At 68.0% G+C, this 51053-nt stretch carries 45 protein-coding genes, 1 tRNA gene and 1 riboswitch (1 of these 47 running past the window's edge); of the genes, 24 read left to right on the top strand and 22 right to left on the bottom strand.

Going from position 1 to position 51053, the window contains the following annotated elements; translation table 11 throughout:
- On the bottom strand, positions 1–103 hold the 5' portion of the coding sequence (locus AC3A6G_RS24885; RefSeq protein WP_487864400.1) for an AraC family transcriptional regulator. The gene continues 716 nt to the left of window position 1, outside the view; 103 of the gene's 819 nt are visible here — the first part of the coding sequence; the start codon lies at positions 101–103; the stop codon falls past the left edge of the window.
- A gap of 166 nt (positions 104–269) precedes the next feature.
- On the opposite strand from AC3A6G_RS24885, the gene AC3A6G_RS24890 reads away from it, so the two are divergent.
- From AC3A6G_RS24890 to AC3A6G_RS24925, 8 genes are all read left to right on the top strand, one after another.
- The gene (locus AC3A6G_RS24890) at positions 270–1256 is read left to right on the top strand and encodes a MurR/RpiR family transcriptional regulator (protein WP_487862563.1); all 987 of its coding nucleotides are present in this window, start codon (positions 270–272) and stop codon (positions 1254–1256) included.
- Entirely contained in the window at positions 1253–2215 is a 963-nt protein-coding gene (locus AC3A6G_RS24895) for an isoaspartyl peptidase/L-asparaginase family protein (protein ID WP_487862562.1), read from the top strand. Before AC3A6G_RS24890 ends, AC3A6G_RS24895 begins: the two co-directional genes overlap by 4 nt.
- Positions 2216–2247: 32 nt before the next feature.
- Positions 2248–4131, top strand: coding sequence for a dipeptide ABC transporter ATP-binding protein (locus AC3A6G_RS24900; protein WP_487862561.1), 1884 nt, complete (start codon positions 2248–2250; stop codon positions 4129–4131).
- Between the two features lie 70 nt (positions 4132–4201).
- Entirely contained in the window at positions 4202–5752 is a 1551-nt protein-coding gene (gene gsiB / locus AC3A6G_RS24905) for a glutathione ABC transporter substrate-binding protein GsiB (RefSeq protein ID WP_487862560.1), read from the top strand.
- Between the two features lie 65 nt (positions 5753–5817).
- Entirely contained in the window at positions 5818–6738 is a 921-nt protein-coding gene (gsiC, locus tag AC3A6G_RS24910) for a glutathione ABC transporter permease GsiC (RefSeq protein WP_487862559.1), read from the top strand.
- A 10-nt stretch (positions 6739–6748) separates the two neighbouring features.
- Complete coding sequence (gene gsiD, locus AC3A6G_RS24915; RefSeq protein WP_487862558.1) at positions 6749–7678, top strand: glutathione ABC transporter permease GsiD; 930 nt, start codon at positions 6749–6751, stop codon at positions 7676–7678.
- Between the two features lie 11 nt (positions 7679–7689).
- Positions 7690–8778, top strand: coding sequence for a DmpA family aminopeptidase (locus AC3A6G_RS24920; RefSeq protein WP_487862557.1), 1089 nt, complete (start codon positions 7690–7692; stop codon positions 8776–8778).
- Between the two features lie 10 nt (positions 8779–8788).
- Complete coding sequence (locus AC3A6G_RS24925) at positions 8789–9616, top strand: M55 family metallopeptidase (RefSeq protein ID WP_487862556.1); 828 nt, start codon at positions 8789–8791, stop codon at positions 9614–9616.
- 626 nt (positions 9617–10242) lie between these two features.
- On the opposite strand, the gene AC3A6G_RS24930 is transcribed toward AC3A6G_RS24925, so the two are convergent.
- The 3 genes from AC3A6G_RS24930 to AC3A6G_RS24940 all read right to left on the bottom strand — a co-directional run bounded on the left by AC3A6G_RS24930 (position 10243) and on the right by AC3A6G_RS24940 (position 13399).
- Complete coding sequence (locus tag AC3A6G_RS24930; protein ID WP_487863188.1) at positions 10243–11754, bottom strand: tripartite tricarboxylate transporter permease; 1512 nt, start codon at positions 11752–11754, stop codon at positions 10243–10245.
- A gap of 1 nt (position 11755) precedes the next feature.
- Positions 11756–12286: a tripartite tricarboxylate transporter TctB family protein gene (locus AC3A6G_RS24935; protein ID WP_487863187.1), complete on the bottom strand. Its 531-nt coding sequence runs from the start codon at positions 12284–12286 to the stop codon at positions 11756–11758.
- Positions 12287–12439: 153 nt separating this feature from the next.
- On the bottom strand, positions 12440–13399 hold the full coding sequence (locus AC3A6G_RS24940) for a Bug family tripartite tricarboxylate transporter substrate binding protein (RefSeq protein ID WP_487863186.1): 960 nt from the start codon (positions 13397–13399) through the stop codon (positions 12440–12442).
- A gap of 130 nt (positions 13400–13529) precedes the next feature.
- Between AC3A6G_RS24940 and AC3A6G_RS24945 the strand changes: the two genes are divergently transcribed.
- The 4 genes from AC3A6G_RS24945 (at position 13530) to AC3A6G_RS24960 (ending at position 16966) form a co-directional block, all read left to right on the top strand.
- On the top strand, positions 13530–14216 hold the full coding sequence (locus AC3A6G_RS24945) for a response regulator (protein ID WP_487863185.1): 687 nt from the start codon (positions 13530–13532) through the stop codon (positions 14214–14216).
- A complete protein-coding gene (locus tag AC3A6G_RS24950) occupies positions 14213–15637 on the top strand; it encodes a sensor histidine kinase (protein ID WP_487863184.1) in 1425 nt (474 codons plus the stop codon). The genes AC3A6G_RS24945 and AC3A6G_RS24950 overlap by 4 nt, the downstream gene beginning before the upstream one ends.
- Positions 15638–15641: 4 nt before the next feature.
- A complete protein-coding gene (locus AC3A6G_RS24955; protein ID WP_487863183.1) occupies positions 15642–16076 on the top strand; it encodes an RNA-binding S4 domain-containing protein in 435 nt (144 codons plus the stop codon).
- An 80-nt stretch (positions 16077–16156) separates the two neighbouring features.
- Complete coding sequence (locus AC3A6G_RS24960; RefSeq protein ID WP_487863182.1) at positions 16157–16966, top strand: PPK2 family polyphosphate kinase; 810 nt, start codon at positions 16157–16159, stop codon at positions 16964–16966.
- 21 nt (positions 16967–16987) lie between these two features.
- Here the strand turns inward: AC3A6G_RS24960 and AC3A6G_RS24965 are convergent, their stop codons facing one another.
- The 6 genes from AC3A6G_RS24965 to pqqA form a co-directional block, all read right to left on the bottom strand.
- Entirely contained in the window at positions 16988–17656 is a 669-nt protein-coding gene (locus AC3A6G_RS24965) for a hypothetical protein (RefSeq protein ID WP_487863181.1), read from the bottom strand.
- A 201-nt stretch (positions 17657–17857) separates the two neighbouring features.
- On the bottom strand, positions 17858–19009 hold the full coding sequence (pqqE, locus tag AC3A6G_RS24970; RefSeq protein WP_487863180.1) for a pyrroloquinoline quinone biosynthesis protein PqqE: 1152 nt from the start codon (positions 19007–19009) through the stop codon (positions 17858–17860).
- Complete coding sequence (gene pqqD / locus AC3A6G_RS24975; protein ID WP_487863179.1) at positions 19006–19329, bottom strand: pyrroloquinoline quinone biosynthesis peptide chaperone PqqD; 324 nt, start codon at positions 19327–19329, stop codon at positions 19006–19008. Before pqqD ends, pqqE begins: the two co-directional genes overlap by 4 nt.
- Entirely contained in the window at positions 19326–20093 is a 768-nt protein-coding gene (gene pqqC / locus AC3A6G_RS24980) for a pyrroloquinoline-quinone synthase PqqC (RefSeq protein ID WP_487863178.1), read from the bottom strand. The genes pqqD and pqqC overlap by 4 nt, the downstream gene beginning before the upstream one ends.
- Before the next feature lie 18 nt (positions 20094–20111).
- Positions 20112–21035, bottom strand: a complete 924-nt coding sequence (gene pqqB, locus AC3A6G_RS24985; protein ID WP_487863177.1) for a pyrroloquinoline quinone biosynthesis protein PqqB — start codon at positions 21033–21035, stop codon at positions 20112–20114.
- A gap of 189 nt (positions 21036–21224) precedes the next feature.
- On the bottom strand, positions 21225–21299 hold the full coding sequence (gene pqqA / locus AC3A6G_RS24990; RefSeq protein ID WP_487863189.1) for a pyrroloquinoline quinone precursor peptide PqqA: 75 nt from the start codon (positions 21297–21299) through the stop codon (positions 21225–21227).
- A 270-nt stretch (positions 21300–21569) separates the two neighbouring features.
- Between pqqA and AC3A6G_RS24995 the strand changes: the two genes are divergently transcribed.
- Genes AC3A6G_RS24995 through AC3A6G_RS25010 form a run of 4 tightly spaced genes read left to right on the top strand, consistent with a single transcriptional unit; the run spans position 21570 to position 26433 of the window.
- Positions 21570–23384: a cation:proton antiporter gene (locus AC3A6G_RS24995; RefSeq protein ID WP_487863176.1), complete on the top strand. Its 1815-nt coding sequence runs from the start codon at positions 21570–21572 to the stop codon at positions 23382–23384.
- Positions 23385–23417: 33 nt separating this feature from the next.
- Positions 23418–24410, top strand: a complete 993-nt coding sequence (locus tag AC3A6G_RS25000; protein WP_487863175.1) for an alpha/beta fold hydrolase — start codon at positions 23418–23420, stop codon at positions 24408–24410.
- Positions 24407–25786: a histidine kinase gene (locus tag AC3A6G_RS25005; protein WP_487863174.1), complete on the top strand. Its 1380-nt coding sequence runs from the start codon at positions 24407–24409 to the stop codon at positions 25784–25786. Before AC3A6G_RS25000 ends, AC3A6G_RS25005 begins: the two co-directional genes overlap by 4 nt.
- Positions 25783–26433 carry a response regulator gene (locus tag AC3A6G_RS25010; protein ID WP_487863173.1) on the top strand — a complete coding sequence of 217 codons (651 nt, stop codon included), beginning with the start codon at positions 25783–25785 and terminating at the stop codon, positions 26431–26433. The genes AC3A6G_RS25005 and AC3A6G_RS25010 overlap by 4 nt, the downstream gene beginning before the upstream one ends.
- 24 nt (positions 26434–26457) lie before the next feature.
- Here AC3A6G_RS25010 and pabB read toward each other — a convergent pair whose 3' ends face one another.
- From pabB to cysS, 8 genes are all read right to left on the bottom strand, one after another.
- Positions 26458–28368, bottom strand: coding sequence for an aminodeoxychorismate synthase component I (pabB, locus tag AC3A6G_RS25015; RefSeq protein ID WP_487863172.1), 1911 nt, complete (start codon positions 28366–28368; stop codon positions 26458–26460).
- 98 nt (positions 28369–28466) lie between these two features.
- On the bottom strand, positions 28467–28934 hold the full coding sequence (locus AC3A6G_RS25020; RefSeq protein ID WP_487864399.1) for a winged helix-turn-helix domain-containing protein: 468 nt from the start codon (positions 28932–28934) through the stop codon (positions 28467–28469).
- 661 nt (positions 28935–29595) lie between these two features.
- Positions 29596–29688: transfer RNA gene (locus AC3A6G_RS25025), tRNA-Ser, on the bottom strand.
- A gap of 26 nt (positions 29689–29714) precedes the next feature.
- Positions 29715–30983, bottom strand: coding sequence for an aspartate kinase (locus AC3A6G_RS25030; protein ID WP_487861452.1), 1269 nt, complete (start codon positions 30981–30983; stop codon positions 29715–29717).
- A gap of 75 nt (positions 30984–31058) precedes the next feature.
- Positions 31059–32036, bottom strand: a complete 978-nt coding sequence (gene tilS, locus AC3A6G_RS25035; RefSeq protein WP_487861453.1) for a tRNA lysidine(34) synthetase TilS — start codon at positions 32034–32036, stop codon at positions 31059–31061.
- A gap of 24 nt (positions 32037–32060) precedes the next feature.
- The gene (locus tag AC3A6G_RS25040; RefSeq protein ID WP_487861454.1) at positions 32061–33041 is read right to left on the bottom strand and encodes an acetyl-CoA carboxylase carboxyltransferase subunit alpha; all 981 of its coding nucleotides are present in this window, start codon (positions 33039–33041) and stop codon (positions 32061–32063) included.
- A gap of 16 nt (positions 33042–33057) precedes the next feature.
- Positions 33058–33711, bottom strand: a complete 654-nt coding sequence (locus tag AC3A6G_RS25045; RefSeq protein WP_487861455.1) for a DNA-3-methyladenine glycosylase family protein — start codon at positions 33709–33711, stop codon at positions 33058–33060.
- 17 nt (positions 33712–33728) lie between these two features.
- Complete coding sequence (gene cysS / locus AC3A6G_RS25050; protein ID WP_487861456.1) at positions 33729–35105, bottom strand: cysteine--tRNA ligase; 1377 nt, start codon at positions 35103–35105, stop codon at positions 33729–33731.
- 194 nt (positions 35106–35299) lie between these two features.
- Between cysS and AC3A6G_RS25055 the strand changes: the two genes are divergently transcribed.
- The 5 genes from AC3A6G_RS25055 (at position 35300) to AC3A6G_RS25075 (ending at position 38715) form a co-directional block, all read left to right on the top strand.
- Positions 35300–35893 carry a tetratricopeptide repeat protein gene (locus tag AC3A6G_RS25055; RefSeq protein WP_487864398.1) on the top strand — a complete coding sequence of 198 codons (594 nt, stop codon included), beginning with the start codon at positions 35300–35302 and terminating at the stop codon, positions 35891–35893.
- A gap of 67 nt (positions 35894–35960) precedes the next feature.
- Positions 35961–36575 carry a peptidylprolyl isomerase gene (locus AC3A6G_RS25060; RefSeq protein ID WP_487861458.1) on the top strand — a complete coding sequence of 205 codons (615 nt, stop codon included), beginning with the start codon at positions 35961–35963 and terminating at the stop codon, positions 36573–36575.
- Positions 36576–36607: 32 nt separating this feature from the next.
- The gene (locus AC3A6G_RS25065) at positions 36608–37120 is read left to right on the top strand and encodes a peptidylprolyl isomerase (protein ID WP_487861459.1); all 513 of its coding nucleotides are present in this window, start codon (positions 36608–36610) and stop codon (positions 37118–37120) included.
- A gap of 29 nt (positions 37121–37149) precedes the next feature.
- The gene (locus tag AC3A6G_RS25070) at positions 37150–37920 is read left to right on the top strand and encodes a UDP-2,3-diacylglucosamine diphosphatase (RefSeq protein ID WP_487861460.1); all 771 of its coding nucleotides are present in this window, start codon (positions 37150–37152) and stop codon (positions 37918–37920) included.
- Between the two features lie 3 nt (positions 37921–37923).
- Entirely contained in the window at positions 37924–38715 is a 792-nt protein-coding gene (locus tag AC3A6G_RS25075; RefSeq protein ID WP_487861461.1) for a M90 family metallopeptidase, read from the top strand.
- A 75-nt stretch (positions 38716–38790) separates the two neighbouring features.
- Here the strand turns inward: AC3A6G_RS25075 and AC3A6G_RS25080 are convergent, their stop codons facing one another.
- Both AC3A6G_RS25080 and AC3A6G_RS25085 read right to left on the bottom strand, forming a co-directional pair.
- A complete protein-coding gene (locus AC3A6G_RS25080) occupies positions 38791–41673 on the bottom strand; it encodes a DUF349 domain-containing protein (protein ID WP_487861462.1) in 2883 nt (960 codons plus the stop codon).
- 197 nt (positions 41674–41870) lie between these two features.
- On the bottom strand, positions 41871–45698 hold the full coding sequence (locus AC3A6G_RS25085; RefSeq protein ID WP_487861463.1) for a DUF748 domain-containing protein: 3828 nt from the start codon (positions 45696–45698) through the stop codon (positions 41871–41873).
- Positions 45699–46268: 570 nt separating this feature from the next.
- On the opposite strand from AC3A6G_RS25085, the gene AC3A6G_RS25090 reads away from it, so the two are divergent.
- From AC3A6G_RS25090 to nrdR, 3 genes are all read left to right on the top strand, one after another.
- Positions 46269–47123: a transglycosylase SLT domain-containing protein gene (locus AC3A6G_RS25090; protein WP_487861464.1), complete on the top strand. Its 855-nt coding sequence runs from the start codon at positions 46269–46271 to the stop codon at positions 47121–47123.
- A 40-nt stretch (positions 47124–47163) separates the two neighbouring features.
- A riboswitch (ZMP/ZTP riboswitch) is annotated at positions 47164–47291 on the top strand.
- 41 nt (positions 47292–47332) lie between these two features.
- Positions 47333–48577 (top strand): serine hydroxymethyltransferase, encoded by a 1245-nt coding sequence (gene glyA, locus AC3A6G_RS25095; RefSeq protein WP_487861465.1) that lies wholly within the window; start codon positions 47333–47335, stop codon positions 48575–48577.
- Between the two features lie 24 nt (positions 48578–48601).
- Entirely contained in the window at positions 48602–49045 is a 444-nt protein-coding gene (nrdR, locus tag AC3A6G_RS25100) for a transcriptional regulator NrdR (RefSeq protein WP_106934830.1), read from the top strand.
- Positions 49046–49093: 48 nt separating this feature from the next.
- Here nrdR and AC3A6G_RS25105 read toward each other — a convergent pair whose 3' ends face one another.
- Both AC3A6G_RS25105 and AC3A6G_RS25110 read right to left on the bottom strand, forming a co-directional pair.
- The gene (locus AC3A6G_RS25105) at positions 49094–49558 is read right to left on the bottom strand and encodes a type IV pilin protein (protein WP_487864397.1); all 465 of its coding nucleotides are present in this window, start codon (positions 49556–49558) and stop codon (positions 49094–49096) included.
- Positions 49559–49575: 17 nt separating this feature from the next.
- Positions 49576–50970, bottom strand: coding sequence for a pilus assembly protein (locus AC3A6G_RS25110; RefSeq protein WP_487874826.1), 1395 nt, complete (start codon positions 50968–50970; stop codon positions 49576–49578).
- Between the last annotated feature and the right edge of the window lie 83 nt (positions 50971–51053).

Below are 51053 nucleotides of genomic sequence, written 5' to 3' on the forward strand. Positions count from 1 at the left end.
GGCAGGGTACCGGTTGCGTGCCCGGGGTGTTGAAGCAAAGGTGCACCGCCATCGAAACCCAGGCGCTCACCTCGGGATACGGCCGCGCGACATGGAGTTCCATCGGCGAATTATCGGACTCGCGCGCCCTCGGGGAAGTGCATCGGTTGAACCCTCTGCCGTCCATCCGTTTGCACTCTTTCGACCCAAAATGACAAAAAGTTTTCTTTTTTGTCTTATATTTGAAAAGAAGTTTTCACGAACACCCGGTACGGGTTCACCATCCACGCATGAACGGCACCAACGTCGACTCCAACGGCACCACCGTGGCCCAGCGCATCGCGCAAGCGCTGCCGCGCCTGACGCGCTCGCACCGGCAGGTGGCCGACTACGTGCTCGAGCATCCGCTGCAGGTGGCCACGTTGCCTATCGACGAGCTGGCTGCGGCCGTGGGCGTGTCGATTGCCACGGCCAACCGCTTTGCGCGCGCGCTGGATTTCGACGGCTACGCCAGCTTTCGTGCCGAGCTGGTGCGGGGGTTCGAATCGCTGGTGGCGCCGGTGGAGCGCTTGCGCGGCAACCTCGAGCGGCCCACCACGGTGGCCGAAGTGTTCGCCACGGCGCTCGACGAGAGCCGCCGCAACATCGAGGCCACGCGGCAGTCGCTGGACCACGCGGCGTGCGAGGCCGCGGTGGCGCGCATCGGCCAGGCCCGCTCGATCTACATCGCGGGCTTCGGCGCCAGTGCGTGGCTCGCCGGGCTGCTGCAGCACGGGCTCGACGGCAGTTGCAACGACGTGCGGCTGCTCTCGAGCGTGAGCGGCGTCACGCACGCCGCGCGCACGCTGATGCATGCGGGCCCGCAGGACCTGTTCATCGCCCTGACCTTTCCGCGCTACCTGACCGACACGGTGGCGCTGGCGCAGATCGCGCAGCGCCAGGGCTGCGCGGTGCTGGCGCTGACCGACCGCCCCAGCTCGCCGCTCGCGCCGCTGGCCGACGTGGTGCTCTATTGCCAGACCGAAACCAGCTACCGCCCGAACTGCGAGACCAGCGTGCTGGCGCTGATCGAGGCGCTGACCAGCGCGGTGGCACTGCGCGCGCCCGGCGCGGTGCAGTCGGCGAGCCGAATCTTGCAGGCGGTGCGGCCGTGGCTGCACGGCGGGCAGGGGCTGGCCCGGGGCGCGGTGGCGCCCCGGCAACCCGCCGAAGCTGCCGCGCCCTCCGCACCGAAGCGCCGCAGCAGCACGAAGCAGAAAAAGAAAGCCAAACCATGACGAATCGAACGCCCGTCATCGCCATCCACGGCGGTGCGGGCACCATCAGCGCAGCCACGACCGGCCCGGGCCAGGCACAGGCGTATCTCGACGCGCTGGACGGCATCGTGCGTGCCGCGCAAGCCTTGCTGTTGAAGGGTGCCCCGGCACTCGATGCGGCCTGCCTCGCGGTGGAGCTGCTCGAGGAATGCCCGCTCTTCAACGCGGGCCACGGCGCGGTGTTCACGCACGACGAAACGCACGAGCTCGACGCGGCCGTGATGGACGGCGCGACGCTCGCCGCGGGCGCGGTGGCCGGTGTGTGCCACATCCGTCGGCCGGTGCGCGCCGCGCGCGCGGTGCTCAACGACGGCGCGCACGTGCTGCTGGCCGGCGCGGGCGCCGAAGCCTTTGCGCGGCAGCACGGGCTCGAGATGGTGGAACCCTCGTTCTTCTCGACCGAGGCGCGCCGCCAGCAGCTGCATCGCGTGCGCGACACGGGCCGCGTGGTGGTCGACCACGAAGGTGCCGCGATGGCCGCGGCCACGCCGCTCGACGAAGACCGCAAGTTCGGCACCGTGGGCGCAGTGGCGCTCGACGTGCACGGCCACCTCGCCGCGGCCACCTCGACCGGCGGCATGACCAACAAGCGCGTGGGCCGCATCGGCGATTCGCCGCTGATCGGCGCGGGCACCTATGCCGACGACCGCACCGCGGCCGTGTCGTGCACCGGCAGCGGCGAAATGTTCATCCGCGTGGCGGCCGCCTACGACGTGTGCGCGCGCATGGCCTACGGCGGTGCAACCCTGGCGGCGGCAACGCACGCGGTGGTGCAGCAATCGCTGCCGGCCATCGGCGGCACGGGCGGGCTGATCGCGCTCGACCGCCACGGCAACCTGAGCCTCGCCTTCAACACCGAGGGCATGTACCGCGGCCATGCGCGCGGCGGCGAAACGCCGGTCACCGCCATCTTCGCCTGACCCCCACGCCCCACTTTCATTCCGCTTCGCCCATGTCTTCACCTGCCCTCAATCTGCCGGACGGCCGCGTTCTCGCCGTCGACGACCTCACCGTGCGCTTCTCCACGTCGGAACGCACGGTCGATGCGGTCAAGAAGCTCTCGTTCCACGTCGACCACGGCGAAACGCTCGCGGTAGTGGGCGAATCGGGCTCGGGCAAGTCGGTCACCTCGCTGGCGCTGATGCGCCTGGTGGAGCATGGCGGCGGCCGCATCCTCGACGGGCGCATGGCGTTCCGGCGCCGCAACGGCGAAGTGCTCGACCTGGCCCAGGCGCGCGACACCGAGATGCGCAACATCCGCGGTGCCGACATCGCGATGATCTTCCAGGAGCCGATGACCTCGCTGAACCCGGTGTTCACCGCGGGCGACCAGATCGCCGAGGCCATCCGCATTCACCAGGGCAAGTCGAATGCGGCGGCGCGCGCCGAGGCGCTGCGCATGCTGGAGCTGGTGCGCATTCCCGAGGCGCGCAACGTGCTCGACCGCTTTCCGCACCAGCTCTCGGGCGGCATGCGCCAGCGCGTGATGATCGCGATGGCGCTGTCGTGCAAGCCGCAGTTGCTGATCGCCGACGAGCCCACCACGGCGCTCGACGTGACGATCCAGGCGCAGATCCTGCAGCTGATCCGCGAACTGCAGAAGGAGATGCGCATGGGCGTGCTCTTCATCACGCACGACATGGGCGTGGTGGCCGAGATCGCCGATCGCGTGCTGGTGATGTACCGCGGCGACAAGGTCGAGGCCGGCACTGCCGACGCGGTGTTCGCAGCACCGCAGCATCCCTACACGCGCGCCCTGCTCTCGGCCGTTCCGAAGCTCGGCGCCATGCAGGGCACCGACCTGCCGGCCAAGTTCGAGCTGCTGCGCAACACCGAGACCGGCGCGCAGGCGGTGCCGCCGGCTGACGCGGCAGTACCGCACGACACCGTGCGCCAGAACACCGGCCCGATCCTGCGCGTGCGCGACCTGGTCACGCGCTTCGACGTGCGCAGCGGCATCTTCGGCCGCGTGAAGCGCCGCGTGCATGCGGTCGAGAAGATCAGCTTCGACCTCTATCCCGGCGAGACGCTCGCGCTGGTGGGCGAATCGGGCTGCGGCAAGTCGACCACGGGCCGCTCGCTGCTGCGCCTAGTCGAAAGCCAGAGCGGCGCGATCGAGTTCGGCGGTCAGAACATCCGCGAGCTGCCCACGCGCGAGCTGCAGGCGCTGCGCCGCAACATCCAATTCATCTTCCAGGACCCGTTCGCCTCGCTCGATCCGCGCGTGACGGTGGGCTTCTCGATCATGGAGCCGCTGCTGATCCACGGCATCGCCAAGGGTGCCGAGGCGCAGCAGCGCGTCGACTGGCTGCTGCAGAAGGTGGGCCTGCCGCCCGAAGTGGCGCAGCGCTATCCGCACGAGTTCTCGGGCGGCCAGCGCCAGCGCATCGCCATTGCGCGCGCACTGGCACTGAACCCGAAGGTGGTGGTGGCCGACGAGTCGGTCTCGGCGCTCGACGTGTCGATCCAGGCGCAGATCGTGAACCTCATGCTCGACCTGCAGCGCGAGCTGGGCGTGGCGTTTCTCTTCATCTCGCACGACATGGCCGTGGTCGAGCGCGTCAGCCACCGCGTGGCCGTGATGTACCTCGGCCAGATCGTCGAGATCGGTCCGCGCCGCGCGGTCTTCGAGGCACCGCAGCACGCCTACACCCGCAAGCTGATGGCGGCGGTGCCGGTGGCCGACCCGGCGCGCCGGCACAAGCCGCACGCGCTGCTCGAAGGCGAGATCCCGAGCCCGATCCGCGCCGTGGGCGACGAGCCCGAGGTGCCGCCGCTGGTGCAGGTGGCGCCGGGGCACTTCGTCGCACGCCACGCCATCGGCGGCGCGTTCTGAGTACGCGCCTTTCCTTTTCTCAACCCGCGGGAGACATCCTGCTTTTTTCCACCCCGACTGGAGTTCTTCCATGACGCAATCTTCCTCCTCCCTGCGATGGGCTTCCGCACTGCTGGGCCTGGCCGCGCTGGCCGCCTCGGGCTCCGCACTGGCCGCGAAAGACGTGGTGCTGTCGATCGGCTACCAGCCGGAAACGCTCGACCCCTACAACACCAACACCACCATCACCACCGCGGTGACCAAGACCTTCTACGAAGGCCTGTTCCAGTTCGACAAGGACCTGAAGGTGCAGAACGTGCTCGCCGAGGGCTACGAGGTGTCGAAGGACGGCCTGGTCTACACGATCAAGCTGCGCTCGGGCGTCAAGTTCCACGACGGCACCGACTTCAACGCCGAAGCCGTGAAGTTCACGCTAGACCGCGTGCTGAACCAGGACAACAAGCTGCTGCGCTACAACCAGTTCAACCGCGTGGGCAAGGTCGAGGCGGTCAACCCGACCACGGTGCGCATCACGCTGAAGGAGCCCTTCGGCCCCTTCATCAACTCGCTGGCTCACGCATCGGCCGCGATGATCTCGCCCACCGCGCTCAAGAAGTGGGGCAACAAGGACATCGCCTTCCACCCCGTGGGCACCGGCCCGTTCGAGTTCGTCGAGTGGAAGCAGACCGACGCGGTCAAGGCCAAGAAGTTCGATGGCTACTGGAAGAAGGGCTACCCGAAGGTCGACACGGTGCAGTGGAAGCCGGTGCTCGAGAACAACACGCGCGCTGCCATGCTGCAGACCGGCGAAGCCGACTTCGCCTTTCCCATTCCCTACGAGCAGGCCGAGCTGCTGAAGAAGAGCGACAAGCTCGAAGTGGTGGCGACGCCGTCGATCATCGTGCGCTTCCTGGCCTTCAACATGCAGCACAAGCCGTATGACAACCCGAAGGTGCGCGAAGCCATCGGCTACGCGATCAACAAGGAAGCACTGGCCAAGGTCGCGTTCGGCGGCTATGCCTTCCCGGCGCAGGGCGTGGTGCCGCAAGGCGTGAAGTACGCCGTGAAGATGGACCCGATTCCCTACGACCTGAAGAAGGCCAAGGAACTGATGAAGGAAGCCGGCTACCCGAACGGCTTCGAGTCGGTGCTGTGGAGCGCCTACAACAACACGACGAGCCAGAAGACGATCCAGTTCGTGCAGCAGCAACTCGCGCAGATCGGCATCAAGCTGCAGGTGCAGGCCCTCGAAGTGGGCCAGCGCGCGGAAATGGTCGACTCGTGGCCTGATCCCAAGACGGCCAAGGTCCGCATGTACTACACGGGCTGGTCGTCGTCGACCGGCGAAGCCGACTGGGCGCTGCGTCCGCTGTTCGCCTCGGAAGCCTGGGCCCCGAAGCTCAACAACATGTCGTTCTACAAGAACGAGGTGGTCGACAACGCCATCGCCAAGGCGCTGGTGACGGTGGACGACGCCGAGAAGGCCGCGCTCTACAAGACAGCGCAGGAACAGATCCGCAAGGACCTGCCGCGCGTGCCGCTGGTCACCGAGCAGAACCTGTCGGCGCATGCCAAGCGCCTCTCGGGCGTGCATGTGATGCCTGACGGCAACATCAACATCGACGCCATCGAAGTCCGTTGATCATCCCCGAGGCGGCTCAACTCGTGTAGCCGCCTCCCCCGCAAGGGGCTCTTTGCCTGTATGCCATGCTGAACTACTTTCTCAAACGACTGCTGGGCCTGATCCCCACACTGCTCATCGTGGCGGTGCTGGTGTTCCTGTTCGTGCACATGCTGCCCGGCGACCCGGCGCGTCTCGCCGCCGGACAGGACGCCGACGACCAGACGGTGGCCATGGTCCGCGCCGAGCTCGGGCTCGACAAGCCATTGCCGCAGCAGTTCGCGAGCTTCTTCACCCAGATGTTGCAGGGCGACTTCGGCACCTCGATCCGCACGCGGCGGCCGGTGTCCACCGAGATCGCCGAGCGCTTCTTCCCGACGGTGATGCTCACGATCACCAGCATGGTGTGGGCGGTGATCTTCGGCATGGGCATCGGCATCGTCTCTGCGGTGTTCCGCAACCAATGGCCCGACCGCCTCGGCATGACGCTGGCGGTGTCGGGCATCTCCTTTCCTGCATTTGCACTCGGCATGCTGCTGATGCAGATCTTCTCGGTCCAGCTCGGCTGGCTGCCCACGGTGGGCGCCAGCACTTGGCAGCACTACATCCTGCCCTCGATCACGCTCGGCGCCGCGGTGGCCGCGGTGATGGCACGCTTCACGCGCGCATCGTTCGTCGAGGTCATCCAGGAAGACTTCGTGCGCACGGCGCGCGCCAAGGGCGTGCGCGAGCGCACGGTCATCATCAAGCACTGCCTGCGCAATGCGCTGATCCCGGTCGTGACGATGATGGGCCTGCAGTTCGGCTTTCTGCTGGGCGGCTCGATCCTCGTCGAGGCGGTGTTCAACTGGCCCGGCCTCGGCCGCCTGCTGGTCGACGCGGTGCAGATGCGCGACTATCCCGTCATCCAGACGCTGGTGTTGCTGTTCTCGCTCGAATTCATCCTGATCAACCTCGTGGTCGATGTGCTGTACGGCTTCATCAACCCGACCATCCGCTACAAGTGAGCCCCGAGCCATGACGCAAGCGACCGGCGCTCCTGCCGAAACCATCGTCCCCGCCACCGAACCCGTGGCGCCCCTCCAGGCCGCGGGCAAGGTCCGCACGCCCTGGGGCGAATGCTGGCGGCGCTTCAAGAACCAGCCGGTCGGCCTGGTGGCAGCGGCCTTCGTGCTGCTGCTGGTGCTCGTCGCGGTGTTCGCGCCGTGGATCTCGCCCTACGACGCCGAGAATTTCTTCGACTACGACATGCTGAACACCGGCCCCTCGGCCGCGCACTGGTTCGGCGTCGACCCGCTCGGGCGCGACATCTTCAGCCGCATCCTCGCGGGCACGCGCATCTCGCTGATGGCGGGCTTCCTGTCGGTGCTGGTCGGCGGGTTCATCGGCACCGCCTTCGGCCTGCTTGCGGGCTACTACGAAGGCTGGTGGGACCGCATCGTGATGCGCATCTCCGACGTGCTGTTCGCGTTTCCGGGCATCCTGCTCGCGCTCGGCGTGGTCGCGATCCTCGGCAGCAGCATGACCAACGTGGTGGTGGCCGTGTCGGTGTTCAGCGTGCCGGCGTTCGCGCGGCTGGTGCGCGGCAACACGCTGGTGCTCAAGCAGCAGACCTACATCGAGGCCGAGCGCAGCATCGGCGCGTCCGACTGGACCATCATCGTGCGGCACATCCTGCCGGGCACGATCTCGTCGATCGTGGTGTATTTCTCGATGCGCGTGGGCACCTCGATCATCACGGCCGCGAGCCTGTCGTTCCTCGGCATGGGCGCGCAGCCGCCCACGCCCGAATGGGGCGCGATGCTCAACGAGGCGCGCGCCGACATGGTCACCTCGCCCCACGTGGCGCTCTTCCCGAGCCTGGCGATCTTCTTCACGGTGCTGGCGTTCAACCTGCTGGGCGATGCGCTGCGCGACGCGCTCGACCCGAAAATCGACCGCCAGTAACCACCACCGGGATGGCTTCGAACACAACACCAGGCGCCCTGCCCTTCATCGGCCGCTTGCCAGCCGGCCCGCGCGACGCGATCAGCGACGTGCCGGGCGTCACGGTCGGCCACCGCACGCTGGACGACGGCCCGGTGCAGACCGGCGTGACGGTCATCCGGCCGCACGCGGGCGATCCGTTCCGCGACAAGGTACCGGCCGCGGCCGTGGTGCTCAACGGCTTCGGCAAGAGCGTCGGCCTGGTGCAGGTCGAGGAGCTCGGCCTGCTCGAGACACCGATCGCGCTGACCAACACTTTTTCGGTCGGCACCGTCGCCACCGCGCAGATCCGCCACTGCATCGCGAACAACCCCGAGACCGGCCGCGCGCTGCCGACGGTGAATCCGCTGGTGTTCGAATGCAACGACGGTTTCCTCAACGACGTGCAGCGCATGGCCGTGACCGAGGCCGACTACCTGCAGGCGCTGCAAGGCGCCACTGCCGACTTTGAACAGGGCTCGGTGGGCGCGGGGCGCGGCATGTCGAGCTTCGGGCTCAAGGGCGGCATCGGCAGTGCCTCGCGCTGCGTGCCCGCGCAGGATGGTGTTTCTTCCCACACGGTGGGCACGCTGGTGCTTGCGAACTACGGCCGCCAGCCGCAACTTCTGCTTGCGGGCCAGGCGGTGGGCGACCGGCTCGCCGCGCTGCAGGCCGCACGCGATGCGGCGGCATCGCCTTCCGACGAGCCCGAGAAGGGCTCGATCATCATCGTCATCGCCACCGATGCGCCGCTCGACGCGCGCCAGCTGCGCCGCCTCGCGCTGCGCGCGGGCGCGGGCCTCGCACGCACCGGCTCGGTCTTCGGCCATGGCAGCGGCGACATCGTGCTGGCGTTTTCCACCGCCTACACCGTGCCAGGCCAGCCCGACCGTCCGATGCCGGCCGTGGCGATGCTGCACGACGCATGCCTCGATCCACTGTTCCAGGCCGCGGCCGACAGCACCGAGCAGGCGATCGTGCATGCGCTGTGGCGCGCCACCGCCGTGACCGGCCGCGACGGCCACCGCCGCGATGCGCTGGCCGACCTGCTGCCCGCCGCCGCCCTTCTTTCAAATAGATAGGTCGATTGACATGAAAGTCCTGATCTCCACCGACATCGAAGGCGTCGCCGGCGTCTACCACCCGGAGCAGGTTCGGCCGGGCAACCCCGAGTTCGAGCGCGCACGCCTGCTGATGGCGCAGGAGGCCAACGCCGCCATCTCCGGCGCCTTCGATGCGGGCGCGACCGAGGTGCTGGTGAACGATTCGCACGGCGGCTTCCGCAACATGCCGCCCGACTTGCTCGACGCCCGCGCCCAGGTGGTGCAGGGCAAGCCGCGCTACCTGAGCATGGTGGCGGGCGTGGAGCACGGCGGCGTGGACGCGCTCTGCATGGTGGGCTATCACTCGCGGGCGCAGGGGCGCGGCATCCTCGCGCACACGATCAACAGCTTCGCCTTCGCCAGCGTGTCGCTCGGCGAGCAGGAACTCGGCGAGGCCGGGCTCTATGGCGCGCTGGCCGGCGAATACGGCGTGCCGGTGGTGATGGCGAGCGGCGACGACGTGTTCATCGACGAGAACCGCACGCTGTTCCCGCAGGCGGTGTTCGTCGAGACCAAGAAGGCGACGGGCAACACCAGCGGCGTGTCGCTCTCGCCCGAGCGCGCGCGGCTCGCGATCCGCGCGGGGGTGAAGCAGGCGCTCGAAGCGGCTTCGCGCGAAGCGGTGCGGCCGCTGGTGTTCGCGGGTCCGCAGGTCGTCACGCTGCGGGCCCAGTCGCCGGCGCTTGCGGATCTGTTCTGCCAGTGGCCGGCGTTCGAGCGCCTTGACGGGGTGACGCTGCGCTTCACGGCAGCCTCGGTCGAAGCGGCGGTGCGGATGCTGAACTGCTGTTCGGCGATGTCGTCGATGCTGCGCTGAGCTCTGGCTTCTTTTCAAGGGCGGAGGCCGGGTCTCGCCCCGGCGGGCGAGCTACTGTCTGCGACCCCTTCGCTGCGCTACGGGGCAACCTGCGGTGCTCGCGTTTCGCGGGGTCTCGCAGAACTCGCTTCGCTCAAACAGCTGCGAGCCCTGATCCGCGAAACACTCCGCTCCTCGGCGCAGCCAGAGGGGATTTGGGAACCATGCAGGCCATCGCTGCGCTCGGCCCTCTTTTTCCCTCTCCCTCCGGGAGAGGGTCAGGGTGAGGGCCGACGGCCTTGGGAGAAGCGCGCCATATCCACCGCCGCAGCCCTCACCCCCGCCCTCTCCCGGAGGGAGAGGGAGCAATACAGCCGAGCGAAGCGATGGCCCGCGGGGCTCCCACCCCCTTCTGGCTGTGCCGAGGAGCGCAGGCGGAGGCGGGATCAGGGCCGCAGCTGTTTGAGCGAAGCGAGTTCTGCGGACCCCCGCCGCAGCCGAGCACCGCAGGTTGCCCGTAGCGAAGCGGAGGGACACAGACAGCAGGGTCGCCTTTTCTTTGCTTACTTTCTTTTGGCGAAGCAAAAGAAAGTGGGTCGCCCGCCGGGGCGAGACCCGGCCCCGAAAAGTAAACAACCCCAAAAAAATCAACCAAGCGCGAGCTTCTTCCGATCACTCATCCGCTTGGCCACCCGCGGCAACACCAGCACCGCCACGATGATGACCACCAGCGCGATGGACATCGGCCGCTGGAGGAACACCGCAGCGCTCCCCTCCCCGATCGACAGCGCATTGCGCATCTGCGCCTCGGCGAGCGGCCCGAGGATCATGCCCACCACGACCGGCGCGGTCGGAAAGTCGAAACGCCGCATCACCACGCCCAGCAGGCCGATGCCGTACAGCAGGAACAGGTCGAACGCGCTCTGGCGCATGCCGTAGGCGCCGACCGTGGCGAAGATCAGGATGCCCGCATAGAGCTGCGGCTTCGGGATCTTGAGCAGCTTCACCCAGAGCCCGACCATCGGCAGGTTCAGCACCAGCAGCATCACGTTGCCGATGTAGAGCGAGGCGATCAGCGCCCACACCAGCGCGGCCGAGGTGGTGAACAGCTGCGGGCCGGGCTGGATGCCGTAGTTCTGGAACGCGCCGAGCAAAATGGCGGTGGTGTTCGACGTGGGAATGCCGAGCGTGAGCAGCGGGATCAGCGCAGCCGTCACGGTGGCGTTGTTCGCGGCTTCGGGGCCGGCCACGCCTTCGATCGCGCCCTTGGTGCCGAACTCGGCCTTGGCCTCCGCGTCCTTTGCGAGCTTCTTTTCCGTGGCGTAGCTCAGGAAGGTCGGAATCTCGGTGCCCCCGGCCGGGATGCAGCCGAAAGGCGCACCGATGGCCGTGCCGCGCAGCCATGCGGGGATCGAGCGCTTCCAGTCGCGCGCGGTCATGTGCACGCGGCTGAGCTTGTTCTGGCCTTCGACCACGCGGCCTTCATAAAGCACCGCGTACAGCACCTCGGCCACAGCGAACAGGCCGACCGCCACCAGCACGATCTCGATGCCGTCGAGCAGTTCGGGAATGCCGCCGATATAGCGGCCCTGGCCCGAGATCTGGTCGAGCCCGATGCAGCCGGCCGCCAAGCCGACGAACAGCGCCGTCATGCCGCGCAGCGTGCTCTTGCCGAGCACCGCGCTCACGGTGGTGAAGGCCAGCATCATCAGCAGGAAGTACTCGGGCGGACCCAGCTTGACCGCGAACTCGGCCACGAAGGGCGCGAACAGCGTGACGAGCACGGTGGCGATGGTGCCCGCCACGAACGAACCGATGGCGGCGGTGGCGAGCGCGGCGCCCGCGCGCCCGCTCTTGGCCATCTTGTTGCCTTCCATCGCGGTGACCATGCTCGCGGTCTCGCCGGGCGTGTTGAGCAGGATCGACGTGGTCGAGCCGCCGTACATCGCGCCGTAGTAGATGCCCGAGAAGAAGATCATCGAGGCCGTGATGTCGACCTTGCCGGTGATCGGCAGCAGCATCGCCACGGCCACCGCGGGGCCGATGCCCGGCAGCACGCCCACGGCGGTGCCCAGGGCGCAGCCCACGAGGCACCAGAGGAGGTTGGCGGGGGTGATTGCGGCGCCGAAGCCCGCCATGAGTGCGTCGAAGATTTCCATGTCAGAGCCACCCGGTGGCCGTCAGGCCCGGCAGGTTGATCGCCAGGAACTTGGTGAACGTCCAGAACACCGGCGCCGAGATCAGAAGGCCGGTCAGGACGTCGACCGCCCAGGTGCGCGGCCGGTTCGCCGCCGGCTGGCCGCCCGCACGGCGCAGGCCCTGCACGGCCAGCAGGTAGCACAAGGTGCAGCTCACGATGAAGCCGAGCGTGGTGATCAGCGCCGCATTCAGCAGCAGCCCTGCCGACACCCACACGAAGCCGGGCCAGTAGGCATGTTCGGCGCCCGAGGGCGCATCGAGTTCGCGGAAGCCGCCGGTGCGCGCTTCCCAGAGGATCCACGCACCGCAGAGCGTGAGCGCGACCGACACCAGCCAGGGCAGGAAGTTGGGGCCGACGCCGCCGTATCCGGCTTCGGAAGAAATGCCGATGGCGCCGAAACCCAGCGCCAGGCCGGTCAGCAGCACGCCGATACCGACCACAGTTTGCGGCCAGGGGGCCGCGGGCTGCGGCGAGGAATCCCGAGTTGTCATTTTTTCTTGCTCCCGCAGTCAGGAAAGGGCAGGTCGCCTCCTGCCCCCTTCCAGAAACACCGCGGAACCGGCTTTGCCGGGCCGCTGGTGTTGCCCCCGGTAGGGGGAGGGAGAAGCGACACGAAGTGCGCGTAGCCGGGGGGCGAGCCGAGGCTAGATCATTCCCGACTTGGTCATGATCGCGCGCAGGCTCGCGAAGTCGTCGTCGACGAACTTGGCGAAAGCCTCGCCCGAGATCACGGCCGGGGTCCAGTCGTTCTTCTTGAGTGCCTCGTTCCACGACGGGCTCTTGAGCACGGCCAGCACCATGTCGGTCAGTGCCTTGCGCTGCTCGGCGCTGATGCCGGGCGCGCCGTACACGCCGCGCCAGTTGCCGATTTCCACGTCGATGCCCTGCTCCTTGAGCGTGGGCACGTTGATGCCCGGCAGGCGCTCGGCGGAGGTGACGGCGATCGCCTTCATCTTGCCCGCGGCGATGTACTCGGCAAATTCGCTGTAGCCGCTGCCGCCGATCGTGACGTTGCCGCCCAGGATGGCCGCGGTGGCCTCGCCGCCGCCGCGGAAGGCCACGTAGTTGATCTTGGAGGGATCGGCGCCGACCTTCTGCGCGATCATGGCTGCGGCGATGTGCTCGGTAGAGCCGCGCGAACCGCCGCCCCACTTGACGCTGCCGGGGTCCTTCTTGAGCTGGTCGACCACGTCCTTCATGGTCTTGAAGGGCGAGTTGGCGGGCAGCACGAACACGTTGTATTCGGTGGTCATGCGGGCGATGGGCGTGGCCTGCGAAAGGTTCACCGGCGGCTTGCCGGTGATGATGCCGCCGAGCATCACCGAGCCCATGACCATGAGCGCGTTCGGATCGCCCTTGGAGCCGTTCACGAACTGGGCCAGGCCCAGCGCGCCCGCGGCGCCGCCCTTGTTGTCGTAGGTGACGGTGTCGGCCAGCTTGGCGTCGGTCAGGGCCTTGCCCAGCGCGCGGCCGGTGGTGTCCCAGCCACCGCCCGGGTTGGCCGGAATCATCATCTTGACGTTGGCGGCGGCGCGTGCCGACAGCGGCAGTGCACCGACGGCGGCCAGCGCGGCCAATGACTTCAGAAAGGTATCGCGACGCATCGTTGTTGTCTCCTGGGAACGAAAGAAACCCTGGCTCGGGTCCGAGCCGCTATCATGCGCCGCCCCGCTGTCAGTTGGCTGTCCAACAAACTGGGGAAAACACCGAACCGCCTGCGCGCCCCGCTCCCCCATGAAGCTGTTGCTGATCGAAGACGATCCCTCGATGCAGGTCACGCTGCAACGTGCCCTTGCGCGCAGCCGGATCGACGTGCGCATCTGCGGCGACGGCGCGCTGGCGCTCGAACAGTGGCGCGCGCTCGAGCCCGACGTGGTGGCGCTCGACCTGAGCCTGCCCAACCTCGACGGCCTCCAGGTGCTGGCCCAGGCGCGCGCAAGCGGGCTGCGCACACCCGTGCTGCTGCTCACCGCGCGCGGCACCGTCGGCGATCGCATCCTCGGCCTGAATGCAGGCGCCGACGACTACCTGCCCAAGCCCTTCGACCTCGACGAGTTGGAGGCGCGCATCCGTGCGCTGCGCCGGCGCCATCAGAACGCCGACCCCGACCCGGCCCTGAATCCGCAGGAGGTCGGCGGCCTGCGCTACGAGCCCGATAGCGGCGCCATCTACCACCGCGGCGACGTGCTCGAGCTCACGCCGCGCGAGCTGTCGCTGCTCAAGGCGCTGATGATGAAACCCGGCCATGCCGTCACCAAGGAGCGGCTCTTCGAACTCGTGTTCCCCGGCGAGGCCGACGTGCACTACGAGGCGATCGAAGTGGTGGTGTATCGGCTGCGCAAGAAGCTCGCGGGCACCGGCACCGCGCTGATGACGTTGCGCGGGCTCGGCTACCTGCTGCGGGCGGAAACCACGGCATGAAGAAGGCGCTGTCGCTGCGCGCGCGGCTGCTCTTCGGCATCCTCGCGCCGGTGGCGCTGTTCATCGTGATCAACAGCGTGAGCCTGTATCGCCAGAGCCTGGCGGCGGCCACCACGGCCTACGACCGCACGCTGCTCGCATCGGCCAAGACCATCGGCGAGCAGCTCGACGTCGAGGGCTACGACGAGGGCGCGCGGTTGCGCGCGATCGTGCCCTACTCGGCGCTCGAGGCCTTCGAGGCCGACAACCAGAGCCGGCTCTTCTACCGCGTCTCGGCGCTCGACGGAGAGATGGTCTCCGGCTTCGCCGAGCTGCCGTTCTGGCGCGGCCGCATTCCCGACCGCGGCGCCTATGCGGCGCTGGTCGACTTCTACGACGCGCGCTTTCGCGACCAGCCGGTGCGCGTGGCAGTGCTGCTGCAGCCCGTGGCGAGCGCACGCGGACGCGGCATGGCCGTGGTGCAGGTGGCCGAGACCCTGGAGCTGCGCGAGACACTGGTGCGCAAGCTGCTCGTCGACATGCTCTGGCGCCAGTTGCTGCTGCTGGGCGTGATCGCCTTCGTGACGGTGCTCGTGGTGCAGCGCGCCACGCGGCCCGTGCGGCAGCTCGGCGAGGCCATCGAGAAGCGCGCCGCCGACGACCTCTCACCGATCGACGCGCCCGATGCGCCACGCGAGCTGCGCCCGCTCATCGACGCCACCACCGAGGTGATGGGACGGCTGCAGCGCCTGCTCGATCACCAGAAGCGCTTCGTGCGCGACAGCGCCCACCAGCTTCGCACGCCGCTCGCGGTGCTCAAGGCCCAGGTGCAGTCCGCGCGCCGCGGCGACGTGCCGCCCGAGCAGGCTCTCGGCGAGATCAGCCAGACCGTCGAGCGCGCCACCACGCTCGCCAACCAGATGCTGTCGCTCGCCAAGGTCGAGCAGTTGCGCCAGCAGCCCGAATCGGTGCCGCTCGAGCTCGGCGAGGTGGCGCGGCAGATCGCGCTCGACCTCTCGCCGCTGATCGCGGACAAGACGCTCGACTTCGAGCTGGCGATCGATGCGCGGCCGGTCGTGGTGCGCGCGCACCGCTGGATGCTGCAGGAGCTCACGCGCAACCTGCTGCACAACGCCATCAAGCAGAGCCCGCCCGGCGGTGCGCTGTCGGTCAGCGTGCGTGCGGAGGGCGCCGAGGCGGTGCTGGCCGTGCGCGACGAAGGACCGGGCATTTCACCCGAACTGCGCCAGCGGCTGTTCGCGCCCTTCTCCACCGGCGACAGCGCCACCGGCTCGGGCCTCGGCCTCGCGATCTGCCGCGAGATCGTGCTGGCGCTCGGCGGGCGCATCGACCTGGACAACCGCCGCCCGCAGGACAATGCCGCACAAGGGGTCGGGCTGGACGCTGTCGTGCGCCTGCCTTTGCACCCCCACAATTCCTGACGCTATGGATCGCCTGCGCATCGACAAATGGCTCTGGGCCGCCCGCTTCTTCAAGACGCGCTCGCTGGCCGCGGACGAAATCGGCAAGAACCGGGTGCAGGTGAACGGCGACGTCGCCAAGGCCTCGCGCGAGGTCAAGGTGGGCGACACCGTGGCCCTGCGCATGGGGCCGCTCACGCGCAGCGTGGTGGTGCGCGGGCTGAGCGGCCAGCGCGGGCCGGCCCCGGTCGCTCAGCAGTTGTACGAAGAAACCCCGGAAAGCATCGCCGCCCTGGCGCAGATGCGCGAGCAGCGCCGCATGGGCAGCGAACCGGCGCTGGCCATTGCGCAGGGCCGGCCGACCAAGCGCGACCGGCGCGATCTCGACGGCGCCGCTCGGCATGCCGAGTGGGACAGCCGCTGGAGCGCCTCGATCGACCCGGACGACGGCGGGCGCTGAACGGGTGCCCGCGCGGCCGGCGGCCGGCCGACCACCCGATCGCTTACGCTCCTTTCCTTTTCCCACACGGAGCCGGCCCCATGCCCAGCCTGAAGAAATTCCGCGTCGACGACGGCAACTTCCGACTTTCGAGCGTAGACCCCGGCGACGCGCCGTTCCTCGAAGGCGACGAGGCGGCCCAGCGCGCGGAAATCGACGCGTTGGCCGTCGAGCTCGACGAGATGCAGAACCTGCTGCATGCCGAAGGCCGCCGCAAGCTGCTGCTGGTGCTGCAGGGCATGGACACCAGCGGCAAGGACGGCACCGTGCGCTGGGTGTTCTCGCGCACCTCGCCGCTCGGCGTGCGCGTCTGCGCCTTCAAGGCGCCCAGCGAGGACGAGCGCGCACGCGACTACCTTTGGCGCTGCCATGCGGTGGTGCCGCGCAACGGCGAGATCGCGGTCTGGAACCGCAGCCACTACGAAGACGTGCTCGTGCCCGTGGTCGAGGGCTGGATCGACAAGGCCGAGGCCCGCCGGCGCTATGCCCAGATCAACGACTTCGAGCGCCTGCTCGTCGAAACCGGCACCGTGGTCGTCAAGTGCATGCTGCACATCGGCAAGGACGAGCAGCGCGAGCGGCTGCAGGCGCGCATCGACACGCCCGGCAAGCAATGGAAGTTCAGCATGGGCGACCTCGACGTGCGCACCAAGTGGGACGCCTACCAGCAGGCCTACGAACGCGCACTGCGCGCCACTTCAACGGCTCATGCGCCCTGGTACGTGGTGCCCGCCAACAGCAAGCGGCACCGCAACCTGATGATCGCCCGGCTCCTGATGAAGACACTGCGGCAGATGAAGCTCGAAACGCCGCCCGCCGACCCCGCGCTGCAGGGCCTGGTCATCCAGTGAGCGGAATGCCGGGCCGCAGGCTCAGGAGCGCCGCACCGGCGACTGCCCGAGCACGCGGCAGTTGCCGAATTCGCAGCGCACCGCCCAGGTGGCGCCGTTCGAGCACGGCACGCTGTAGGCCTCGTAGCCGGGGCCCTTGGCCGTCAGCTCGGCGCGCGGCTGGACGCTGCAGCGCCCGGCCTTCGCGACCACTTCAGCGTTGTAGGTGTCGACGCCCGTGCGGCGCGGGGCGAGCACCAGTTCAGGCGTGAAGGCATGGCCGTAGAAGGAGTCGCGCACGTGCGGATCGAGGTTGCGGTAACCGCGCTTGGCCATGCAGTGCACGATCGCCGTCTGCTGGTGCTCGGCGATCACCGCAGCGTTCGGGCGGTACGACATGTCGATCACCGCGGCCGAGATGCCCGTGTACGAGGCCGCGGCCACGATGCCCTGGCCATGCACCGTGATCAGGCCCAGGCCCAGCGCGAGCCACATGGCGTCGCCCGATTCGCTGCGTGCCGCGATCCGCGTCGCGGCGCCGCGGCAGTCGGCCACGTCGCTGTCATAGCGGGCGCCGTCGACGCCTTCCATCGCCACCTTGGGCACATACGACAGGCCGGACCCGGTGCCGGGTTCGGTGGGCGTCGGCGGCGCGCTGGCGCACCCTGCCAACGCGACCACGGCGCACACCATGCTCAACAGCAGCTTCATGGAATCCCTCGTCCTCTTCGCGATTGTTGGGGGCAATTTAACCATACACCTCGTTACCTTTACCCATGTTTTGTCGCAAAGTCGCGACGGTAGCGAGATAGGTTCCATTTGATGACACTTGCTACCAGCCCATGGACGACGAGGCGCGGCATGCCGCGTCGCGCTGAGCGCCTTCGCCACACACGCTCTCTGAACCGCCGATCACACGTGCCGTGACAGTCGGCGCGAGTTGGTCGGGTCGCGGAACACCAGCGGATGCTCGACCGGCGCGGCCGGGTCGCGCGCCGCCGCGCGTTCCACGGCCTCCGCCACGCGGTGGTGCTCGGGACTCTTGGCGCACACCGGGTCGGCGGCCGCCGGGTCCTGCGCCAGCAGGAAGGCCTGGCAGCGGCAGCCGCCAAGGTCCTGCCCGCGCTGGTCGCAGCTCGCGCAGGGCTCCTTCATCCAGCCGGTGCCGCGGTAGCGGTTGAAGCCTTCCGAATCGAACCAGATCTCGCGCAGGCCATGCGCCTTGACGTTCGGGAACTCGAGGCCCGGCAGCATCGACGCGGTGTGGCACGGCAGCGCCGTGCCGTCGGGCGCCACGGTGAGGAACATGCTGCCCCAGCCGTTGACGCATTTCTTGGGCTTGCCCTCGTGGTAGTCGGGGGCGACGAAGAAGATGCGCATGCGCTCGCCGAGCCGTGCGCGCCAGGCGTCGGTCACCTGCTCGGCATGGCGCAGCTGTTCGTGCGTGGGCAGCAGCTGGTCGCGGTTGAGAAAAGCCCACGAGTAGTACTGCGTGTTGGCGAGCTCGAGGTATTCGGCGCCCATCTCGTGCGCCATCTCGATGATGCGGTCGATGTGGTCGATGTTCATGCGGTGGATCACCACGTTGAGCACCATCGGCCAGCCCTGGTCCTTGATGGTCTTCGCGACCCGGTTCTTGAGTTCGAAGGTCTTGGTGTGCGAGAGGAAATCGTTCATCTCGCGGGTCGAATCCTGGAACGAGAGCTGCACATGGTCGAGCCCCGCCTGCTTCAGCGCCGCGGCCCGCTGCGGCGTCAGGCCCACGCCCGAGGTCAGCAGGTTGGTGTAGTAGCCCAGGCGGTGCGCCTCGGCCACGATGAGCTCCAGGTCGTCGCGCAGCAGCGGCTCGCCGCCCGAGAGGCCGCACTGCACCGCACCGAGCTCGCGGCCCTGGCGCAGCACGCGCAGCCAGTCGTCGGTCGACAGTTCGTCCGCGCGCGCGGCGAAGTCGACCGGATTGAAGCAGAACACGCAGTGCAGCGGACAGCGGTAGGTCAGCTCGGCCAGCAGCCAGAGCGGCGGGCCGGGCCGGGCCGGCTGCGAGGTGCCTGCGCCCGCGGTCATGGCGTATCCCGGCACGTATCCCGGCACGCATCCCAGCGCAGCCAGTTCTGCTGCGCCGCCATCTCGACGAATCCGCGCACCTGCGGCTCGAGGCCGGTGGTGCCGAAGGCGCCTTCGAGCTCGGCCACGATGGCCGCGAGGCTGCGCTCGCCGTCGCAGCGCTTCATGATCTCGCCCGCGCTGCCATTGAGCTTGACCATGCCCTCGGGATAGAGCAGCACGTGGCAGTCCTGGGCCGGCTCCCATTGCAAGCGAAAGCCCGGACCCACGCGCGGCCGGCTCTCGAGCGTGAGCTGCTTGATGTCCGGCGCGGCGCTCATTGCGCACCCACCCCGTAGCGCGTCGCCATCGCGTCGTTCATGGCCCAGAGGATGTCGAGCTTGAACTGCAGCACCTCGAGCGCGCGCTCCTGCAGCGCACGCGTGTCGAAGTGGTCGAGCGTGATCGCGAGGCCCTGTTCCACGTCGCGGCGCGCCTGGCTCACGCGGTTGCGAAAGTAGCCGAGCCCCTCGGGTTCGATCCACGCGTAGTGCTCGGGCCAGGTCGCGAGGCGCTGCTTGTGGATCTCGGGCGCGAAGAGTTCGGTCAGCGAGGAGCACACCGCCTCCTGCCAGGGCGCACGGCGCGCGAAGTTGACATACGCATCGACCGCGAAGCGCACCGCCGGCACCACATGCCGCAGGTCGCGCACCTCGTCGCGCGAGAGGCCCACGGCCTCGGCCAGGCGCAGCCAGGCCTCGATGCCGCCTTCATCGCGGATGCCGCCGAGCTCGAAGCCGTCGTGGTCGAGGATGCGCTGCACCCAGCCGCGCCGCACCGCCTGGTCGGGGCAGTTCGACAGCACCGCGGCGTCCTTGATCGGGATCGCGATCTGGTAATAGAAGCGGTTCGCCACCCAGCCGCGGATCTGCTCGGGCGAAGCGCGCCCGCTGTTGAGCATCACGTTGAACGGATGGTGGATGTGGTAGCTGCGGCCGCGCTCGCGCAGCCGGGCCTCGAAGTCCTCGCGCGACCAGGCGGGTGCGCTTTCCGCGCCGTGGTGGGTGGTCGGGCGGGACGGGTCCTGGATCCTGTCGGCGTGCATGGAGGTGGGCTTCCGGTTTCAGAGCTGGATCTGCATGCCGTCTTCGCAGGCTTCGATCCCTGCGCGCCGCAGCGCGGCATGCGCGGCCGAGTCCTCGTCGAGGATCGGATTGGTGTTGTTGATGTGGATCAGCATGCGCCGCGCGGTGGTGGCCGGCAGGCGCGAGAGCCATTCGATCATTCCGCCCTCGCCCGACTGCGGCAGGTGCCCGATCTCGCGCGCGCGCTTGCCGCTGACGCCGAGGCGGACCATCTCGTCGTCGGTCCAGAAGGTGCCATCCACCATCACCGCATCGGCGTTCGACATCGCATCGAACACCGGCGGCGTGATCGCGCCCAGGCCCGGCGCATAGAACAGGCTGCGCCCGCTCTGCCGGTCGAGGATGGTCACGCCGATGTTGTCGCCGGCCACCGGATGATCGCGGTGCGGCGAATACGGCGCGGCCTTTCCCGTGAGCGCGATCGCGCGGAACGACAGCCCCGGCACACCGGGCACTTCGAACGCATTGCCGTCGAGCGGCACCGCATGGCGCTCCACCCCGCAGTAGTGCGACAGCACGTTCAGCACCGGGTTGCCCCGGCCCAGGTCCTCGGCCACCGGATCGGTGCACCACAGCGGCAGCGGCGTGCCGCGCTCGCGCAGCATGAACAGCCCCGTCGCATGGTCGACCTGCCCGTCGATCAGCACCACGCCCGCGATCGCCGTGTCGCGCAGCGCACGCGCCGGCTGCAGCACCGGACTGCTGCGGATCTGCTCGAGGATGTCGGGCGATGCATTGAACAGCACCCCGTCCGCGCCCCCATCGGGCCGTACGAAGATCGACGACTGCGTGCGCGCCTTGGCCCGCACCGTGCCCGCACGCACACCCGCGCAATTGGGGCAGTTGCAGTTCCACTGCGGAAAGCCGCCACCCGCGGCCGAACCCAGGACGGTGATGCGCATCGGTAGAAAGAAAAGAGGAGGAATCGAATCCCGAACAACCCACCCTGAAAAACAGGGCGGGTCGACAAAAAGGGCACACCCCAAAAACCCCCACGGCCCAACCCAGTGCACCCGTGGAACCGGCTCCGCCGGGCCACCGGGTGCGCCCCCCAGTGGGGGGAGGCGCCGCAGGCGCTTCGGGGGGCGTCCTTACCTAGCGTTGACGTACATCGTGATCTCGAAGCCGAAGCGGAAATCGGTGGCCGTCGGTGTTTCCCATTTCATGCGGTGTCTCCTTCTGAAGTGGCGCAGCAGCGCCGGACGGCGGCTGCGGGAATCGCGTGGTTCCACGTCCCATAGTGAACCGATGAGCGCGCCGGACCCAGCCGTGAAATCATGATTCGCAGTTCATGATTTTCATGAAAGCGTGCACATTGCACATACCGGCGCCGCCGGCATGGCCGCAGCGCCCGGAAACCCAGGGTTTCCCCTGTAGGCTCCGCGCCTGCTGCGCGGCACGCGGCAGCGTCTTTGAACAATTCGAAATCCCCGAACGTGCACACCGCCTCCCTGCTCCTCACCATCCTCTGCGCCGGCCTCGCGAGCCAGTGGCTGGCCGCCCAGATCCGCCTTCCCGCGATCGTCGTGCTCATCGCCGTCGGCCTCGTGCTCGGCCCGATCGCCGGCGTGGTCCGGCCCAGCATCGAAGGCGAGCAACTGAGCGAACTGATCGGCCTGGGCGTCGCGATCATCCTGTTCGAAGGCGGCATGGACCTGAAGATCAGCGAGTTCAAGCGCGTGGGCCATGGCATCGGCCGGCTCACGGTCGTTGCGCCGCCGCTGGCGTGGCTGTTCGGCGGCGTGGCCGCGCACTACATCGGCGGCCTGAGCTGGCCGGTGGCGATCGTGCTGGCCGCGATCCTGGTCGTGACCGGACCCACGGTGATCCTGCCGCTGCTGCGCCAGGCGCGTCTCAACAAGGAATCGGCCGCGCTGCTCAAGTGGGAGGGCATCGTCAACGACCCGATCGGCGTGTTGATGGCGGTGCTGGCTTTTCAGTACTTCACGGTGTCGGGCGGCGGCCTGTCGACCACGCTGCTGGCGCTCGGTGCCGCGGTGGCGGTGGCCCTGGTACTGGGCGGACTGGGCGGCTGGCTCATCGGCTGGCTGTACCGCCGTGGCGGCGCGCCCGAGCACCTGAAGGCGCCCATCCTCATGGTGCTGGTGCTGGCTGCCTACTGGGCCAGCAACCTCGTGCAGCACGAGGCGGGACTGCTGACCGTGACCGTCATGGGCCTGGTGATCGGCAACATGGAACTGGTCGAGCGCGAGTCGCTTCAGCACTTCAAGGAAAACCTCACGGTGGTGCTGCTGTCGGTGCTGTTCATCGTGATCCCGAGCCAGCTCGAGCCGGGGCAGCTCGCACTGATCGACTGGCGCATGGTGGCCTTCGTGCTCGCCGTGCTGTTCGTGGTGCGCCCGCTCGCGATCGGCCTCTCGACGCTGGGTGCGCCGATGCGCAGGCAGGACCGCCTGCTGCTGGCCTGGATCGCGCCGCGCGGCATCGTGGCCGTGGCCACCGCAGGCATCTTCGGGCCCGCCCTCGTCAAGGCCGGCTATGCCGACGCCGCGAAGCTGCTGCCGACCACCTTTCTGATCGTGATGGCGACGGTGCTCTGCCATGGCCTGAGCCTCGGGCGCATCGCGCGCCGCCTCGGGCTGGCCGCGCGCGGCGACTCGGGCCTGCTGATCGTCGGCGCCTCGCCCTGGACCTGCGCGCTGGCGCAGACGCTGCAGCGCCTGCAGATCGAGGTGCTGGTGGTCGACCGCCATTACGAAGCCCTCAAGCTCGCGCGCATGCGCGGCATCGAGGTGTTCTATGGCGAATTCCTGTCGGAGCAGGCCGAAGAGGCGCTCGAGGTGCAGCACCTGAGCTACCTCCTTTGCGCCACCGAGAACGACTCGTATAACGCGCTGGTGTGCAAGGCGCAGGGCCATCGGATGGGCCACCACCGCACCTTCCAGCTCGCAGTCGGCCGCGGACAGGGACAGGCCGCGGGTGCGCTGTCGCTGCAGCAGCGCGGCTACCTCGCCTTTCATGAGGGCGCCACCTACGCGGCGCTCGAGGCGCGGCTGCAAGAGGGCTGGACCATCCAGGCGACGAACCTCACCAAGGCCTACGGCTGGGCCGCGTTCAGCGAGCGCATGGGCAAACCCGGCAAGGACTGGTGGCTCGTGGGCGGCGTGTCGCCAGCCGGCGCGTTCCGGATCTATTCGAGCGAGCAGCCCTTCAAGGTCGATGCAGGCTGGACCGCCGTCTGCTTCGCGCCGCCGGGCCGGCAGGACACGGCCGCACCGCCGTCCGCATAGCCACGCACGCGACGTTTCCCGTACCATGCCCCGGTGTTTCCCACCGGCCTGTACAACGAAACTCCGCCCTGGCGCACCCACGCATTCCCGGTGTCGCACGGCCATGTGCTGCATGTCGAGCAAAGCGGCGATCCGGCAGGTCTTTGCGCCGTGGTGCTGCATGGCGGACCGGGCTCGGGCAGCTCGCCGGTGCTGCGGCGCTTCTTCGATCCCTCGCGCTTCCATGTGATCACCATCGACCAGCGCGGCGCCGGCCGCAGCCGGCCGCGCGGCACGACCGCGTACAACCGGACGGCCGACCTGCTCGACGACCTGCGCAGCGTGCGCGCGCAGCTCGGCGTGCCGCGCTGGCTCGTGGTGGGCGGCTCGTGGGGCGCGACGCTGGCGCTCGCCCATGCACTGGCCGAGCCCGAGGCCGTGGCCGCGCTGCTGCTGCGCGCGGTGTTCCTGCCGCGCGCCGGCGACATCGACAACTTCTTCCAGGACACGGCGCGCCGCGCGCCCGACCCATGGGAACGCTTCGCCGCCGAGGCGCCGCCCGACCAGCGCGGCGACATGCTGGGCTTCCTGGCGCGCGGACTCGCGGCCGATGGCGATGCCGACACGGCGCGCCGGCTCGCGCTCGCATGGTGGCGCTGGGAGCGTGCGCTCGCGGGCGATCAACAGCAGGCCGCGTCCGACGACCCGGCGCCCGAACGCACCGTGCTCGACGCGCTCGTGGACCGCTATCGCGTGCAGAGCCATTTTCTGCTGCACCGCTGCTGGCTCGACGATGCGCCGCCGCTGCTCGAACGCCTGCATGCGCTGCCCCACGTGCCCACGCTGTTGCTGCACTCGCAGGGCGACCGCGTGTGCCCGCCGCAAAACGCACGGGCGGTGCACGAACGCATCGCGCACAGCCGGTTGCAGTGGGTCGACGCGGCTGCCGGTCACGATCCCGCGCACCCGGCCATGGTGCAGGCGATGGTCGCCGCACTCGACGGCTATGCACGGCACGGACGCTTCGGCGACGCGAGTGCGTCATGACGCTGCGCCTGAAGATCAACCTCATCGTCAGCCTGCTGGCGCTGCTTTCGCTCGCGGCCATGCTCGCGCTGCAGCTGCGCAGCATGCGCGAGTCGATCCAGGAAGAAGTGGTGGCCGCCAACCGCGTGGCCGCCCAGTTGCTGAACCGCACCGCATGGCTCTATGCGGCGCAGGGCACGCCCGCCATGCTGGCCTTTCTGCAGGGCGTGGGCCGGGTGCGCTCGAACGACATCACGCTGCTCGACGCCGAGGCGCGCGTGCTCTACAGCTCGCCTGACTCGCCGTACAAGGCGGGCCGCGATGCGCCAAGCTGGTTCGCCAGGCTGGTGTCGCCTTCGCCCAAGCAGATGTCGATCGCCTTTCCCGACGGCAAGCTGGTGGTGCGCTCCAACGCCTCGCGCGCGGTGCTCGACGCCTGGGACGATGCGGTGCTGCTGCTGCTCAGCGCGCTCGGGCTGCTGGCGGTGGTCAATGCGGCCGTGTTCTGGGTGGTGGGGCGCGCGACGCGTCCGTTCGCCGACATCGTCGATGCGCTCAACCAGCTCGAGAGCGGGCGCTTCGACGTGGCACTGCGCGCCCTGCCCGGCACCGAGGCCGCGGCGATCGGCGCCGCCTTCAACCGCATGGTCGGCATGCTGCAGCAGCACATCGAGACCGAGCGCCGCGCGGTGCGCGCCGAGAGCCGCCTGCTCGAAAGCCGCGAACTGGGCCGCTGGGTCGACCAGAAGATCGAGGAAGAACGCCGCCTGATCGCGCGCGAGCTGCACGACGAACTCGGCCAGTCGGTCACCGCGATGCGCAGCATGGCGCTGTCGATCGCGCAGCGCATGCAGTCGCTCGATCCGCAGGCCGAGCAGGCGGCACGGCTCATCGCCGACGAATCGGCGCGGCTCTACACCGCGATGCACGGCATGATCCCGCGCCTCACGCCGCTGGTGCTCGACCGCTTCGGCCTGGTGGCCGCCCTCGAAGACCTGGTGGAGCGCACGCGCAACAGCCACGCGGGAGTGGAGGTCGAATGGCAACTCGGCCTCGACCTCGGCCGCACCCCGCTCGGCACCGACACCGCGCTCGTGCTCTACCGCGCCGCGCAGGAAGGCATCACCAACGCACTGCGGCACGGCGAGGCACGCCGGATCGTGCTCGCACTCGCAGGCACCGAAAGCGCCGTGACGCTCACGCTCAGCGACGACGGCCGCGGCCTCGGTGCCGCCGACGCGGCCCAGGAGACCAGCGGCGGACACTACGGCCTGCGCTGGCTCGCCGAGCGCATCGACAGCCTCGGCGGCGAGCTGCGCCTCGAACCCGCCGTGCCGCGCGGCGCCCAACTGACGGTGCGCCTGCCGCTGGCGGGCGCCGCCCCGGAGAACCCATGACATCGACGACCGAGCCTCTTATCCGCGTGATGCTGGTGGACGACCATGCGCTGGTGCGCATGGGCTTTCGCATGCTGCTGGCCGACGCGCAGATCGAGGTGGCGGCCGAGGCCGATACCGGCGAGCAGGCCTGCCAGGACTATCCGCAGGTGCAGCCCGACCTCGTCGTGATGGACCTCTCGATGCCCGGCATGGGCGGGCTCGAGGCCGTGCGGCGCCTGCTGGCGCACGACCCGAAGGCGCGCGTGCTGGCCCTGTCGGCGCACGAGGACACGATCCATCCGCGCCGCGTGCTGCGCGCCGGCGCGCTCGGCTATCTCGCCAAGCGCAGCGCGCCCGACGCGCTGATCGCCGCGGTCCGGGCGGTGGCGCGCGGCGAGCGCTACATCGACGCCAGCACCGCGCAGGCACTCGCCACCGCGCAGATCGAGGGCGAAGCCAATCCGGCCGACCTGCTGAGCGAGCGCGAGTTCTCGGTCTTCATCCAGCTCGCGCGCGGCATGACGGTGGCGCAGATCGCGGGCACGCTGAACCTGTCGCTGAGCACCGTGGGCTCGCACCTCTACCGCATCAAGCAGAAGCTCGGCGCCGCCAACCAGGCGGAGCTGACGTGGGTGGCGCTGCGGTGGGGGTTGATCCAGGTGTAGGGGCCAGCGGGAGACGCGGCGGCTTCAGGCTGCCGAAGGTTCCCGAAAGCGCGCACCGGCATCCGATGCCGGCGCGGCGTCGGGCGGAACCAGCTGCGCCGGCAGCACGCCGCGCAACGCGTTGCACACCACGAGCTTCTGCGCCGCGCGCAGGTCGTCGAGCGAGAGGCTGCGTTCCTCGGCGAGCCAGATCGAGTCGTCCATCAGCACGCCGCGCATCACGCCCGGCAAGGCGCCGTCGGCGACGGGCGGCGTGCACCAGCGTCCGTCGATGCGCGCGAACAGCGTGCTGCGCCCGCCTTCGGCGAGCCGGCCGTCGGCCGTGAAGAACAGGCTGTCGAAGGCACCGGCACGCTCGGCGGCGCGCACGCCGGCATCGTAGTGCTGGCGCCAGGTGGTTTTGTGCGCGGCCAGCGGGTTCGCATCGGGCAGCCGCGCTTCGGCGATCACGAGCTTCACCGCGCCGGGCGGCAGCGGCAGCGGCGGCAGTGGTGAATGCGTGATGCCGATGCGCCCGCCGTGCGCGAGCGCCAAGCGCAGCCGCGACGGCTGGCCCGGCGCGAGCGCGGGCAGTGCGTCGCGCAGCGCCTGCAGCGCGGCCGCCCGGTCAAACGCGAAGCCGAGCGCCTGGGCGCTGCGCGCGAGCCGCGCGAGATGCCGCTCGAGGTAGCGGATGCCCTCGCCCGGCGTGGCCAGCATGGTCTCGAACAGTTCGAAGCCGGGGTCGAGTGCGGTGAGGAAGCGGGCCTTGAGGCGGCATTCCTCGAACTCGTCGGCCGCGCGGCTGTCGTGCACGATGCCCGCGCCGACACCGAGCCGCAGCGGCCGCAGGCCCCGCTCGGACGCGCCGAGCGTGAGCGTGCGGATCGCCACCGAGAGGCAGAAATCGCCGACCGCCTCGCCTTCGGCCGACGCATCGACCCAGCCGATGGCGCCGCAGTAGAGGCCGCGCGGCGTGCCTTCGAGCTCGGCGATCCAGTCCATGGTGCGGTGCTTCGGCGCGCCGGTGATCGAGCCGCAGGGAAACGCGGCGCGCAGCAACTCGGGCATGCCGACGCCGGGGCGCAGCAGCGCCTCGACGGTGGAGGTCATCTGGAACACCGTGGCATAGGGCTCGACCGCGAACAGCGTGGGCACCTTCACCGAGCCGATGCATGCCACGCGGCCGATGTCGTTGCGCAGCAGGTCGACGATCATCACGTTCTCGGCGCGGTTCTTGGCGTCGGCCGCGAGCCGGCGCGCCGTTTCGCTGTCGGCCTCGGGGACATCGGCGCGCGCGGCGGTGCCCTTCATCGGGCGCGCGGTGAGCACGCCGCGCGCGTGGCGCAGGAACAGCTCGGGCGAGCAAGAGAGCACGTGCGTGATCTCGCCGCCCTCGGGCAGCGCGATCAGCGCGCCGTAGGCCACCGGCTGCCGCTCGCGCAGGCGGCGGTACAGCGCCACGGGCGAGCCGTAGGCCTGGCCGTTCAGCCGGTAGGTGAAGTTGACCTGGTAGGTTTCGCCGGCGGCAATGGCGGCATGGATGCGCGCGATGGCGGCGGTGAATTCCGCTTCACCGATACCGGGCTGCAGGTCCATCACGCCCGCGGACTGCGCGGCGGCGGCGCTGTCGGGCTCGCATCGTTCGAGCCAGGCGCCGGCCTCGCCGGCCGAAAGCCGCGCGCAGTCGCGGAACATCAGCACGCGCAGCGCCGCGCTGTCGCCGGGCGCAAGCCGCCGCTCGCCCGCCTGCAGCAGCCTGGCGCCCCATTCGTAGTCAGCCAGCAGCACCGCATGCAGCCCCTGGCGCAGGTCGGCATCCACGCGCGCCCATGCGGCGTCGAGGTCGGCCGCGTCGACAGCGCGATGCGCGCGCACGAAGCGGGTGTACAGCCGGCTCGTGGGGCGGTCCGGCGTCGAGCCGCAGTCGTCGAGCAGTGCGAAGGAAGAATCCACGGTCAACTCCAGTGAACCCTGGATTCTCACCGGCAGACGATGAGCTCATCCTTGGCGGCTCTCGCGCGCAAGCCCGGGGCGGGCGTGCGCACTCGGCCTCAGAAGCCGTGCCGGCTCTGTGCCTCGTAGGGCTCGGCCATCTCGCTGAGCTGGTAGCCCTGCCCCCAGATCGCCTGCAGGCAAGGGCCCTTGGAGCGGGCATGCAGCCCGAGCTTGCGGCGCAGACCCGACACGCTGACGTCCAGCGATCGCGAGACCGGATGATCGTTGTCGTTTCGGCCCCATACATGCCTGAAGAGCCATTCGCGCGACAGTGGGCGGTTGATGTTGCGGAAGAAGGCCACGGCCAGGTCGAACTCGAGCGGGCGCAGCTTGATGACATCGCCGGCCCGCTCCGCCTTGTCCTGATGCAGGACGAAGCGGTAGTCGCCCCACTGCATGACGCGCTCGGCGATCGGCACCTTGCGGCGCTGCAGGTAGGCCTCGAGCGTGCGGTAGCTGTCCTCGAACGAAGATGGCGCATGAACCACCGTGGACGCCGAATCGGTATGAAGTACCGAAATCACCCGGAACTGGCTCTTGCAGGCACTGAGAACCAGCGGGAAATGCCGACCCAGGCTTTCACGGGCTTGTGCAATGAGCGGCTGGAATACGGCTGGGTCTCTGGGACAAGCCAATAGCAGGGCTTCGAATTGAGCCGCAACCGCGCTTTGCTTTTGCAGCTCTTCCACACTGGTAAAAATTATTGGCGTGTGCCCCAGCCTGCAAATGGCACGGCGGGCAATTTCTCTGGAACGAAGCAACGGATCTAGTACGGCAATTTGCAAAACGACCACCCCCTCACACTGATCAATGGACCGGTCGCTCCTTCGAGCGATCGTGGTTCGGTCAAATCCGCCGCGTGCCACCTGTCATGAATTCAAGCGTTAACGGATTTTGCCCTTGAGGGGGAATCTAAAGAAACACATCGCCGCAGTCCGCAAAAAATGCGCACCTCGCATGTGGAAATCGTGCACCTGGTTACGAAATCGTGCGAAAGCGAGAATTAGTACCGCTCAATAGCGATTGGCGATTTTCAATTCGCTTGCCAAGTTGATTTGGCAAAATAGATCGACCGTTCGAAATTTAATTTCCGAGGCGCTCCGGCGATCTCGGCGCAGCGGGATCAGAGGCAGGAAGAACGGAAGAACAAATGAAAAACGCCCCGTGAGGGGCGTTTTTGCTAGCTGGCGGAACCGGAGGGATTCGAACCCTCGATGAGGCTCTACACCCCATACTCCCTTAGCAGGGGAGCACCTTCGGCCACTCGGTCACAGTTCCTGAAAGAAGCCGAGATTATGCCACCATCAGGCGGCCGGTTGATCGAGATCGAAGGCTTTATGCAGCGCGCGGACTGCAAGTTCCATGTATTTCTCGTCGATCACGACCGAGGTCTTGATCTCGCTGGTCGAGATCATCTGGATGTTGATGCCCTCTTCGCTCAGCACGCGGAACATCTTGCTGGCCACGCCGACGTGGCTTCGCATGCCGATGCCCACGATGCTGACCTTGCAGATCTTGGTGTCGCCGACGATCTCGGTGGCACCCAGCGAGGGCATGACCTTGGCCTGCAGCAGGTCGATGGTCTTCGCGTAGTCGTTGCGATGCACGGTGAAGCTGAAGTCGGTGCGGCCATCCTTGCTCAGGTTCTGGATGATCACGTCGACCTCGATGTTGGCATCGGCCACGGCCCCGAGGATGTGGTACGCGATGCCCGGCTTGTCGGGCACGCCGAGCACCGAGATCTTGGCTTCGTCGCGGTTGAAAGCGATGCCGGATACAACGGCTTGTTCCATGTTTTCGTCTTCCTCGAAAGTGATCAGCGTGCCTGACTTGGCTTCTTCATTGATGTCGATGTCCCAGGGCGTGAAGCTCGAAAGCACGCGCAGCGGGACCTTGTACTTGCCGGCGAACTCCACCGAGCGGATCTGCAGAACCTTGGAGCCCAGGCTCGCCATCTCGAGCATCTCCTCGAAGCTCACGGTCGTGAGGCGGCGCGCATCGGGCTCGACGCGCGGATCGGTGGTGTAGACGCCGTCCACGTCGGTGTAGATCAGGCACTCGTGTGCCTTCATGGCGGCGGCCACGGCCACGGCCGAGGTGTCGCTGCCGCCGCGGCCCAGCGTGGTGATGTTGCCCGCGTCGTCCACGCCCTGGAAGCCGGTGATGACGACGACCTTGCCGGCATCGAGGTCGGCGCGCACGCGTGCGTCGTCGATGCTTTCGATGCGGGCCTTGGTGTACGAGTTGTCGGTGCGCACCGACACCTGCCAGCCCGCATAGCTCACGGCCTCGACGCCCTCGGCCTGCAGTGCGATGGCCAGCAGCGCGGACGAGGCCTGCTCGCCGGTGGCGGCGAGCATGTCGAGCTCGCGGCCATGGGCCGCGCCCGGCTTGCTCGGGGCCAGTTCCTTGGCCAGGCCGAGCAGGCGATTGGTTTCGCCGCTCATGGCACTCGGGACCACGATCATCTGGTGGCCGGCGCGCGCCCACTTGGCGACGCGCTTGGCGACATTCTTGATGCGCTCGGTCGAGCCCATCGACGTACCGCCGTATTTGTGAACGATCAATGCCATGGGTGAATTCAGAGAAAAGAAAGAAGCCGCCCCACCCGACCCTTGCCGGTGTGCGGGCGCGCGCCCTGCAAGCCGTCAGCGCGAAGCCTCGGGCGAGGGCCGGAAATTGTACCAATGCAGCCGATCGTCCCGCCGCTCGATGAAGCCCGTGCCCACCTTGAGATGGATCCGGTGGCCGCGCGTGGTGCATGCGCGAACCTGGTCGAGCAACTGCTCGAGCTGCGCGGCGCTCGGCGTGGCGCCATGCGCCTGCAGCAGCCAGTGCCGCAGCAGGTTGGCCTGGCGCGCGCGCGGCAGTGCCTGCAGGCCCGCGATGCGGGGTGGGTCTCCCGCCGCGGCCAGGTCCTGCGCGGCCAGGTCGCCGAGCAGCTGTTGCGCCTGCGCTGCGTGGCCGATGCTGCGCGCGAAGGTGCTGCGGAACTGCGGAAAGGCCCGTTCGAGCGCCGGCAGCAGCACGGCGCGGATGCGGTTGCGCGTGTAGCGCTCGTCGCCATTGGTCGGGTCCTCGATCCAGGGCAGATTGACGCCCCGGAGCCACGCTCGAATGTCCGTGCCGGGCACGGACAGCAGCGGCCGGTAGATCTCGAGGCCGTGGCGCTGCGCGCGTGCAGGCATTGCTGCCAGGCCCGGAAGCCCCGCGCCTCGCGACAGCGCGAGCAGCAGGGTCTCGACCTGGTCGTCGGCATGGTGGCCAAGCGCCAGCGCGCGGACCGGGCCCGGTGCCGCCACCTCGCGGGCGATGGCCGCGAAGGCCGCGTAGCGGGCACGGCGTGCGCTGTCTTCGGGGCTGTCGCCGCTCGCATGCCGCGCATCGACGCGGCGCACCACGAGCGGCACGCCGAGGCGTTCGCAAATGGCTGCGCAATGCCGCTCGAATTCATCGGCGGCGGCTTGCAGCCCGTGGTGCACGTGAAAGGCGACCACCTGGCCCGGCCAGGCGGAGGCACAGGCCGCGAGCAGCGCCGTCGAATCGGCGCCGCCGCTGAAGCCCACCGCCAGCGGCAGGTGCGCCGGCTCGAACGCGGCCATGGCGCGTTCGAAGGCTTCGTTCATGGGGCGGAGGGTGGCCGGGGGCTTTTACCTGCCGGCGTCGGCCTTGGTGTCGTTGTAGCGCCCGTAGCTTTGCAGGCGCTCGTAGCGGCGGTCGAGCAGTTCCTTGGGCTTCAGGTCGCTGACCTGGCGGAACGCATCGTTGAGCGCGCGCTTCAGGAAGGCGGCCATCTGGCGGTGGTCGCGGTGCGCCCCGCCGACTGGCTCGTTCACGATCTTGTCGACGAGGCCGAGGGCCTTGAGCCGGTGCGCCGTGATGCCGAGCGCATCGGCGGCTTCCTGGGCCTTGTCGCTGGTCTTCCAGAGGATCGATGCGCAGCCTTCGGGGCTGATCACCGAATAGACCGAGTACTGCAGCATCAGGACCTGGTCGCCCACCGAGATGGCGAGCGCACCGCCCGAGCCGCCTTCGCCGATGATGGTGACGATGATCGGCACTTCGAGCTGCGCCATCTCGTAGATGTTGCGACCGATCGCTTCGGACTGGCCGCGCTCCTCGGCATCGATGCCGGGGTAGGCGCCGGGCGTGTCGACGAAGGTGAAGACCGGCAGCTTGAACTTCTCGGCCGTCTTCATGAGGCGCAGCGCCTTGCGGTAGCCCTCGGGCTTGCTCATGCCGAAGTTGCGCGCCGTGCGCTCCTTGGTGTCGCGGCCCTTCTGGTGGCCGAGCACCATGCAGGGCGTGCCGTTGAAGCGCGCGAGCCCGCCCACGATCGACAGGTCGTCGGAGAAGTGCCTGTCGCCGTGCAGTTCGACGAAGTCGGTGAAGATCTCGTTGACGTAGTCGAGCGTGTAGGGCCGCTCCTGATGCCGTGCGATCTTGGTGATCTGCCAGGGCGTCAGGTCGCTGTAGATGTCCTTGGTGAGTTGCTGGCTCTTCTTGCCGAGCTGGTCGATCTCTTCGGAGATATCGACCGCGGATTCGGTCTGTACATAGCGCAGTTCTTCGATCTTGGTTTCGAGCTCCGCGATGGGCTGCTCGAAGTCGAGGAAGGTTCGTTTTGCCAACGTCTTCTCCTGTTGTTCAATACGCGACTGGCACGGGATCCAGCGATCGCCAAATATACCAAGTCGCCACGCTGCAAAAAGGCGCCCAGGCCACGGCGACGTCGCGGGCGTCGCTGCGGCTCACGGGATCGCCCGAGAAGTAGTTCACGCTGATGCCGTTGAGCAGGCCCAGGTCGTCCACCGGCAGCACGTTGGGGCGCATCAGGTGGAAGATAAGGAACATCTCGGCGGTCCAGCGGCTGATGCCGCGGATCGCCACGAGCTCGTCGACGATGAGCTCGTCCGACATGTCCTTCCACGCGTCGACGTGCACCGCGCCCGAATCGAAGTGGATCGCGAGGTCGACCAGGTATTCGATCTTGCGCGCCGAGAGCCCCGCCGCGCGCATGTCGTCGACCTTGACCTTGAGCACGTTGGCCGGGGTCAGCTTGCGCGGCAATGCGGCAAAGCGATCCCAGACCGACTGCGCGGACTTCACCGAGATCTGCTGGCCGACGATGCTGCGCGCGAGCGTGGTGAACGCATCGCCGCGCGACTCGAGGCAGGCGTCGCCGAACTTCGGTATCAGGCGCTTCATCACCCGGTCCTTCTTGGCCAGGTGCTTGCAGGCCTCTTCCCAGTAGTCGGGCGTGTAGATCTGTACCACTGCCGACTTCCTGGACGCAGGCATGGGGTTGGTGGTCCCGTTCACTGCGCGGCGGCCCAGGTGGTGCCGGTCGGCGAATCCTTGAGCACGATGCCCTGCGCGAGAAGGTCGCTGCGGATGCGGTCGGCCTCGGCGAAGTTCTTCGCGGCCTTGGCGGCGGCGCGTGCGTCGATCAGCGACTGGATGGTGGCTTCGTCGAGCGTGGTGCCTGCCTGGAGAAATGCCTTCGGATCGCCTTGCAGCAGCCCCAATGTGCCGGCCAGCGCCTTGAGGAGGCCCGCGGACTCGGCGGACTTCGTGCGGTTGACTTCGCCGGCCAGCTCGAACAGCACGGCGATGGCCTCGGGCGTGCCGAAATCCTCGTCCATCGCCGCCTTGAAGCGCGCTGCATGGGGTTGCGCCCAGTCGATGGACACGGTGGCAGGCGCCACCAGATCGAGGGCGGTGTACAGCCGCTTGAGCGAGTTGCGCGCATCGTCCAGATGCGCATCGCTGTAGTTGAGCGCGCTGCGGTAGTGCGTGCGCACGAGGAAGAAGCGCAGGCTTTCCGCGTCGTACTTCTGCAGCACTTCGCGGATCGTGAAGAAGTTGCCCAGGCTCTTGGACATCTTCTCGTTGTCTACGCGAACAAAGCCGTTGTGCACCCAGAAGCGCGCAAGCGGCTTGCCGTTGGCACCTTCGCTCTGCGCGATTTCGTTCTCGTGGTGCGGAAACTGCAGGTCTGCCCCGCCGCCGTGGATGTCGAAGGTCTCGCCGAGCGTGGCGCAGCTCATGGCCGAGCATTCGATGTGCCAACCCGGGCGGCCCATGCCAAAAGGGCTTTCCCACTTGGCATCGTCGGGCTCGTTCGGCTTGGCGGACTTCCACAACACGAAATCGAGCGGATCCTGCTTGCCGTCGAGCACCGCCACGCGTTCGCCCGCGTGCAGTTCGTCGAGCGACTTGCCCGAGAGCTTGCCGTAGCCCGGGAACTTGCGCACCGCGTAGTTCACGTCGCCGTTGTCGGAACGGTAGGCGAGGCCCTTCTGCTCCAACGTTTCGATGATGCCGACCATCTGCGGCACGTATTCGGTGGCGCGCGGCTCGATGGTGGGCGGTTCGATGCGAAGCGCGCCGATGTCTTCGTGCATGGCCGCGACCACCTCGTCGGTCAGCGCGCGGATGGAGATGCCACGCTGGACCGCACGGGCAATGATCTTGTCGTCGATGTCGGTGATGTTGCGCACATAGGTCACGGCATAGTCGCTCGCGCGCAGCCAGCGCTGCACCACGTCGAACGCCATCATCATGCGGGCGTGTCCGATGTGGCAGAGGTCATAGACCGTCATGCCGCACACGTACATGCGCACCTGGCCCGGTTGCAATGGGGAGAACTCCTCCAGTTCACGCGAGAGCGTGTTGTAGATGCGCAGACTCATGAGGTTCGAAAAGCGTCGCTTCGCGCACGTACGGCACGGGCGAACGACGGGGTATTTCAGGGGTGGCGGGGCAGTGGCTGCGAGGGGATGGAGATGGCCCCTCGGCTACAATCATCGCAGTATAAACGGCTGCCTGCCGTGTGCATGCCGGGTGTTTTCGAGGCCCGCGTTCCCCAACCCTGCCCCGAGGCTTCATGAAGCACGTCGCGTTCTCCAGACTCACCGCCATCGCCTTCGCATTGCTCATCGGGCTGTGCAGCGTTGCCGCGCACGCCAACGACTACGACGAAGTGAATCAGCTGCTGCGGCAGGGCAAGTCGAGCGAGGCGCTGGCCAAGGCCGACGCCTACATTGCCGGCAAGCCGCGCGATCCGCAGATGCGCTTCTTGCGCGGCGTGATCCTCACCGAGCAGAAGAAGCAGAACGAGGCGATCACCGCGTTCACGCAGCTCACGCAAGATTTCCCCGAACTGCCCGAGCCCTACAACAACCTCGCTGCGCTCTATGCCGCGCAGAGCAAGTTCGACCAGGCACGCGCCGCACTCGAGCAGGCGCTCAGGCTCAACCCCAATTACGCCACGGCGCACGAGAACCTCGGCGACGTCTATGCGCGCCTTGCAGCGCAGGAGTACATCCGCGCGCAGCAGTTCGCGAGCACCACCACCAGCGTCGCGCCGAAGCTGGCGCTGATCCGCCAGATCTTCACGCCCAAGGCCGAAGCCGAGGCCGCAGCGCTGCCGGCTGCGCCGCCCGAAGCCCGCAAGCCGGTTGGCCGCGTGAGCAAGTAGCCTGCAGCCGTGCCGATTGCACCGCGACAGCGTCGCTGATCCCGATTCGCGCCCCCATCTTTTGTCCATGGAGCCTTCCTTGAACGTCCAAGCCTTTTCCCTGTCCGTTCGCTTCAGCCGCCGCGGCGCCCTTGTGCTCGCCGCAGCGATGGCCTTCGCCGGTGCCGCTCACGCGCAGCAGGCTGCTCCGCGCGTGAAGCTCGCCACCACGGCCGGCGACATCGTGCTCGAAATCGATCCGGCCAAGTCGCCCAAGACCGTCGAGAACTTCCTGCAGTACGTCAAGGACAAGCATTACGACGGCACCGTGTTCCATCGCGTGATCGACGGCTTCATGATCCAGGGCGGCGGCTTTACGCCCGATATGCAACAAAAGCCAACACGCGCGTCGATCCCGCTCGAGGCCTCCAACGGCCTGAAGAACGACCGCTACACCATCGCGATGGCGCGCACCGGCAACCCCAATTCGGCCACCTCGCAGTTCTTCATCAACGTGAAGAACAACGACTCGCTCAATGCTCCCAATCCCGACGGCCATGGCTACGCCGTGTTCGGCAAGGTGGTGAGCGGCACCGACGTGGTCGACAAGATCCGCACCGTACAAACCGGTAACAAGGGCGGCATGCAGAACGTGCCGCTCGAACCGATCATCATCAAGTCGGCCACGCTGCTGGCGAAGTAATTTCCAAGCATCCGAAGAAAGAAGGAATCCCCATGACCAATCCCAAAGTCGAACTGCACATCAAGAACCATGGCGTGATCACGCTCGAACTCGACAGCGCCAAGGCGCCGAAGTCGGCCGAGAACTTCGTCAACTACGTGAAGAACGGCCACTACGACAACACGGTGTTCCACCGCGTGATTCCCGGCTTCATGGTGCAAGGCGGCGGCTTCGAGCCCGGCATGAAGCAAAAGCCCACGGGCGCCGAGATCGAGAACGAAGCCAACAACGGCCTCAAGAACGACAACTACACGGTGGCCATGGCCCGCACGAGCGCGCCGCACTCGGCCACCGCCCAGTTCTTCATCAACATCGCCGACAACGGTTTCCTGAACCACACCGCACCGTCCGCCCAGGGCTGGGGTTATGCGGTGTTCGGCAAGGTCACCGGCGGTACCGACGTGGTCGACAAGATCAAGGCCGTGAAGACGGGCCGCAAGGGCTTCCACGACGACGTGCCCCTCGAGGACGTGGTGATCGAGAAGGCCGTGCTCGTTTCGGAATAACGCAAAACAAGCGGGCACACGGCATGGGCATGGCGGCGAAACCGGCGTTCAAGGAGCTCATCGCCCCGCCCGCCTGGCGCACTGTCGACCTGCTCTCCGACCTGCACCTGCAGGCCGGCGAGCCCGCCACCTTCGAAGCCTGGCGCGGCTACCTCGAGACCACGCCGGCCGATGCGCTGATCATCCTCGGCGACCTGTTCGAGGTGTGGGTCGGCGACGACTGCGCCGCCCTGCCCGGCTTCGAGGCCGATTGCGCCGAGCTGCTGCGCCGCACGGCCGAGCGGCTGCCGGTGTATGTGATGCACGGCAATCGCGACTTCCTCATCGGTCCGGCGCTCGCCGCTCAGTGCGGCTTCACGCTGCTCGATGATCCGACAGTGCTGGTGCTGCACGGCGAGCGATGGCTGCTGAGCCATGGCGATGCGCTGTGCCTCGACGACACCGACTACCTGCGCTTTCGCGCCCAGGTGCGCACGCCCGAATGGCAGGCCGCGTTCCTTGCGCGGCCACTGGCCGAGCGGCGGGCGCTCGCACGGTCGATGCGCGCGCAAAGCGAGGACCGCAAGCGCGATCCCGCGGCACTCTGGGCCGACGTGGACGCGGGTGCTGCGCGCGAATGGCTGCAGCAGGCCCGCGCGCGCACGCTGGTGCATGGTCACACGCACCAGCCGGCCGATCATGATCTGGGCGAGGGCCTGCGACGCATGGTGCTCAGCGACTGGGACGTCGCGGCGCATCCCCCGCGCGCGCAGCTGCTTTGCCTTTCGGCCGCGGGCGCACAACGCGTCGACCTGCGCTAGCCGATGTTCAAGTGGCTGCGCCGGCTGCGCGCCCTGCCCCCGATCCCCGATGCCGCTTGGCAGGCCACGCTCGCGCGCTATGCGTTTCTGCGCGAACTGCCTGCGGCCGACCAGGAGCGGCTGCGCGCCTTCACGGCCGAGTTCCTGCGCGACAAGGAATTCCATGGCACGCAAGGTTTCGTGATCACCGACGAGGTGGCACTCGCAATTGCCGCGCAGGCGGTGCTGCCGGTACTTCACCTCAAGGGGGGGCTCGACTGGTATGCCGATTTCGTCGGCATCGTGGTTCACCCGTCGGAGGTGGTCGCGCGCCGCAAGGTGGTCGACGAAGCGCAGGTGGTGCACGAGTACGACGAGGTGGTCGCCGGCGAGGCCATGGACCGCGGGCCGGTGATGCTGAGCTGGCAGGACGTGCTGGCCAGCGGCATCACGCGCGACGGCGGCTACAACGTCGTGATCCACGAGTTCGCGCACAAGATCGACATGCGCGGCGGCGACGCCGACGGCTGCCCGCCGCTGCCGCCCGGCTTCGGCGGCAAGCGCAACGCGCGCGAGGCCCGCGCCGCCTGGCTCGCCGTGCTGCAGCCGGCCTACGAGGATTTTCGCGAGAAGACCATCCTGGCCGAACGCTTCGGCGCCGAGCCGCCGTGGCTCGACGACTATGCGGCCACCTCGATCAGCGAGTTCTTCGCGGTGGCGTGCGAAGCCTACTTCGTGAACCGCGCCAATTTCGGCCGCGACTTTCCAACGGTGCTCGCGCTGTTCGACGCGTTTTTCGGCCGCCGCAGCACCTGATCGCCCTGCATCGCGCAAAAGAAAAAGCGCCCGTCGCGGGCGCTTTTTCTCGTCAGCCTTCAGGCTCGGCGCGGCCTACTTCCGCAACAGTGCCTTGAGCGCATTCTGCAGCCGGCGCGCGGTCGCCGGATCGTGCGGCGCGGCCAGCACCTTGCCGGCGTCCTGGCCCCAGGTCTGTGCCGGCGTGGGATCGCCGCGCTTGGTCAGCAGCTTGAGCTGAAGCGCGCGGCGCGCGTCGATCTGCTCGGCGGGCGTCGGCACTTCGGCCGCCATCTCGAGGCGCAACAGCGCTTCAGACGCTTCGTCGGCTGCCGCCTTGGGCGGCGAGCCCACGGCCTGCGACCAGCCGCTGCGCACCGCCGGCGACACCGCGCGTCCGAGTTCCTGGACGTTCGGCAGCCGCGAGGCGTCGCGCTGCTCCCAGGCGCCGAGCACTTGCGTCAGCGCTTCGCCGTGGGCCTGCGCCGCGAGCTTGCGCAGCGACAGTTCGGCGCGCTCTAGCGCTTCGCGCTGGGCGCGGAACGCTGCATCGCCGAGCCGCGGTCCTCGGTCTTCGAAGCGGGGCGGACGGTCGCCGAAGCGTCCGCCCGGCGCGCCGCGGTCGCCGCGGGCATCGCCGCGCGGCGGTGCGCCGCGGTCGCCCGGGCGGCCTGGACCACCAGGACCCGGCCGGCCGCCATCGCGACGGTCGCCAAACCGGCCGCCGGCGCCGCGACCCGCGGGCGCGGCCGCCTCGTTCCTGCGGCTGCCGGGACGGTCGTCGCCGCGCATCGCCACGACCGGCTTGGGCGCCGGCTTCGGTGGCGCCTTGGCTTCTTCGGAACCGGCGGGCTCGGCACCTTCTTCGCGCGCTTCGCTGTCGGCGCGCGCGGAACTGTCGGCACCTTCGGCCGGTGCAACAAGATCGCCGCCGGCGGTCGGCGCGGCTGCCGCCGGCGTGCCCGGCTGGGCCTCGGCATCGCTGGGTGCGGGCGCCTGCTCGGCGCTTTCGCCGAATTCGGCCGCGGCCTGGCCGGGCGCGACCTGTTCGGTGGCGCCGACCGACGGACCGTCGGCGGACGCTGCGGCCGCGGGCTTCGCAGCCGGTGCCGGCGCGGGGGCCGGCGGTGGCGCCTCACCGCGCAGCGCGGCTTCGAGACGCGCGATGGCCGCGCGGATCTTCTGGGCGTCGCCCTCGGCATTGGCGGCGTCGAGCGCCTTGGAAGCCTCGAGCACGTGGCGGTCGTGCTCGCTCATCGCGGCGGAGGCCTTTTCGCGCTCGGCGGTCTTGCGGTTGAAGGCGTCGTCGATCGGCGCGCGGAACGCATCCCAGAGCTTCTGCTCGTGGCGGCGGTCGAGCGGCACGCTTTGGGCTTCCGCCTGCCAGCGCTGCTGCAGCGCCTTGACGGCATCGATGCGCAGCATGGGCTGGGCACCGAGCTCGGTGGCCTCGGCGATCATGGCCTGGCGCCGGTCGATGCTGGCCTTCTGCGCCGCCTCGATCGGCGCACGCGCCGCACCGAAGGCCTCGTTCCACTGCGGCTGCAGTTCGGCGAAGACCTTCTCGCCGACATGCCCGCCATCGCGCCAGCGGTCGGCGAACTGATGCAGCGCGCGGTTGTGCGCCTTCAGGTCTGTGGGTTCGGCATTGGCTGCCGCCCAGGCACGCACCTCCTCGATCAGGGCAACGCGGTGGGCACGATGTTCGGCCGCATCGGCGCGCACCTTTTCGAGCCAGGCTTCGACCACCTTGTGGGCTTCGTTGCACGCTTCGTCGAAGCGCTTCCAGAGCGCATGGTTCGGTACGCCGCCTTGGTCGGCCTGCTTCCACTGGTCGCGCAGCGAGCGCAGCGTTTCCTGCATCTTGCGGCCGCCGAGCGCCTGGCCTTCGGGGCGCTTGAGCAGGCCTTCGGCCTTGGCGACAAGGTCTTCGCGCACCTTGTCGGCGCTCCAGCGCTGCCAGCCTTCGAGTTCGCCGGCCGCCACCAGCGCCGCATGCACGCGCGCTTCGAGCGGCGCATCGACCAGCTTGCCGTGCTCCTTGAGCACCGCACGCAGTGCGGCGGCAGCGCCGGCGCTGGCCTTGCCGTGGCCTTCGGCCGTTTCCTGCTCCAGCTTGACGAGCGCAGCCTGCACGGCCTCCTGGGCGGCGGCACGCACGGCCGGATCGACCTTGGGTGCCGCGGGCTTGGCAGGCGCCGCCTTCGGCGCCACCACCTCGCCGCGGGCGGCGCGAAGTTCGTCGGCCCACACGGGCACCGGCGGCAGCGGCGCTGCTGCATCTCCGGCCGCGGCCTGCGCCTGCGCCAGTGCCGCGTGGAACGCGTCGGACACCACGAGCAACTGGGCCTTCGACGATTCGAGCTGCGGCGCAAAGCGCGCGTCGAGACTGTTCCAGTTGGGGTCGGCCGTGATCTCGCCGGCCTGCTGCTGCCAATGGGCCACGTCGTTGCGCAGCGACTCCTCGGCGGCCTGGGCGTCCTGCCAGCCCTTGGTCGACAGCACCTCGAAGCGCTGGGCGAGCAGCACTGCGGCCTCGCGATGCACCTGCGCGCGATGCTGCAGGTCTTCGATGCCCTTCACACGGTCGGCCAGTTGCACCTTGAACCCGGCGAGCGGTTCGCGCGACAGGGGTGCGCCGGCCTTGGCGGCATCGCGCTGCCAGGCCAGTGCATCGGCGATGTTGAGCTTGGGCTGGGCCAGCAGCGCTTCTGCTTTTTGCGCCCATTCGGCCGCGATGGCCTCCTGGCCCTTGGCGCGCTTGAGCTCGTCGAGCTTTTCGCGCAGCAGGCGGGCCGCGCCCTTGTCGCGGCCGCTCAGCTCCTTGAAGACCTCCTGCATCTGCTCGGGCGCGGGATTGCCCGCGAGCCATTCGCGGATGCGCGCAGCGCGCTCGCCGGAAGTCGGCGCGGTGAAGGCGCCGCCGGTGAGCGTGTCGAGGGCTTGGAGGTCGTTGGGCTTGGAAGAAGTAGAGGTCACTTGCGCGAGTCGTTGTCTGAAGAGAGAAAGCGAAGGCGCCGGCAAAGGCCGGCGCACGCGACATTTTCACCCACTTGGGGGCGCGGCGTTGAATTCCACGGCGCAACTGAAGCTAAAAGACGCTGGAATCGTGGCGCGCTGCCCGCATATGGGCTGGCTGCGACCGAAACCCTCGGCCGGCCAGCGTTGCACTGTTTCTACCTCATGGCCAGATCGAGTTCAGCGCCGGGCTTCCAATCGGCGCCACTCGCCTTGGTCTTGACGGCGCCCAGGAACAGCCGCTCGCTCGCAAGCTTCTGTGCCAGCAGGTAGTCGCGCACGACGGCGCCGCGCTCCACGGCGAGTTGCCGGATCGACTCCTCGTCGACCGGGATGCTCGCGAGCAGCAGGTCTTCCATCTCCTTGACCGGCAGGTCCCGGGTCAGGCCGACCATGTTGCGCGGCTTGGTGATGTCGGCACGCTTGTAGACGGCCGCCAGCAGTTCGGGGTATTCGGCGTCGGTGACGGGCGGCACTTCGGTGCCCGCCTGCCCGCCGCGCACCGCGATGCGTCGCTTCTCGGCCTGCGCGAGCTGGCGCAGGCGCTGGCGCTGGTAGGCATCGCGTTCGCGCTCCAGGCTCGCGGTGCCGACCACCGTCATCTGCAGCGTGGGACGCTCGGTCAGCGCCTTGGCGACCTTGTCGAGGCTCTGTCTGGCGCTGTCGCCGAGCACCGCGCTGCCGGGCTCGAAGGCAATGGTGCTCGATTCGCCGCTGCCGCCGCCGAGCCCGCCGGTCAGCAGGCTGAACGGCGAAGTCACCGCCTTGACGATGAGGTTGACCACTGCCTTGAAGATCAGCGGGCCGATGCTGAACTGCGGATCGTTGAGCGAGCCGCTGAGCGGCAAGTCGACGTCGATCACGCCGTTGCGGTCGGCCAGCAGGGCCACCGCGAGCCGCACCGGCAGGCTGTTCGGCGCGCCTTCGACGGCGTCGCCGAACTGCAGCTGATTGAGCACCAGCTTGTTGCTGGCCGTGAGCTGCCCGTCGGGCGCCACCTTGTAGTTGACGTCCATGCTCATCTTGCCTCGATTGATCCCATGGCCGGCGTAGCGCACCGCGTACGGTGACAGCGGCGCCAGGTCGAGATCGCGCATCTTGGCGGTGATGTCGAGTTCGAGCGGCTTGGCGAGCGGGTTGAGCTTGCCGGTGATCTCGAGCGCGGCGGTCTGCTGCGCCTTGCCGCGCAGTTCGAGGGCGGCGAGCGCGGGGCGTCCGCCCTCGCCCTTCGGCGGGTCGGACGAAAAGGCGCTGAGCCGGCCGGTCAGCTCGCTCAGGTCGGCCGAGTAATTGGGCTTGACGAACAGGTCGGTGAAGTCGATCTTGCCATTCACCAGGCTCATCGGGCCGAAGTTGATGACCGGCTTGGGCCCGGTGTCGGCCTCGGCCTGCGCAACGGCAGCGGGCGGCGCTGCCGGCGCGGGCGTGGGGCTGCCGCCCACCATGGCTTCGGCCGACAGCGGCGCGCCGCCCGCACGCGGCTGCTGCGGCTGGGGCTGCGTGGGGCCGCGCGTCGTGGTCGTGGTGCCGCCCAGGCTGCGACGGGTTTCGGCCGCGGCCGCGGTCGCGGCGTTCGCCTCGGCCTCGCCCTTCTTGGTGAGGCTCAACAGGTTCAGCTGGCCGTTCGGATCGACGATCACACGGGCGAAGAAGTCGGTGAGCGTGGTCTCGCGCACATCCACCGTGGGTGCGGCCTTGGGCGCCAGGCCCACCTGCAAGCCGCGCAAGCTCAAGGTCTTCCAGCTCAGCAGCTGGTTGTTGTTGCGGTCGAACCCCGGCGACTGTGTGAGCGAGGTGCTGTTGGCGCGGAAATCGTCGAGGGCCGTGTCGCCGGCCAGCTTGAGGCTCATGCCGGCAGGCGCGCTCGAATAGCTCACAGTGCCACGGTAGCTCAGGAAGGCCCGGCGGATATCGACGTTCAGCGCGTCGGCGTAGTACGCCTTGAACGCATGCGCCGGGAACGAACCCACTTCGAGCCGGCCTTCGGCGGCCAGCGGCTTGAGCACGACGTGGCCCTTGTAGTCGAAGCGGCCCGGATCGGCCCGGCGTCCCGAACCGATGCGCCCCGACACCTGGAGCGGCGACTTGACGGCCGTCTCGGGCGCGAGCTTCTGCGCCTGCAGCTTGAAGGCGGTGATCTCGACCGCAACTGGCGTGGCGCTGGCCTTGTCGGCATAGGAGAGCGTGCCGTTGTCGACCGCCAGGGTGCCGATGGTCAGCGCCCAGGGCTTGGTGTTGGCGCCTGCCGGCGCCGCGCCGGGGCCGCTGCCGGCCGGCTTGGGCGCAGCCACCTTGGCCGGCGCGCCAGCGGCGCCGCCCGCGGGCGCCTTGAGCCAGCGCTCGAACATCCAGCGGCTTTCGCTGTCGCGCTCGACGCGAACCTTGGGATTGGTGGCCGTGAACGAGGCGATGTTCAGCGTGTGCCGGGTCATGTCGACCTCGGCGTCGACCAGCTCGAAGCGGCCGACGCTCGCGAGCGCGGTCTTCTGCTGTGTGAGCGCCAGGCCATCTGCCGCCAGGCGCCGCGCCTTGAACTTGAGTTCGGGCGCGGCCCATGCCACGTCGATCTGGCCACTGAGCTTGCCGTCGAGCGTGGGCTCCAGGCTTTGCGCGAGGTACGGCGCCGCGAGCGACAGCGGCAAGGCCTCGACCTCGGTCTGGACATTCGCGGCCTTGTCGGTCGCATCGCCCTTGAACCGGAGCGTGGCGCCGGCCACCGCCGTGCTGCCGCTGAACTGGGCCGGCTTTTCCATCGGCCATGTGATGCCGGCAAGCTCGATGCCGAGCGCCGTGGCCTGGATCGCCGCCGCAGGCTGCACCGTCTCGTCGCGCCAGCCGATCCGGCCGCCGCTCAATGCCACCTTGTCGACCTGGACCCGGAGCTTCGGCTTCGGGGGTGCCTTGCCGTCCGGCGCGCTCGCCGCCGGGGCCGGCACAGCCGCCACCTTCTCGGGCGCACCGCCCGCGGGATCGGTCGCGAGCAGGTTGAGCCGGCCCTGTGCGTCGCGGGCCACCGCGAGCTGCGGCCCCGCCAGCGCGACTTCGCTCAGGTGGAACACCGATTCGAGCGGACGCACATCGGCCAGCGCGAGCTTGAGCGAATCGAAAGCCAGCAGGTCGCGCCCCCGCGCATCGCCGAGCTTCGCGCCATGCGCTTCGACCGTGCCCGTGATCTTGAGTCCGGCCGTCTCGGCGCGCGCGAAATCGATCTTCAGGTCCGCGTCGAGGGTGCCCGCCTGCAGTTGCACCGGCACGCCGGCCGGGATGTAGCCCAGGTACGGCACCAGGTCGAGCCCCTTGAACTGCACGTGCGCGTCGGTCTTGCGGCTTTCGGCGAACGGCGTGGTGAGTGCGGCCGAATCGAACTGGCTGCCGTTGAGCGAGAAAGCGAGCTTGGGTTCGGTGTCGACGTCGCGCTGGGAGGCCAGGTTGCTCAGGAACGGCACCTTGAGAACGAAATCGCGCAACTCATGCTTGCGCTTGACCGTCTGGTCGTCGAAGTCCACCGCACCGTCGGTGATCGAGATGTTGTAGATCGCGAAGCGCGCGGGCTCCGCGTCAGGGTCCGGCTGCGGGCCGGCGGCGAGCTTCTGGAGGATGTCGTCGATGTCATACCGGCCATCCGCCAGATGCGTGAGCAGGATGGCCGGGGCCTCGACCGTGACGGCGTCAATCACCGGCGCCAGGCGGATGATCGATTGCAGCTCCGCGTCGGCATAGATGCGCTTGATCGCCACCTGCGGCCGGCTGCCGTCCGCCGTGGCGATGCGCAGGTCGTTCAGCGTGACTTCGAGCGTCCAGGGCTTGAAGTCGATCTTGCCGACGGTGACCTGGCGCCCCAGCTCCTCGCTCGCGATCTTCTGCAACTGGCTCTTGGCGATCGGCGGCACCGCGAGCCAGGCAACGGCCCAGAGCCCCAGCACAACCAGCAAGGCGACGATCCCGCGTCGCAACCATTTGTTTTGTTTGAGCGAAGCTGCATCCATCGCGGGAGTGTGCCGCAAAGAAGCGCTGGACCAGAAGCAAGAAAGCCCGGCAACGCGACGTTATGTCTTGTTACCGGGCTTGATGGCGGGCATAAGACCCATGCCATCTTTTCGCGCAACAGGAAGACAAATGGTTCCTGCCGAGCTGGCAGCAAGAGATTGCCGCCTTGGATCCTCCGTCGTTCGAGCCCAACTTGCACAGGGCCGTTCGACTTCGGAAAGCCGCCTGACAAATCAGGCAGGTCCAGATTAGGCGCCTCGCGCCGGCAATGCAACGCCTCTTTATCAGGGTTTTCCCCAAGGCATTGTTTAAACTTGTAATGGCATAAGAATGCAAGTTCATATGCTTGACCGGGTATTTAGCCACGATAGAATCCCGCCTGCTCCTGGCTGTCCATCCAGCAGGAGGTCCCTGGATCCGCCGCCGAATTCCCCCGGCTTGATCAGGCCGCCGCGCTCCCACCCACATCTTCCCTCCTCGCGCGGAGCCTGGTTCGTACCAATCAAGCGCCGCCGCCTCCTTCCATCGCCTCGGCGCTGAGAACAGGTGCCGCATAGAAAGGAAGAGCGATGAACAAGGCGTTTGATGCCACAGCCCGCGGGCTACGGACTTTTCTGTCCGACGTGGCAGACGGCTTTTTTGAAATCACCCACAACGGGTTCGCACTGGTCGGGCTGGCCATCGTGTTCGCGGTGCTCGCGCTCGCGGCACGACCCGACCTGCGCCAGACCGGCGAGGAGCAGCTCATGGGCTGGCTGCAGTCACGCAAGCCACCGCCCGAAGCCACCGACCTCGACGCCTCCGCGATCGTGCGCACCACGGCGGCGAGTCCGGATGACCTGCCCAAGCAGCAGGCAGCGGTAGCCTTCTGGCTCAGCAAGAAGTACCGCGTCGCACCGGAGCCGCTGAGCGTGCTGGTCGCCGAGGCCTATCACCTCGGCAGCCGCACCAAGCTCGACCCGACGCTGATCCTCGCCATCATGGCGATCGAATCGAGCTTCAATCCCTTTGCCCAGAGCCATGTGGGCGCGCAGGGGCTGATGCAGGTCATGACACGCGTGCACGGCGAAAAGTACGAGAGCGCGGGCGGCACGCTCACCGCCTTCGACCCCGTGACCAACATGCGCGTGGGCGTGAAGGTGCTGCAGGAGTGCATTGCGCGCGCCGGTTCCGTCGAAGGCGGCCTGCGCCATTACGTCGGTGCCGCCAACCTCGACGACGACGGCGGCTATGCCAGCAAGGTGCTCGCCGAGCGCGACCGGCTGCTGCAGGTGGCCAATGGCCGCGGCCTCCCGACCATCGTCGTCCCGCCGGTCGTGCGGGCGCAGGCCATCCCGGTTGCGGCGCCGCCCAAGACCGAACAGCCCGCCGATCCTGCGGCAGCGGACGGCCAGAAGGTCGCGCTGCTCTTCGGCGTTTCCTGAGTCCTTCGGCATCGGCAAAAACGCCGGGTGCGCTACACTTGGCGCCGTACGCGACTGGCGATAGGCGCAGCATCCTCACCGGTGCCCCGCGCTGACGTGGAATACCACTGGGAAGCGTGCCGCCTGGCATCCGATACAGGCGTTCAGCCGTTCGCCTGGGCAGCCCTTGTTTGGTTGAAGAACAAGGACCTCGTCTTCAAAGGACTGCCATGTACCAACGCAACATTCTGGTCGAACAGACCGATCCCGAGATCTGGGCCGCCATCCAGGCCGAGACCGCGCGCCAAGAACACCACATCGAGCTGATCGCAAGCGAGAACTACGCTTCGCCGGCCGTCATGGCCGCCCAGGGCTCGCAGCTCACCAACAAATACGCCGAAGGCTACCCGGGCAAGCGCTACTACGGCGGCTGCGAGCACGTCGACGTGGCCGAGCAACTGGCCATCGACCGCATCAAGCAGATCTTCGGTGCCGACGCCGCCAACGTGCAGCCGCATTGCGGCGCCTCGGCCAACGAGGCCGTGATGCTCGCCTTCCTGAAGCCCGGCGACACCATCATGGGCATGAGCCTGGCCGAAGGCGGCCACCTCACCCACGGCATGCCGCTGAACATGAGCGGCAAGTGGTTCAACGTGGTGAGCTACGGCCTGAACGACAAGGAAGAAATCGACTACGACGCGATGGAGCGCAAGGCGCACGAGCACATGCCCAAGCTCATCATCGCGGGTGCCTCGGCCTATTCGCTGCGCATCGACTTCGAGCGCTTCGCGAAGGTGGCCAAGGACGTCGGCGCGATCTTCATGGTCGACATCGCCCACTATGCAGGCCTCGTGGCTGCGGGCGTGTACCCCAACCCGGTGCCCCATGCCGACGTGGTGACCTCCACCACCCACAAGAGCCTGCGCGGCCCGCGCGGCGGCATCATTTTGATGAAGGCGCAGCACGAAAAGGCCATCAACAGCGCCATCTTCCCCGGCCTGCAGGGCGGCCCGCTCATGCACGTGATCGCCGCCAAGGCGGTGGCGTTCAAGGAAGCGATGGCGCCGGAGTTCAAGGCGTACCAGCAGCAGGTGGTCACCAACGCGCGCATCGTGGCCGAAACGCTCACCGCGCGCGGCCTGCGCATCGTGAGCGGCCGCACCGAGAGCCACGTGATGCTCGTCGACCTGCGCGCCAAGGGCATCACCGGCAAGGAAGCCGAAGCCGTGCTGGGCGCCGCCCACATGACGATCAACAAGAACGCGATCCCCAACGACCCCGAGAAGCCGATGGTGACGAGCGGCGTGCGCATCGGCACCCCGGCCATGACCACGCGCGGCTTCAAGGACGAGGAGGCCCGCCTCACCGCGAACCTGGTGGCCGACGTGCTCGAGAACCCCCGCGACACCGCCCACATCGACGCGGTGCGTGCCAAGGTGCACGCGCTAACGAGCCGCTTCCCTGTCTACCGCTGAACGTCATCGGCAAGCGGTGGCCGCATGAAATGCCCTTTTTGCGGTCATCTGGAAACGCAGGTCGTCGAGACCCGCGTCTCGGAAGACGCCGACTTCGTCCGCAGGCGCCGCCAATGCAGTGCCTGCGACAAGCGCTTCACCACCTACGAGCGACCGGACGTCAACTTTCCGGTCGTCGTCAAGAAAGACGGCAGCCGCGCCGATTTCGATTCGTCCAAGGTGCGGGCCTCGATGATGCTCGCGCTGCGCAAGCGGCCGGTGAGCATCGAGCAGATCGACAACGCTCTCCTGCGCATCGAACAGAAGCTGCTCGCGAGCGGCCTGCGGGAAATCGACTCGACCAAGGTCGGCGAACTCGTGATGCGCGAACTCAAGAAGCTCGACAAGGTCGCCTACGTGCGATTTGCATCGGTGTACCGCAGCTTCGAGGACGTGGACGAGTTCAGGCAGCTGCTGCGGGATATCTGAGAGGCTGAGGCTGGCCCGCGGAGGGCGGTGCCAGCCCGCGTTGCCGCATCAGCGGTTCCAGCACGACTGCACCACATCGCTCGAGGCATCGGTGCTGTCGTTGGCCAGCTTCACGCCTTGTTGGTTGACGGTGAGCGTGCCGCATTCGTCGTTGGCCGAGACGCCCTGCGGAACGGCCCGCAGCGTGTAGGTGGTGGCGGTTCTGCCGTCGACATAGCCGATGCTGTAGCTCGCAGTGCCCGACGAAGGGGACTGTGCCAAGCCCGCAGGCAGGTCCACGTCAACGGGCGGATATCGGCCATTGGCCGACATGTAGCGTTCGGTCCATTGCGCCGCCTGCAGCAGTTGCTGCTTCGCATCGGCGCGCTTGGCGCGCAGCACGTAGCGTGAATAGCTCGGGTAGGCGATGGCCGCGAGGATGGCGATCACCGCCACGACGATCATGAGTTCGATGAGGGTGAAACCCCGCGAGCAGGAGTTCGCAAGGATCCAATGCCTGGTCTTCTTGTTCATGGGCAGATCCACGCTCATCAATATGACGAGAACAGGCTGCGCCAGCCGAAGCGGCGTACTGCGTCTGGCCGCTTCACGTCCGTGCAATCTCCTGCTGCGTTGCAGATCACGTCCGCGTTCTTCCCGTCGCCGGGCGGCATGAAGCTGAGATCGTCCCGACCCGAGTAGTTTCGGTACCCGAGATAGAGGCCAGCCGCAGCAGAATCGGCATAGACGATGCCGTCAGGCGCCGAGCCACTGAAGAAGTCGATCAGTAAGGTCCAGCCGTCGTCAGGGGTGCCAGGCGTGCAATCGACGCGGTCAGCAGCAGTGCCTGGGATCGTTGTGGAGAACAATCCAACGCTGTTGCTCAGCACGTCGCCCGGATAGACGATCCGCTCCTTGCTGGTTGGCAATTCGAGATACCAGCCGCGCTTGCCGCTTTCTTCCCGATAGCGCACGCTGTTGTTTGAAACGGTGCGGAACTCGGTGCCGAACCTAGCCTCCCCCGCTTCAGTGCTCAGATCCGTGACCGTCTCGGTGTCGATGGTCTGTTGCACAAGGTCGGTCAGCGCCACAGTATCTGAAGCCGCGCCCGCCCGATCCCATATGCCGTAGAGATATTGAGCGCTGATCGTGCTTTCATCGCCCTCGGCAAACAGTTGACCCGTGCCGAATACCACCATGTAGCCGCCCATAGGATGGTCGACGACCATTGGTGCGGCTGTGATCGGTTGCGTGACGCCAGCTGCGAACAGCGGCAACTTTTTGGGGCCCGAGGCGGTCGCACTCGACTCCATCGCTTTCCAGCTGCTGCTCTCGGCCCCGCTGAGATCGAACTTCCAGAGATTGCCGAGCAGGTCACCTGCATAGACAAGGTCGATCTTGCCATCGCCATTGCGGTCCATCGGCCGCGGAGCGGACAGGCCGTTGGCGGCGCCCGCTACCTGACTGGCCGGCGCTGGAATCTTGAGGATCGATTTGTCTCCGTCGAGGTACTGAATCCAGAGAATCGCTTTCTCGTTCTTGCTGTTGTAGCCGTTGCCCAGGATCAAAGCTCTGCGGCCATTGTTCAATGATGCGACCTGCACTGCTCGTCGCGAGAAGGAGTCGAGCGCGGGTTGCTGGAACTGATAGCCCAAATCGTCGTCCGCGAGGACCGTTGTATCGGCAAGAACGACGCCGGTCGCATTGCGCTCCAGAACATTCTCCGGATTGGTGACGTCAAGCACGAAGTAGCCCCTGCCTCCCGCCCCGAGGGTTCCGACGAGCACCGACTTCCAGAAGTTCTCTTTCAGCTTGCTGTCGTCGGAACCCATGTAGATATCTGCCACGAACGGGCTTCCGTCGACGTAGTACTGATGCGAATACGCTTGCTCGCTGAGCCGCTTGAGAACAGGCGCGTCCGCAGTGCCGTAGAGGCCTGCAGGCACATAAGCTGTTGATTTCCATCCAGAAGTGACCCACTAAGCCCGGCGATTTCCACCTAAATCTGACCCACGTAAGAACCCTAACC

The organism is Variovorax sp. Soil_C_26 (genome assembly GCF_057657075.1).

Bases quoted from the DNA above. Each gene is read 5' to 3' on its own strand.
- pqqD (WP_487863179.1), bottom strand. From the start codon at position 19,329: ATGAGCGCCGCGCCGGACATCAAGCAGCTCACGCTCGAGAGCCGGCCG.
- nrdR (WP_106934830.1), top strand. From the start codon at position 48,602: ATGAAATGCCCTTTTTGCGGTCATCTGGAAACGCAGGTCGTCGAGACC.
- AC3A6G_RS24955 (WP_487863183.1), top strand. From the start codon at position 15,642: ATGGATCGCCTGCGCATCGACAAATGGCTCTGGGCCGCCCGCTTCTTC.
- AC3A6G_RS24925 (WP_487862556.1), top strand. From the start codon at position 8,789: ATGAAAGTCCTGATCTCCACCGACATCGAAGGCGTCGCCGGCGTCTAC.
- AC3A6G_RS24965 (WP_487863181.1), bottom strand. From the start codon at position 17,656: ATGAAGCTGCTGTTGAGCATGGTGTGCGCCGTGGTCGCGTTGGCAGGG.
- AC3A6G_RS24930 (WP_487863188.1), bottom strand. From the start codon at position 11,754: ATGGAAATCTTCGACGCACTCATGGCGGGCTTCGGCGCCGCAATCACC.
- gsiD (WP_487862558.1), top strand. From the start codon at position 6,749: ATGACGCAAGCGACCGGCGCTCCTGCCGAAACCATCGTCCCCGCCACC.
- AC3A6G_RS25055 (WP_487864398.1), top strand. From the start codon at position 35,300: ATGAAGCACGTCGCGTTCTCCAGACTCACCGCCATCGCCTTCGCATTG.
- AC3A6G_RS25085 (WP_487861463.1), bottom strand. From the start codon at position 45,698: ATGGATGCAGCTTCGCTCAAACAAAACAAATGGTTGCGACGCGGGATC.
- AC3A6G_RS25060 (WP_487861458.1), top strand. From the start codon at position 35,961: ATGGAGCCTTCCTTGAACGTCCAAGCCTTTTCCCTGTCCGTTCGCTTC.
- AC3A6G_RS24900 (WP_487862561.1), top strand. From the start codon at position 2,248: ATGTCTTCACCTGCCCTCAATCTGCCGGACGGCCGCGTTCTCGCCGTC.
- AC3A6G_RS24940 (WP_487863186.1), bottom strand. From the start codon at position 13,399: ATGCGTCGCGATACCTTTCTGAAGTCATTGGCCGCGCTGGCCGCCGTC.
- AC3A6G_RS25090 (WP_487861464.1), top strand. From the start codon at position 46,269: ATGAACAAGGCGTTTGATGCCACAGCCCGCGGGCTACGGACTTTTCTG.
- tilS (WP_487861453.1), bottom strand. From the start codon at position 32,036: ATGAACGAAGCCTTCGAACGCGCCATGGCCGCGTTCGAGCCGGCGCAC.
- AC3A6G_RS24945 (WP_487863185.1), top strand. From the start codon at position 13,530: ATGAAGCTGTTGCTGATCGAAGACGATCCCTCGATGCAGGTCACGCTG.
- gsiB (WP_487862560.1), top strand. From the start codon at position 4,202: ATGACGCAATCTTCCTCCTCCCTGCGATGGGCTTCCGCACTGCTGGGC.
- AC3A6G_RS25065 (WP_487861459.1), top strand. From the start codon at position 36,608: ATGACCAATCCCAAAGTCGAACTGCACATCAAGAACCATGGCGTGATC.
- AC3A6G_RS25075 (WP_487861461.1), top strand. From the start codon at position 37,924: ATGTTCAAGTGGCTGCGCCGGCTGCGCGCCCTGCCCCCGATCCCCGAT.
- AC3A6G_RS24950 (WP_487863184.1), top strand. From the start codon at position 14,213: ATGAAGAAGGCGCTGTCGCTGCGCGCGCGGCTGCTCTTCGGCATCCTC.
- AC3A6G_RS25070 (WP_487861460.1), top strand. From the start codon at position 37,150: ATGGCGGCGAAACCGGCGTTCAAGGAGCTCATCGCCCCGCCCGCCTGG.
- AC3A6G_RS24890 (WP_487862563.1), top strand. From the start codon at position 270: ATGAACGGCACCAACGTCGACTCCAACGGCACCACCGTGGCCCAGCGC.
- AC3A6G_RS25105 (WP_487864397.1), bottom strand. From the start codon at position 49,558: ATGAACAAGAAGACCAGGCATTGGATCCTTGCGAACTCCTGCTCGCGG.
- pqqB (WP_487863177.1), bottom strand. From the start codon at position 21,035: ATGCGCATCACCGTCCTGGGTTCGGCCGCGGGTGGCGGCTTTCCGCAG.
- pqqE (WP_487863180.1), bottom strand. From the start codon at position 19,009: ATGACCGCGGGCGCAGGCACCTCGCAGCCGGCCCGGCCCGGCCCGCCG.
- AC3A6G_RS24960 (WP_487863182.1), top strand. From the start codon at position 16,157: ATGCCCAGCCTGAAGAAATTCCGCGTCGACGACGGCAACTTCCGACTT.
- AC3A6G_RS25005 (WP_487863174.1), top strand. From the start codon at position 24,407: ATGACGCTGCGCCTGAAGATCAACCTCATCGTCAGCCTGCTGGCGCTG.
- AC3A6G_RS24920 (WP_487862557.1), top strand. From the start codon at position 7,690: ATGGCTTCGAACACAACACCAGGCGCCCTGCCCTTCATCGGCCGCTTG.
- cysS (WP_487861456.1), bottom strand. From the start codon at position 35,105: ATGAGTCTGCGCATCTACAACACGCTCTCGCGTGAACTGGAGGAGTTC.
- AC3A6G_RS25010 (WP_487863173.1), top strand. From the start codon at position 25,783: ATGACATCGACGACCGAGCCTCTTATCCGCGTGATGCTGGTGGACGAC.
- glyA (WP_487861465.1), top strand. From the start codon at position 47,333: ATGTACCAACGCAACATTCTGGTCGAACAGACCGATCCCGAGATCTGG.
- AC3A6G_RS24935 (WP_487863187.1), bottom strand. From the start codon at position 12,286: ATGACAACTCGGGATTCCTCGCCGCAGCCCGCGGCCCCCTGGCCGCAA.
- gsiC (WP_487862559.1), top strand. From the start codon at position 5,818: ATGCTGAACTACTTTCTCAAACGACTGCTGGGCCTGATCCCCACACTG.
- AC3A6G_RS25030 (WP_487861452.1), bottom strand. From the start codon at position 30,983: ATGGCATTGATCGTTCACAAATACGGCGGTACGTCGATGGGCTCGACC.
- AC3A6G_RS25045 (WP_487861455.1), bottom strand. From the start codon at position 33,711: ATGCCTGCGTCCAGGAAGTCGGCAGTGGTACAGATCTACACGCCCGAC.
- pqqC (WP_487863178.1), bottom strand. From the start codon at position 20,093: ATGCACGCCGACAGGATCCAGGACCCGTCCCGCCCGACCACCCACCAC.
- AC3A6G_RS24895 (WP_487862562.1), top strand. From the start codon at position 1,253: ATGACGAATCGAACGCCCGTCATCGCCATCCACGGCGGTGCGGGCACC.